40 protein-coding genes, 1 pseudogene and 1 riboswitch (1 of these 42 running past the window's edge) are annotated in these 57,671 nt (G+C 73.6%); of the genes and pseudogenes, 25 read left to right on the top strand and 16 right to left on the bottom strand.

What is annotated here, in order from left to right; genetic code table 11:
- A protein-coding gene (locus ACWEQL_RS11040; protein WP_452149912.1) for a TetR/AcrR family transcriptional regulator crosses the window boundary here: on the bottom strand, nt 1-521 show its 5' portion. Its footprint begins 49 nt before the window's first position; the window shows 521 of its 570 coding nt (coding positions 1-521); its start codon is at nt 519-521; its stop codon lies beyond the left edge, outside the window.
- Nucleotides 522-774: 253 nt separating this feature from the next.
- On the opposite strand from ACWEQL_RS11040, the gene ACWEQL_RS11035 reads away from it, so the two are divergent.
- The 5 genes from ACWEQL_RS11035 to ACWEQL_RS11015 all read left to right on the top strand — a co-directional run bounded on the left by ACWEQL_RS11035 (nt 775) and on the right by ACWEQL_RS11015 (nt 9,736).
- The gene (locus tag ACWEQL_RS11035; RefSeq protein ID WP_452149911.1) at nt 775-2,658 is read left to right on the top strand and encodes a methylmalonyl-CoA mutase family protein; all 1,884 of its coding nucleotides are present in this window, start codon (nt 775-777) and stop codon (nt 2,656-2,658) included.
- Nucleotides 2,655-4,859: a methylmalonyl-CoA mutase gene (scpA, locus tag ACWEQL_RS11030; protein ID WP_452149910.1), complete on the top strand. Its 2,205-nt coding sequence runs from the start codon at nt 2,655-2,657 to the stop codon at nt 4,857-4,859. The genes ACWEQL_RS11035 and scpA overlap by 4 nt, the downstream gene beginning before the upstream one ends.
- Nucleotides 4,860-4,870: 11 nt before the next feature.
- The gene (gene meaB, locus ACWEQL_RS11025) at nt 4,871-5,875 is read left to right on the top strand and encodes a methylmalonyl Co-A mutase-associated GTPase MeaB (RefSeq protein ID WP_452149909.1); all 1,005 of its coding nucleotides are present in this window, start codon (nt 4,871-4,873) and stop codon (nt 5,873-5,875) included.
- A gap of 119 nt (nt 5,876-5,994) precedes the next feature.
- A riboswitch (cobalamin riboswitch) is annotated at nt 5,995-6,232 on the top strand.
- Nucleotides 6,233-6,461: 229 nt separating this feature from the next.
- Nucleotides 6,462-8,771, top strand: a complete 2,310-nt coding sequence (gene metE, locus ACWEQL_RS11020) for a 5-methyltetrahydropteroyltriglutamate--homocysteine S-methyltransferase (protein WP_452149917.1) — start codon at nt 6,462-6,464, stop codon at nt 8,769-8,771.
- Nucleotides 8,772-8,881: 110 nt separating this feature from the next.
- Entirely contained in the window at nt 8,882-9,736 is an 855-nt protein-coding gene (locus ACWEQL_RS11015) for a hypothetical protein (protein WP_452149908.1), read from the top strand.
- Between the two features lie 162 nt (nt 9,737-9,898).
- On the opposite strand, the gene ACWEQL_RS11010 is transcribed toward ACWEQL_RS11015, so the two are convergent.
- The 5 genes from ACWEQL_RS11010 to ACWEQL_RS10990 all read right to left on the bottom strand — a co-directional run bounded on the left by ACWEQL_RS11010 (nt 9,899) and on the right by ACWEQL_RS10990 (nt 12,933).
- Entirely contained in the window at nt 9,899-10,114 is a 216-nt protein-coding gene (locus ACWEQL_RS11010; RefSeq protein ID WP_452149907.1) for a heavy-metal-associated domain-containing protein, read from the bottom strand.
- A 187-nt stretch (nt 10,115-10,301) separates the two neighbouring features.
- Nucleotides 10,302-11,252, bottom strand: coding sequence for an NAD-dependent epimerase/dehydratase family protein (locus ACWEQL_RS11005; protein ID WP_452149906.1), 951 nt, complete (start codon nt 11,250-11,252; stop codon nt 10,302-10,304).
- Between the two features lie 75 nt (nt 11,253-11,327).
- Nucleotides 11,328-11,783, bottom strand: coding sequence for a pyridoxamine 5'-phosphate oxidase family protein (locus ACWEQL_RS11000; RefSeq protein WP_452149905.1), 456 nt, complete (start codon nt 11,781-11,783; stop codon nt 11,328-11,330).
- An 80-nt stretch (nt 11,784-11,863) separates the two neighbouring features.
- Complete coding sequence (locus tag ACWEQL_RS10995) at nt 11,864-12,403, bottom strand: helix-turn-helix transcriptional regulator (RefSeq protein WP_452149904.1); 540 nt, start codon at nt 12,401-12,403, stop codon at nt 11,864-11,866.
- Nucleotides 12,404-12,522: 119 nt separating this feature from the next.
- On the bottom strand, nt 12,523-12,933 hold the full coding sequence (locus tag ACWEQL_RS10990) for a VOC family protein (RefSeq protein ID WP_452149903.1): 411 nt from the start codon (nt 12,931-12,933) through the stop codon (nt 12,523-12,525).
- A gap of 157 nt (nt 12,934-13,090) precedes the next feature.
- On the opposite strand from ACWEQL_RS10990, the gene ACWEQL_RS10985 reads away from it, so the two are divergent.
- The 3 genes from ACWEQL_RS10985 to helR all read left to right on the top strand — a co-directional run bounded on the left by ACWEQL_RS10985 (nt 13,091) and on the right by helR (nt 18,526).
- Nucleotides 13,091-15,472 carry an ATP-binding cassette domain-containing protein gene (locus ACWEQL_RS10985; RefSeq protein WP_452149902.1) on the top strand — a complete coding sequence of 794 codons (2,382 nt, stop codon included), beginning with the start codon at nt 13,091-13,093 and terminating at the stop codon, nt 15,470-15,472.
- Between the two features lie 210 nt (nt 15,473-15,682).
- Complete coding sequence (locus ACWEQL_RS10980) at nt 15,683-16,126, top strand: hypothetical protein (protein WP_452149901.1); 444 nt, start codon at nt 15,683-15,685, stop codon at nt 16,124-16,126.
- A gap of 246 nt (nt 16,127-16,372) precedes the next feature.
- Complete coding sequence (gene helR / locus ACWEQL_RS10975) at nt 16,373-18,526, top strand: RNA polymerase recycling motor ATPase HelR (protein ID WP_452149916.1); 2,154 nt, start codon at nt 16,373-16,375, stop codon at nt 18,524-18,526.
- A gap of 245 nt (nt 18,527-18,771) precedes the next feature.
- On the opposite strand, the gene ACWEQL_RS10970 is transcribed toward helR, so the two are convergent.
- Nucleotides 18,772-19,734, bottom strand: coding sequence for a beta-ketoacyl-ACP synthase III (locus ACWEQL_RS10970; RefSeq protein ID WP_452149900.1), 963 nt, complete (start codon nt 19,732-19,734; stop codon nt 18,772-18,774).
- 97 nt (nt 19,735-19,831) lie between these two features.
- Between ACWEQL_RS10970 and ACWEQL_RS10965 the strand changes: the two genes are divergently transcribed.
- The gene (locus tag ACWEQL_RS10965; RefSeq protein ID WP_452149899.1) at nt 19,832-20,440 is read left to right on the top strand and encodes a TetR/AcrR family transcriptional regulator; all 609 of its coding nucleotides are present in this window, start codon (nt 19,832-19,834) and stop codon (nt 20,438-20,440) included.
- A gap of 90 nt (nt 20,441-20,530) precedes the next feature.
- Here the strand turns inward: ACWEQL_RS10965 and ACWEQL_RS10960 are convergent, their stop codons facing one another.
- On the bottom strand, nt 20,531-21,316 hold the full coding sequence (locus ACWEQL_RS10960; RefSeq protein ID WP_452149898.1) for an alpha/beta fold hydrolase: 786 nt from the start codon (nt 21,314-21,316) through the stop codon (nt 20,531-20,533).
- A 115-nt stretch (nt 21,317-21,431) separates the two neighbouring features.
- Nucleotides 21,432-23,039 (bottom strand): serine/threonine-protein kinase, encoded by a 1,608-nt coding sequence (locus tag ACWEQL_RS10955; protein WP_452149897.1) that lies wholly within the window; start codon nt 23,037-23,039, stop codon nt 21,432-21,434.
- 335 nt (nt 23,040-23,374) lie between these two features.
- Here ACWEQL_RS10955 and ACWEQL_RS10950 point away from each other — a divergent pair, with 335 nt between their 5' ends.
- The 5 genes from ACWEQL_RS10950 to ACWEQL_RS10930 all read left to right on the top strand — a co-directional run bounded on the left by ACWEQL_RS10950 (nt 23,375) and on the right by ACWEQL_RS10930 (nt 29,145).
- Nucleotides 23,375-23,953: a TetR/AcrR family transcriptional regulator gene (locus ACWEQL_RS10950; protein ID WP_452149896.1), complete on the top strand. Its 579-nt coding sequence runs from the start codon at nt 23,375-23,377 to the stop codon at nt 23,951-23,953.
- A 341-nt stretch (nt 23,954-24,294) separates the two neighbouring features.
- The gene (locus tag ACWEQL_RS10945; protein ID WP_452149895.1) at nt 24,295-25,482 is read left to right on the top strand and encodes an agmatine deiminase family protein; all 1,188 of its coding nucleotides are present in this window, start codon (nt 24,295-24,297) and stop codon (nt 25,480-25,482) included.
- Nucleotides 25,483-25,536: 54 nt separating this feature from the next.
- Nucleotides 25,537-26,709, top strand: coding sequence for an agmatine deiminase family protein (locus ACWEQL_RS10940; protein ID WP_452149894.1), 1,173 nt, complete (start codon nt 25,537-25,539; stop codon nt 26,707-26,709).
- Nucleotides 26,710-26,716: 7 nt separating this feature from the next.
- On the top strand, nt 26,717-27,439 hold the full coding sequence (gene ureA, locus ACWEQL_RS10935) for an urease subunit gamma (protein WP_452149893.1): 723 nt from the start codon (nt 26,717-26,719) through the stop codon (nt 27,437-27,439).
- The gene (locus tag ACWEQL_RS10930) at nt 27,436-29,145 is read left to right on the top strand and encodes an urease subunit alpha (protein ID WP_452149892.1); all 1,710 of its coding nucleotides are present in this window, start codon (nt 27,436-27,438) and stop codon (nt 29,143-29,145) included. The genes ureA and ACWEQL_RS10930 overlap by 4 nt, the downstream gene beginning before the upstream one ends.
- Before the next feature lie 27 nt (nt 29,146-29,172).
- Here ACWEQL_RS10930 and ACWEQL_RS10925 read toward each other — a convergent pair whose 3' ends face one another.
- Nucleotides 29,173-29,784, bottom strand: coding sequence for a TetR/AcrR family transcriptional regulator (locus ACWEQL_RS10925; RefSeq protein ID WP_452149891.1), 612 nt, complete (start codon nt 29,782-29,784; stop codon nt 29,173-29,175).
- Between the two features lie 265 nt (nt 29,785-30,049).
- Here ACWEQL_RS10925 and ACWEQL_RS10920 point away from each other — a divergent pair, with 265 nt between their 5' ends.
- The 8 genes from ACWEQL_RS10920 to ACWEQL_RS10885 all read left to right on the top strand — a co-directional run bounded on the left by ACWEQL_RS10920 (nt 30,050) and on the right by ACWEQL_RS10885 (nt 38,966).
- Entirely contained in the window at nt 30,050-31,246 is a 1,197-nt protein-coding gene (locus tag ACWEQL_RS10920) for an agmatine deiminase family protein (RefSeq protein ID WP_452149890.1), read from the top strand.
- Between the two features lie 158 nt (nt 31,247-31,404).
- Nucleotides 31,405-32,418 (top strand): agmatine deiminase family protein, encoded by a 1,014-nt coding sequence (locus ACWEQL_RS10915; RefSeq protein WP_452149889.1) that lies wholly within the window; start codon nt 31,405-31,407, stop codon nt 32,416-32,418.
- 128 nt (nt 32,419-32,546) lie between these two features.
- Nucleotides 32,547-34,211 (top strand): ABC transporter substrate-binding protein, encoded by a 1,665-nt coding sequence (locus ACWEQL_RS10910; protein WP_452149888.1) that lies wholly within the window; start codon nt 32,547-32,549, stop codon nt 34,209-34,211.
- A complete protein-coding gene (locus tag ACWEQL_RS10905) occupies nt 34,208-35,167 on the top strand; it encodes an ABC transporter permease (protein ID WP_452149887.1) in 960 nt (319 codons plus the stop codon). Before ACWEQL_RS10910 ends, ACWEQL_RS10905 begins: the two co-directional genes overlap by 4 nt.
- Nucleotides 35,164-36,018 (top strand): ABC transporter permease, encoded by an 855-nt coding sequence (locus ACWEQL_RS10900; protein ID WP_452149886.1) that lies wholly within the window; start codon nt 35,164-35,166, stop codon nt 36,016-36,018. Before ACWEQL_RS10905 ends, ACWEQL_RS10900 begins: the two co-directional genes overlap by 4 nt.
- Nucleotides 36,015-36,992 (top strand): ABC transporter ATP-binding protein, encoded by a 978-nt coding sequence (locus ACWEQL_RS10895; RefSeq protein ID WP_452149885.1) that lies wholly within the window; start codon nt 36,015-36,017, stop codon nt 36,990-36,992. Before ACWEQL_RS10900 ends, ACWEQL_RS10895 begins: the two co-directional genes overlap by 4 nt.
- Nucleotides 36,985-37,824, top strand: a complete 840-nt coding sequence (locus ACWEQL_RS10890) for an ABC transporter ATP-binding protein (RefSeq protein WP_452149884.1) — start codon at nt 36,985-36,987, stop codon at nt 37,822-37,824. Before ACWEQL_RS10895 ends, ACWEQL_RS10890 begins: the two co-directional genes overlap by 8 nt.
- A 260-nt stretch (nt 37,825-38,084) precedes the next feature.
- Complete coding sequence (locus ACWEQL_RS10885; protein ID WP_452149883.1) at nt 38,085-38,966, top strand: TolB family protein; 882 nt, start codon at nt 38,085-38,087, stop codon at nt 38,964-38,966.
- 44 nt (nt 38,967-39,010) lie between these two features.
- Here the strand turns inward: ACWEQL_RS10885 and ACWEQL_RS10880 are convergent, their stop codons facing one another.
- Complete coding sequence (locus ACWEQL_RS10880; RefSeq protein WP_452149882.1) at nt 39,011-39,442, bottom strand: hypothetical protein; 432 nt, start codon at nt 39,440-39,442, stop codon at nt 39,011-39,013.
- Nucleotides 39,443-39,474: 32 nt separating this feature from the next.
- The gene (locus ACWEQL_RS10875; RefSeq protein ID WP_452149881.1) at nt 39,475-46,332 is read right to left on the bottom strand and encodes a VWD domain-containing protein; all 6,858 of its coding nucleotides are present in this window, start codon (nt 46,330-46,332) and stop codon (nt 39,475-39,477) included.
- Nucleotides 46,333-46,953: 621 nt separating this feature from the next.
- Between ACWEQL_RS10875 and ACWEQL_RS10870 the strand changes: the two genes are divergently transcribed.
- Nucleotides 46,954-51,294, top strand: a complete 4,341-nt coding sequence (locus tag ACWEQL_RS10870) for a molybdopterin-dependent oxidoreductase (protein WP_452149880.1) — start codon at nt 46,954-46,956, stop codon at nt 51,292-51,294.
- Nucleotides 51,295-51,422: 128 nt separating this feature from the next.
- Here ACWEQL_RS10870 and ACWEQL_RS10865 read toward each other — a convergent pair whose 3' ends face one another.
- On the bottom strand, nt 51,423-51,860 hold the full coding sequence (locus ACWEQL_RS10865) for a hypothetical protein (RefSeq protein ID WP_452149879.1): 438 nt from the start codon (nt 51,858-51,860) through the stop codon (nt 51,423-51,425).
- Complete coding sequence (locus ACWEQL_RS10860) at nt 51,857-53,341, bottom strand: APC family permease (protein ID WP_452149878.1); 1,485 nt, start codon at nt 53,339-53,341, stop codon at nt 51,857-51,859. Before ACWEQL_RS10860 ends, ACWEQL_RS10865 begins: the two co-directional genes overlap by 4 nt.
- A gap of 379 nt (nt 53,342-53,720) precedes the next feature.
- On the opposite strand from ACWEQL_RS10860, the gene ACWEQL_RS10855 reads away from it, so the two are divergent.
- Nucleotides 53,721-54,590 (top strand): alpha/beta hydrolase, encoded by an 870-nt coding sequence (locus ACWEQL_RS10855; RefSeq protein ID WP_452149877.1) that lies wholly within the window; start codon nt 53,721-53,723, stop codon nt 54,588-54,590.
- A gap of 128 nt (nt 54,591-54,718) precedes the next feature.
- On the opposite strand, the gene ACWEQL_RS10850 is transcribed toward ACWEQL_RS10855, so the two are convergent.
- Nucleotides 54,719-55,663: a CAP domain-containing protein gene (locus tag ACWEQL_RS10850; protein ID WP_452149876.1), complete on the bottom strand. Its 945-nt coding sequence runs from the start codon at nt 55,661-55,663 to the stop codon at nt 54,719-54,721.
- Between the two features lie 208 nt (nt 55,664-55,871).
- Between ACWEQL_RS10850 and ACWEQL_RS10845 the strand changes: the two genes are divergently transcribed.
- Nucleotides 55,872-57,455: an ATP-binding protein gene (locus ACWEQL_RS10845; protein WP_452149875.1), complete on the top strand. Its 1,584-nt coding sequence runs from the start codon at nt 55,872-55,874 to the stop codon at nt 57,453-57,455.
- A gap of 138 nt (nt 57,456-57,593) precedes the next feature.
- Here ACWEQL_RS10845 and ACWEQL_RS10840 read toward each other — a convergent pair.
- Nucleotides 57,594-57,671 (bottom strand): annotated as a pseudogene (locus ACWEQL_RS10840) (Resuscitation-promoting factor Rpf1); the annotation flags it as partial.

The following is a 57,671-nucleotide window of genomic DNA, read 5'->3' as shown; positions in this document are numbered from 1 at the left end:
GCGGCGGGGTCGGTGGCCGGGCGGGTGGCGCCGGCCGCCAGGACGCCGTCGATCAGCAGCAGCAGCTGGTCGGCGCCGTGCCCGGGCCGGGGGTGCCCGAGGGCGAGCAGTTCGGCCGCCAGGAGGCCGGTGACCCGCTCGCGGTAGCCGCGGGTGACGGCGTGCCCGGGGTGGTCGGGGTCGGCGAGGGCCAGATCGGCGGCGAGGTAGCGGCAGCCCCGGAAGTCCGGCTTGGCGACGATCGCGGACAGCTCGTCGAACACGGCCAGCAGGCGCTCGCGCGGGTCGTCGCCCGCCGCCCGCATGGTCCGCTCGTAGGCGGCCTCGTCCTCGGCGGCGCTGCGCCCGAGCACCTCGGCGATCAGCCCGTCCTTGCCCCCGAAGTGCTCGTAGAGGGAGCGGCGGGCCACGTTGGCGCCCTTCAACAGGGCGTCCACGCCCACGCCGACGCCGTGCCGGTAGGTCAGCTCCTGGGCCGCCGTCAGCAGCCGCTCGCGAGGTCCGGGTTCGGAGGTGCTCATGGGGCCAAGCCTGCCAGGCGGAGGGTGGTAGATCAACCGGTCTATCTGGGCCGATCGACCGGTCCGCCCGCCACCGCGGCCCGCACCCACCCCTATGGATCGCCGACGAACTCATCGCCCGCCTCAACCGCGGCTGAACCGCCGGGCCGCGCCGCCACCCGACACCCCTCCCCAGCTGCGGCGATCATTGAGAGGCCAAGCTCACACCCGGAGGACCTGCTGCGACGACACCGTCACGCGCTAGCCTCCGCACATGACGGTCTCGCCCGAAAGGCTCCCCCTGGCCGCCGAGTTCCCGGACGCAACCCGTGAGCAGTGGCAGCAACTCGTCGCAGGTGTCCTGCGCAAGTCCGGCGCCAACCCGGTTGACGGCGCGGCGGCGGAGGACGCCCTCTCCACCGACATCGAGGACGGGCTGCGCGCCCGCCCGCTGTACACCGCCGAGGACACCGCGGCCGACCCCGGCTACCCGGGCTTCGCGCCGTTCACCCGCGGCGGCCGGGCGCAGGGCTCGGTGCCGGCCGGCTGGGACGTCCGCCAGCGCCACGCGCACCCGGACCCGCGCCGCTCCAACGAGGCGGTGCTCGCCGACCTGGAGAACGGCGTCGCCTCCGTCTGGCTGGCCGTCGGCGGCGAGGGGCTCCCGGTCTCCGCCCTGCCGGCCGTCCTGGACGGCGTCTACCTGGACCTGGCGCCGGTCGTCCTCGATGGCGGACCCGAATTCGCCGCCGCCGCCGAGGAGTTGCTGCGGCTGTACGCCGAGCGCGAGGTGCCCGCCGCCGACGCGCGCGGCAACCTCGGCGCCGACCCGCTCGGCCTGCTGGCCCGTACCGGCCGCGACGAGGACACCGACCGGCTGCTCGACGCGGCCACCGCGCTGGCCGTCCGCTGCGACCGCGAGCAGCCCGGCATCCGGGCGCTGACCGTGGACGCCCTCGCCTACCACGACGCCGGCGCCTCGGCCGCCGAGGAGCTCGGCTGCTCGCTCGCCACCGGCGTCGCCTACCTGCGCGCCCTGACCGCGGCCGGCCTGTCCGTCGACGCGGCCTGCGGGCAGCTGGAGTTCCGCTACGCGGCCACCGCCGACCAGTTCCTCACCATCGCCAAGTTCCGTGCCGCGCGCCGCCTCTGGGCCCGCGTCGCCGACGTCAGCGGCGCGTCCGCCGACGCCGCGGCGCAGCGCCAGCACGCCGTCACCTCCCGCGTGATGATGACCGAGCGCGACCCGTGGGTGAACATGCTCCGCACCACCGTCGCCGGCCTCGCCGCCGGTGTCGGCGGCGCCGACGCGGTCACCGTGCTCCCGTTCGACGAGGCGCTGGGCCTGCCCGACGCCTTCTCCCGCCGGGTCGCCCGCAACACCCAGGCGATCCTCCAGGACGAGTCGCACCTCGCCCGGGTCATCGACCCGGCCGGCGGCTCCTGGTACGTCGAGCAGCTCACCGAGGAGCTGGCGCAGGCGGCCTGGGCCTGGTTCCAGGAGATCGAGCGGGCGGGCGGCCAGCGCGCCGGCCTCACCTCCGGCCTGGTGCCGGAGCGCATCGCCGCGACCTGGGCCGAGCGCTCGGTGGACCTCGCCCACCGCCGTGAGCCGATCACCGGCGTCAGCGAGTTCCCGAACCTGGCCGAGCAGGCCGTGGTCCGCGAGCCGGCTCCCACGCCGCTCGGCGGCGGCCTCCCGCAGGTGCGCCGCGCCGAGGCGTACGAGGCGCTGCGCGCCCGCTCCGACGCGAGCTTGGCCGGGACCGGCGCCCGCCCGCGGGTCTTCCTCGCCGCGATCGGCCCGGCGGCCGCCCACACCGGCCGGCTGACCTTCACCGCCAACCTGCTCCAGGCCGGCGGCATCGAGACCGTCTCCGCCGCCTCGGCCGACGCCGGCGAGCTGGCCGTCCGCTTCGCGGAGAGCGGCGCCGCCGTGGCGTGCCTGTGCTCCAGCGACGCGCTGTACGAGGAGCACGCCGAGGCCGTCGCCGCGGCACTGAAGGACGCCGGCGCCCGGCGCGTCCTGCTGGCCGGACGGCCGGGGGAGCGGGGCGAGGCCTACCAGCGGGCCGGGGTGGACGAGTTCGTCTTCGCGGGCGGCGACGCCGTCGCCCTCCTCACCTCGGTCCTCGACGAGATCGGAGCGGCGGCATGATCCCCGACTTCACGCAGATCGGCCTGGACGCCGCGAACGGCGCCGGGACCACCCACGAGCAGTGGCGCTCCGCCTGGGAGCGGGCCACCGGCAAGGACGTCGAGGAACTGCTCTGGCAGACCCCCGAGGGCATCGGCGTCAAGCCGCTGTACACCGGCGCCGACCTGGCCGACGTCGACTTCCTCGGCACCTACCCGGGCGTCGCCCCGTACCTGCGCGGCCCGTACCCGACGATGTACGTCAACCAGCCGTGGACGGTCCGCCAGTACGCCGGCTTCTCCACCGCCGAGGAGTCCAACGCCTTCTACCGCCGCAACCTGGCGGCCGGCCAGAAGGGCCTGTCGGTCGCCTTCGACCTGCCGACCCACCGCGGCTACGACAGCGACCACCCGCGGGTCACCGGCGACGTCGGCATGGCCGGCGTGGCGATCGACTCCATCTACGACATGCGCCAGCTCTTCGACGGCATCCCGCTGGACAGGATGTCGGTGTCGATGACCATGAACGGCGCCGTGCTGCCGATCCTGGCGCTCTACATCGTGGCCGCCGAGGAGCAGGGGGTGCCGCCGGAGAAGCTGGCGGGGACCATCCAGAACGACATCCTCAAGGAGTTCATGGTCCGCAACACCTACATCTACCCTCCGCAGCCCTCGATGCGGATCATCTCCGACATCTTCGCGTACACCTCGCAGAAGATGCCGCGCTACAACTCCATCTCCATCTCCGGCTACCACATCCAGGAGGCCGGGGCCACCGCCGACCTGGAGCTGGCCTACACCCTGGCCGACGGCGTGGAGTACCTGCGCGCCGGCCTCGCCGCCGGCATGGACGTGGACGCCTTCGCGCCCCGCCTGTCGTTCTTCTGGGCCATCGGCATGAACTTCTTCATGGAGATCGCCAAGCTCCGCGCGGCCCGCCTGCTCTGGGCCAAGCTCGTCAAGGAGTTCGACCCCAAGAACGCCAAGTCGCTGTCGCTGCGCACCCATTCGCAGACCTCCGGCTGGTCGCTCACCGCCCAGGACGTCTTCAACAACGTCACCCGCACCTGCGTGGAGGCGATGGCCGCGACCCAGGGCCACACCCAGTCGCTGCACACCAACGCCCTCGACGAGGCGCTCGCCCTGCCCACCGACTTCTCCGCGCGGATCGCCCGCAACACCCAGCTGCTGCTGCAGCAGGAGTCCGGCACCTGCCGGGTCATCGACCCCTGGGGCGGCAGCGCGTACGTCGAGAAGCTCACCCACGACCTCGCCGCGCGCGCCTGGCAGCACATCCAGGAGGTCGAGGCGGCCGGCGGCATGGCCAAGGCCATCGACGCGGGCATCCCCAAGCTGCGCGTCGAGGAGGCCGCAGCCCGCACCCAGGCCCGGATCGACTCCGGACGCCAGCCGGTGATCGGCGTCAACAAGTACCAGGTCGCCACCGACGAGCAGATCGAGGTGCTCAAGGTCGACAACTCCTCGGTGCGCGCCCAGCAGATCGAGAAGCTGCGCCGCCTGCGGGCCGAACGCGACGAGGCCGCCTGCCAGGACGCCCTGCGCGCGCTGACCGCCTCCGCCGAGCGCGGCCCGCGCAACGACGGCACCCTGGACGGCAACCTGCTCGCCCTCGCCGTCGACGCGGCGCGCGCCAAGGCCACCGTCGGCGAGATCTCGGACGCCCTGGAGAAGGTGTACGGGCGCCACTCCGGCCAGATCCGTACCATCACGGGTGTGTACCGAGACGAAGCAGGCCCCACCACCGCCGTCCAGCGCACCCGCGAGCTCGTCGAGCGGTTCGACGAGGCCGAGGGCCGCCGCCCGCGCATCCTGGTCGCCAAGATGGGCCAGGACGGCCACGACCGCGGCCAGAAGGTGATCGCCAGCGCCTTCGCCGACCTCGGCTTCGTGGTCGACGTCGGCCCGCTCTTCCAGACCCCGGCCGAGGTCGCCCGCCAGGCCGTGGAGGCCGACGTCCACATCGTCGGCGTCTCCTCCCTCGCCGCCGGCCACCTGACGCTGGTGCCCGCGCTGCGCGCCGAACTCGCCGCCGCCGGACGCGAGGACATCACCATCGTGGTCGGCGGGGTCATCCCCCCGCAGGACGTCGACGCCCTCCACGAGGCCGGTGCCACCGCGGTGTTCCCGCCCGGCACGGTCATCCCGGAGGCCGCCCACGACCTGCTGAGGACGCTGGCCGCGTCCCTCGGCCACGAGCTGTGAGCCGCTGACCCGTGGCCCGCACGATCGATCTGGACCAGTACGTCCAGGGTGTCCTCGACGGCTCGCGCGCCTACATCGCGCGGGCCATCACCCTGGTCGAGTCGGGCCGCGCCGACCACCGGGAGCTTGCCCAGCGGCTGCTGCTGGAGCTGCTCCCGCACTCCGGCAAGGCCGTCCGGGTGGGCATCACCGGCGTCCCCGGCGTCGGCAAGTCCACCTTCATCGAGGGCCTGGGCACCATGCTCACCGGGCGGGGCCACCGGGTCGCGGTGCTCGCCGTCGACCCGTCCTCCAGCCGGACCGGCGGCAGCATCCTGGGCGACAAGACCCGGATGGAGAAGCTCGCCGTCGACCCGGCCGCGTTCGTCCGCCCCTCGCCCACCTCCGGCACCCTCGGCGGCGTCGCCCGGGCCACCCGGGAGAGCATGGTGGTGATGGAGGCCGCCGGGTACGACGTCGTCCTGGTGGAGACCGTCGGCGTCGGCCAGTCCGAGACCACCGTCGCCGACATGGTCGACTCCTTCCTGCTGCTCACCCTCGCCCGCACCGGCGACCAGCTCCAGGGCATCAAGAAGGGCGTGCTGGAACTCGCCGACATCGTCGCCGTCAACAAGGCGGACGGCCCGCACGAGCTCGACGCCCGTGCCGCCGCCCGCGAACTGACCGGCGCGCTGCGGCTGTTGCAGGCCCCCGACGCCGCCTGGACCCCGCCGGTGCTCACCTGCAGCGGCCGCGACGGCACCGACCTCGACACGGTGTGGGAGCGGCTGGGGCAGCACCGGCGGATCCTGGAGGCCACCGGCGCGCTCGACGCCAAGCGCCGCGACCAGCAGGTCGACTGGACCTGGGCGATGGTCCACGACCAGCTGCTCGCCCGGCTGCGCGCCCACCCGGCCGTCCGCCGGCTCGCGCCCGGCATCGAACAGCAGGTCCGCGACGGCACGCTGACCGCCACCCTGGCGGCCGAACGGATCCTGGCGGGCTTCCACACCCCGGCCGACGCCGACCAGGCCTGACACCCCCTCACCCGGTGCCGGGTGCCCCTCCCACGGGGCACCCGGCACCGGGCTTTCCGTACCCGTCCCGATCCGTGGACACCTCGTGGGATTCCCGTGCCGGGCCGCCGGATTGCCCCTATGCTGGCCGGGCAGCTGGTTCGCTCCTGTCCGCCAGACAGGCGCGTCGCAAGAGGGAACCCGGTGACGCCTTTCAACTGGCCAGTCCGGGACTGCCCCGCAGCGGTGAGCGGGAACGACCGCCGTCATACGCACTGGGCCCGCACGGGCCTGGGAAGCGACGGCCACTAGGAGTCCGCCCTTTCACGGGTGGACGGGCCCGCGAGTCCGAAGACCTGCCCGTTGCCCGTGCGCGACCGATCGCGCGCGGACCTCCCGGTGACCTCGTGGGCGGGTCGGCGTACACAGAAGGCGGAGTCCGGCACCTTACGTGCCCGGGCGGCCCGCCCGGTCCGTCATCCTTTGCGCCCTCGTCCCGTCCCCGGGAACATGAGGAACCAGACTCGCGAAGGAGAGTCCCTTGACCGCGAAGTCCACGCCCGCGCAGTCCACTTCGGCGCGGCCCGTACCCGCGCAGTCCACTTCGGTGCGGCCCGTACCCGTGCAGACCCGGGCCACCGTCCACGGCTACCCCCGCCAGGGCCGGGGCCGGGAGCTCAAGAAGGCCGTCGAGGGTTACTGGAAGGGCACCGTCACCGCCGCCGCCCTCCGCACCACCTCCGCCACCCTGCGCCGGGACAACTGGCGGCAGCTGGCCGACGCCGGCGTCCAGGAGGTCACCACCGGCGACTTCTCGCTGTACGACCACGTGCTGGACACCACCGTCGCCCTCGGCGCCATCCCCGCCCGCCACCGCGCCGCCGTCGCCGCCGACCCGCTCGACGGCTACTTCGCCATGGCGCGCGGCACCCAGGAGGCCGCGCCGCTGGAGATGACCAAGTGGTTCGACACCAACTACCACTACCTGGTGCCCGAACTCGGCCCCGACACCGTCTTCACCGCCAACCCGGCCAAGGCCGTCGGCGAACTGCGCGAGGCCCTCCTGCTCGGCCACACCGCCCGGCCCGTCCTGCTCGGCCCCGTCACCTACCTGCTGCTCGCCAAGCCCGCCCCCGGCGTCGCCGCCGACTTCCAGCCCCTCACCCTGCTCGACCGGCTGCTGCCCGTCTACGCCGAACTCCTCGCCGAACTGCGCGCCGCCGGCGCCGAATGGGCGCAACTCGACGAGCCCGCCCTCGTCCAGGACCGCACCCCCGCCGAACTGGGCGCCGCCGCCCGCGCCTACCGCGAGCTCGGCGCCGTCGAGGACCGGCCCAAGCTGCTCGTCGCCAGCTACTTCGATCGCCTCGGCGAAGCCCTGCCCGTCCTCGCCAAGGCCCCCGTCGAAGGCCTCGCCCTGGACTTCACCGGCCCCGCCGCCGCCAACCTGGCCGACCTCGCCGCCGCCGGGGGCCTGCCCGGCAGGCGCCTGATCGCCGGCGTCGTCGACGGCCGCAACGTCTGGATCAACGACCTGGAGAAGTCGCTCGCCACCCTGGCCACCCTGCTCGGCCTCGCCGGCACCGTGGACGTCGCCCCGTCCTGCTCACTGCTGCACGTCCCCCTCGACGCCACCGCCGAACGCGAACTCGACCCGCAGATCGCCCGCTGGCTCGCCTTCGCCCGCCAGAAGAGCACCGAGACCGCCCTGCTCGCCCGCGCCCTGCGCGAGGGCACCACCGCCATCACCGCCGAACTCGCCGCCAACCGCGCCGACCTCGCCTCCCGCGCCACCTCCCCGGTCACCCGCGACCCGGCCGTCCGCGCCCGCGCCGCCGCCGTCCCCGCGGCCGACACCCGCCGCCCCCAGCCGTACGAGGTCCGCACCGAGGCCCAGCGCGCCCGCCTCGGCCTCCCGCTGCTGCCGACCACCACCATCGGCTCCTTCCCGCAGACCGCCGAACTGCGCACCGCCCGCGCCGACCTGACCGCCGGACGGATCGACCGGGCCGCCTACCGCGAGCGCATCGAGGCCGAGATCCGCGAGGTCATCGCCTTCCAGGAGAAGGCCGGCCTGGACGTCCTCGTCCACGGCGAACCCGAACGCAACGACATGGTCCAGTACTTCGCCGAGCGGCTCACCGGCTACCTCGCCACCCGGCACGGCTGGGTCCAGTCGTACGGCACCCGCTACGTCCGGCCACCGGTGCTCGCCGGTGACATCTCCCGGCCGCAGCCCCTCACCACCGACTGGTACCGCTACGCCCAGGACCTCACCGACCGCCCGGTCAAGGGCATGCTCACCGGCCCGGTCACCATGCTCGCCTGGTCCTTCGTCCGCGACGACCAGCCGCTCGCCGACACCGCCCGCCAGGTGGCCCTCGCCCTGCGCGACGAGGTCACCGACCTGGAGGCCGCCGGCGCCGCCGTCGTCCAGGTCGACGAGCCCGCCCTGCGTGAGACGCTCCCGCTGCGCGCCGACGGCCACGCCGGCTACCTGCGCTGGGCCACCGAGGCCTTCCGCCTCGCCACCTCCGGGGTCCGCGCCGACACTCAGATCCACACCCACATGTGCTACGCCGAGTTCGGCGCCATCATGACCGCCATCGACGACCTCGACGCCGACGTCATCTCCCTGGAGGCCACCCGCTCCCACATGCGGGTGGCCGGCGAACTCGCCGAGGCCCGCTACCCCCGCGAGGTCGGCCCCGGCGTCTGGGACATCCACTCCCCGCGCGTCCCGGGCACCGAGGAGACCGTCGCCCTCCTGCGCACCGCCCTCGCCGCCATCCCCGCCACCCGCCTCTGGGTCAACCCCGACTGCGGCCTCAAGACCCGCACCTGGCCCGAGACCCGCGCCTCCCTCGACCGCCTCCTCACCGCCACCCACCACCTGCGCGAGGAACTCACCTCCTGACCCGCCCCCCTGTGCCCCGGCGGCCCGTGGAGGGGCCGCCGGGGCGCGGGGTCGCCTCCCGGCGGACGGTGTCCGGGGCCCGCGCTACGATGCGGCGGTTTGGAGGCCTCATGAGTTTCACCGTCCCGCCGCCCCCGTGCGACATCGCGGAACACTTCCCGGACCTGGTGCCGCATGCGCGGCCCACCACCCTGCTGTATCCGCGTGCCGGCGCCCCCGGCCGGCGGGAGAGTTCGCTCGGGGGACCGCTGCTGTGGCCGGCCGACGACCCGTGGCCGACGTGTGCCGCGCCCGACCACTACAACCCCGCGCGGGGGTGCGCGGTGGTGGGTCCGGACCCGGTGGCGATGGTGCCCGTGCTCCAGCTGTTCGCCCGGGACGTCCCGGCGCTCGCCTTCCCGGACGGTGCCGACCTGCTCCAGTTGCTCTGGTGCCCGCTGGTCCACTCCGAGCACGACCAGTGGTCACCGGTGCCCGTGCTCCGCTGGCGCGCCGCCGCGGAGGTGGCCGCCGGGCGGTTGCTGGACGAGGCGCCGCAGCCGTACGAGTCCGACGACGAGTACGTACCGCAGCCCTGCGCGGTGCATCCCACCGAGGCCGTCGAGTACCCGAACTGGGACCTGCCCGCGGACCTGGTCGAGCGGGTCGGGGAGTGGAGCGACGAGCTGGAGGAGACCGTGGGAGTCACCTACTTCGACACGTTCACCACCCATCAGAGCAAGGTCGGCGGCTATCCGGGCTGGACCCAGTCGCCGAGTTGGCCCCACTGTGCCTGCGGCCGGCGGATGGAACACCTCCTGACGATCTCGGCGAGCGAGTCCTGCGGACGGTGGCTCCCGGAGGAGGAGCGGACCGGTCCGCAGCGGGACAGCCACGGCATGGACATGGGCGATGCGGGCGGTGTCTATGTCTTCGTCTGCCGTGACTGCCCCGACTGGCCCACGATCCACCGGTACGACTGCTGACCCCGTGAAGGGGCCCGCCGGGGCGCGGGGGGCCGGCCGGGGTCGGTCGGTGGGTGTGACGCGGGTGTGGAGGGTGGGGGAGGCGGGGAACGGTGCCGCCCCGCCGAGTGGGGTCCGGCGGGGCGGCGGGCGGGCCTGTGGTGGGCGGCCGTGCGGCGGAGGTCAGATCAGGCCGGTGACGGTGAAGCCGGCGTCGCCGACCGCGCCGCGCAGCAGGGCCTCGTCGAGCGGCCCGGTGGAGGCCACGGTGACCCGGCCGGACGGGGCGTCGGCGGTGACCCCGGTGACCCCGGGGAGGGAGGACAGACCGGTGCTGACGGTCTTCTCGCAGTGGCCGCAGCTCATGCCGTCGACGGTGAGCACGGTGGTGATGGACATGGGGGTACCTCCGGTGGACGGAACAGGGGTACCGGCCGCGCCGCCGGGGGCACGTCCGGTGCGGACGTGGACCACGACAGCGCAAAGCCCGGCGGCGGCCCAGGGACACGCCGCACGGGTGCCACCATCGAGTGGACCCGGGAACCGATCGGGCCGTCCGTCCGACGGGGCCTGCCGGGACGGCGTCTCAGGCGCCCTTCGCCGCACCCGCGAGCCGCTCGCGCCACCACCGGACGGTGGCCCGGACCTGCTCCTCGACGGGCGTGGCGCGCACCGTGAACGCGGCCTCGTACGCGGCGGCGTCGATCACGAAGGGACGGTCGAACTGGTAACGGGTCTCCTTGAGTTCACGCAGCAGCGGCGAGAACAGCCCGGCCAGGCCCACGACCGGCGCCGGCAGCCGCTTGGTCGCCACCGGCCCGGTGCCCGCCTCGGCGGCGAGCCGGTCGACCATCGCGCGGATCGGTACGGCGGGCGCGGTCGGCACGTGCCAGGCGCGTCCCCAGGCCCGTTCCTCGCCCGCGACCTCGGCCAGCGCCCGCGCCACGTCCGGGAGGTACGTCCAGCTGTGCGGTGCCTCGGGGTCGCCGAGCACCGAGACGGACTTCCCGTCCAGCACCCGCGGTACGGCACGCGCGGCCAGGTGTCCGCCGTCGGTGACGCCGGGGCCGAAGAAATCGGAGGCGCGCACCTCGACCGCCCGGATCCGGCCCGCCTCGTGCAGCGCCCGCGCCTGCTCCCAGAGCGCCGCCCGGACCCGCCCCTTGGTCCCGGTCGCGGCGAGCGGCAGGTCCTCGGTGAGCGGGCGGTCCACCGGGCCGTAGCCGTACAGGTTGCCGAGCATCACCAGGACGGCCCCGGAGGCCTCGGCCGCAGCGCAGAGCGAGGAGCCGAGCGGCGGCCATTCGGCCGCCCAGCGGTGCAGCGGCGGCGCGGCGCAGCCGTACACCGCGGCGGCGCCCTTGACCGCCTCGCTCAGCCGGCCGGCGTCCGTCGCGTCCAGGGCGAGGTGCTCGATCCCCGGCTCGGCGGCGCGGCCCGCCCTGGTGACGACCCGTACCTCGTGCCCCTGCCCGGCCAGCAGCCGCGCGGTGGCCGCTCCGGCAGCCCCGTATCCGACAACCACATGAAAGCTCACGCCTCACACCCTAGCCTGACCCCGGCGTTGCTCCGACTGTCCGTCAACAGCTCCGGTCCGGGCGGTGGTTGCCGGTCAGCCGAGCCAGGCGCCGTCGCGCATGAGGTCACGGCCGCGGAGCTCGTCGGCCTCGCGCCAGGCCTGGACGCGTCGGGGGAGGATCCGGAAGTACTGGTAGGGCCTGTCCTCCTCGCGCGGGTCGAAGCCGGTCCGGGCGGCGAAGGCGTCGCCGGCCTCCTGGCCGAGCCCGGTGGTGTCCACCGGTTCGGCGGTGCCCTCGACGATGACGACGTCGCGGGTCGGGCCGAGGCTGAGGCGCACCCGGTCGTCGGCCAGCAGGTTGCGGCTGGTGACCGAGGTGAGCGGGGTGGAGATCAGGAACGCCGTCCCGTCCCAGAGGAAGGAGAGCGGGATGAGGTGGACACCGCTCTCGGTGCCCGAGGTCGCGACCCAGAGGTCGATGTCGCCCTCCAGCCTCGCGCGGGTGTCCCGCAGCCTCTCCTCCAGCTCACGGGGCGGCGTGCCGGCCATGTCTCCTCCAGTGCGTTTCGGTGGGTCGGGTCGGGTGGGGGTGGGCCGGGCCGCCGGTGTACGGCCCGGCCTTGGTTCCATCACGCTAGTCGGGGCTCGGCGGCCGGCGCTTCTCGAATCCTGACCGGTGCCGGGATCACCCGCGCCACCCGCGCCACCCGCGCCACCCGCGCCACCCGCGCCACCCGCGCCACCCGCGCCACCCGCGCCGCCGGCTCCGCCGCGTACGGCGGGACGCCCGCGACGGCGAGCGCCGGGTGGCGCGGGTACGCCTCGGGCGGGACGCCGACCAGCTCGGTGAAGCGGGCGGTGAACACGCCGGGCGAGGGGCAGCCGACCGCGCGGCCGACCTCACCGGCGCCGAGGCCGCCCTGCCGCAGCAGCGCCGCCGCGCGTTCGACGCGACGGGTCATCAGGTACGCGTACGGCGAGAGGCCGTACGCGAGGCGGAACAGGTGACCGAGCCGGCCGGGCGGCAGGCCGACGTCACGGGCGAGCGCCTCGACGTCCAGCGGCCGCGCGTACTCGCGGTCGATCCGGTCACGGACGCGGCGGACGCGCGTCAGGTCGTTCAGGTGCTGTGCCGCGGCGCGGGCGCGCGCCCATGCGGGGTGACACATGGAGGGGGCTCCTCTCGACGGTGCTCCGACGGGATGGGTGGGGAAGGAGGAAAGGCCGGAGGGGGCGGGCGGCGCACTGCCCGTCCGCCCCCTCCGTGGTCCGGTCACGGCCGGACCGGTCAGCGGACCTCCTGGAAACGGACCAGGTTGCCCGCCGGGTCACGGAAGGCGCAGTCGCGCACGCCGTACGGCTGGTCGGTCGGCTCCTGGACGACCTCGGCGTCGGTGGCCTGGATCTTCTCGAAGACGCCGTCGAGGTCCGGGGTGGCCAGCAGGATCCAGCCGTAGGTGCCCTTGGCCATCATCTCGGTGACGGTGCGGCGCTCGGCCTCGGTGATCCCGGGGTCGGCGGCCGGCGGCGCGAGCAGGATGGACGTGCCGGGCTGGCCGACCGGCCCGACGGTGATCCAGCGCATCTTGCCCTGGCCCACGTCGCTGCGGACCTCGAAGCCCAGGGCGTCGCGGTAGAAGGCCACGGAGGCGTCCGGGTCGAGGTGCGGCAGGGCCGTGGTGTGAATGGTGATGTCCATGGTGATCATGCTAGGGGCGGCCCCGCAGGCGGTGCTTCTCCATTCCTGACCGGTTTCGGCCCGGTCCGGGAATCGAGGCGCACCCGCGCCGCCCGCCGCCTAGGGTGACCCCCGGGGCGTACCGCGCCCAGTGGGACGGCGAGAAACGGGAGTGAGCATGGCCACGAGGACGGACCGGCAGGCGGCCGCGTCGCACGTTGCCGACAGCCACGAGGTGATCCGCGTGTTCGGCGCGCGGGAGAACAACCTCAAGGACGTCAGCATCGAGATCCCCAAGCGGCGGCTGACCGTGTTCACCGGTGTGTCCGGTTCGGGCAAGAGCTCGCTGGTGTTCGACACCATCGCCGCCGAGTCGCAGCGCCTGATCAACGAGACCTACAGCGCCTTCGTGCAGGGCTTCATGCCGACCCTGGCGCGGCCCGAGGTGGACGTCCTCGACGGCCTGACCACCGCGATCACCGTGGACCAGCAGCGGATGGGCGGCGACCCGCGCTCCACGGTGGGCACCGCGACCGACGCCAACGCGATGCTGCGCATCCTCTTCAGCCGCCTCGGTGACCCGCACATCGGCCCGCCGAGCGCGTACTCCTTCAACACCGCCTCGGTGCGGGCGAGCGGCGCGATCACCGTGGAGAAGGGCGACAAGAAGACGGTCAAGGCGACCTTCAACCGCACCGGCGGCATGTGCACCCGGTGCGAGGGCCGCGGCAAGGTCTCCGACATCGACCTGACCCGGCTGTACGACGACTCCAAGTCACTCTCGGAGGGCGCGTTCACCATCCCCGGCTACACGACCGGGGGTTGGAACTACCGGATGTACAGCGAGTCGGGCTTCTACGACCCGGACAAGCCGATCCGCGAGTTCAACGAGCGGGAGCTGCACGACCTGCTCCACCACGAGCCGATCCGGATGAAGATCGCCGGCATCAACATGACCTACGAGGGTCTGGTGCCGCGGATCCAGAAGTCGATGCTCGCCAAGGACAAGGAGTCGATGCAGCCGCACATCCGCGCCTTCGTGGAGCGGGCGGTCACCTTCACCACCTGTCCCGAGTGCGACGGGACGAGGCTCGCCGAGGGCGCCCGGGCGTCGCGGATCGGCAAGGTCAGCATCGCCGACGCCTGCGCGATGGAGATCCGGGACCTCGCGGAGTGGGTCCGGGATCTGGACGAGCCGTCGGTGGCCCCGCTGCTCGCCTCGCTGCGGCAGACCCTGGACTCCTTCGTGGAGATCGGCCTCGGCTACCTCTCGCTGGACCGGGCGGCCGGCACACTGTCGGGCGGCGAGGCTCAGCGCGTCAAGATGATCCGTCATCTCGGCTCCTCGCTCACCGATGTGACCTACGTCTTCGACGAGCCCACCGCGGGCCTGCACCCGCACGACATCCAGCGGATGAACGACCTGCTGCTGCGGCTGCGGGACAAGGGCAACACGGTGCTCGTCGTGGAGCACAAGCCCGAGGTGATCGCGATCGCCGACCACGTCGTGGACCTCGGCCCGGGCGCCGGTACGGCGGGCGGGACGGTCTGCTTCGAGGGCACGGTGGACGAACTGCGCGCCTCCGGCACGGTCACCGGCCGGCACTTCGACGACCGGGCCGGGGTGAAGGAGGGCGTCCGGAAGTCCACCGAATCGCTGCGGATCCGTGGCGCCAGGGCGAACAACCTGCGGGACGTCGATGTGGACGTCCCGCTCGGGGTGCTCACCGTCGTCACCGGTGTCGCGGGCTCCGGGAAGAGCTCGCTCGTCCATGCGTCGATATCGCCGGGCGAAGGGGTGATCTCGATCGACCAGAGCCCCATCCGGGGTTCGCGGCGGAGCAATCCGGCGACGTACACGGGTCTGCTGGAGCCGATCCGCAAGGCGTTCGCGAAGGAGAACGGGGTGAAGCCGGCGCTGTTCAGCGCCAATTCGGAGGGGGCCTGTCCGGCCTGCAACGGCGCGGGGGTGATCTACACGGACCTGGCGATGATGGCGGGTGTGGCCACCACCTGTGAGGACTGCGAGGGCCGGCGGTTCGAGGCGTCGGTGCTGGAGTACCGGTTCGGGGGCCGGGACATCAGCGAGGTGCTGGGGATGTCGGTGCGCGAGGCGGAGGAGTTCTTCGGCACGGGTGAGGCGCGTACGCCGGCGGCGCACCGGATCCTGGAGCGGCTGGTGGACGTCGGGCTGGGCTATCTGACGATCGGTCAGCCGCTGACCACGCTGTCGGGCGGTGAGCGGCAGCGCCTGAAGCTGGCCACCCACATGGGGGAGAAGGGCGGGATCTACGTGCTGGACGAGCCGACCACCGGCCTGCACCTGGCGGACGTGGAGCAGCTGCTCGGGCTGCTGGACCGGCTGGTGGACTCCGGCAAGTCGGTGATCGTGATCGAGCACCACCAGGCGGTCATGGCGCACGCCGACTGGATCATCGACCTCGGCCCCGGCGCGGGCCACGACGGCGGCCGGGTCGTCTTCGAGGGCACCCCCGCCGACCTGGTCACCGCCCGCTCCACGGTCACCGCCGAACACCTCGCGGCGTACGTCGGGGCCTGACCCGCGCCACCCGGTGAGGCGGGCCGGCCTCACCGGGTGGACACCGTCCTTGACAGGGCCGGTCGCGCGTCTGAGACTCGTCGCACCCGAAGCGCCCGCGGCCGGGCAGGGGTCTCGCCGACCGGCGGGACCGCGTCCGGCCGTGCCGTCCGGGGGTCCCACGAGGCCATGACCGCCAGGCACGGGCGGGGAGAACCAGGGCGATGAACCATGACCATCAGCACGCCGTCCGACGGCCCCGCCCGCCCGAGACCCGCCCGCCCGTCGGGCGCCCGCTGGCCCGGCGCCGTCCGCCGGCCGGGGAGTCCGGAGTTCGAGCAGTCGGCGAAGGACTGGCTGTTCGACCTGGCACCGGTGCGCTGGCGCCACGAGCAGGTGTTCCACCGCAACCCGCTGGAGCTGGCCTGCATGCTCCGGCTCCACCTGGACGCCGAGGTCCTCGCCATGCAGGCGGGACTGAAGGCCGTCCGCACGGCCCTGCTCGGGGCGCCGCGGCGCCCGGACGACGCCGAGACCATCGACGCGTACGTGCGGGAGCAGGCCTGGGCCAAGGCGGTGCGCGAGCAGGTCCGGCTGGTGGAGGACGCGCTCCGGCTGGCCTCCGGGAGCGCCGCCCGCAAGCGGGTGGCCTGGCGCATCGTGAGCGGGCCCTGAGGCCGGTCCTGGCCCCCGGTCGCCCCGGCCGTGAGCGGCCCCCGAGGCCCCGGCCAGCGCCCTGACGCCGCCTCACCGCTCGCCGGAAACGACGAAGGCAAGGCCGGAAACGACGAAGGCAAGGAGGGAATCCTCTCCTTGCCACTCTCAACTTATAGCGCACGGGGGGTCTTGCGGCAAGGCCCCCGTCGTCCCGCAGAATCACCGGGCTGCCCCAGTGACCTGCGGAAAGAGTGATGCGTGACCATGACCGACCTGACCCTCGGTGCCTTCGACCTCCCCGAGCACCTCGCCGCCAAGGCCGACCCGGCGCTGATCGCCGGAGACGAGCGGCACTTCGCGGCCGTCGCGGAGAGCCTCGACCGGGCGATCGCCGAGCTGGCGGAGCAGCTCGACACCGCGCGCCGGGCACCGGGCGGGCTCGGCCGGTCGGCGATGGACCGCGACCTGGAGGTGCACCGGCTGACCGGCCGGCTGCGCGCCCTGCGCCGCTTCGGCCTGGACCTCTGCCTCGGGCGCGTGGTCGGCGCGGACGGCGCCGAGCCGCTGTACATCGGACGGCTCGGCCTCACCGACGGCGACGGCCGCCGGCTGCTGGTCGACTGGCGTTCCCCGGCGGCCGAGCCGTTCTTCGCGGCGACCCACGCCGATCCGATGGGCCTGACCAGCCGCCGCCGCTACCGCTGGACCCGCGGCCGGATCGGCGACTACTGGGACGAGGTGTTCACCGCCGACGGCCTGGAGGGCCACGCCGCCCTGGACGACCAGTCCGCCTTCATCGCCAGCCTGGGCGCCAGCCGCTCCGAGCGGATGCGCGACGTGCTCTCCACCATCCAGGCCGACCAGGACGCCGTCATCCGCGCGGGCTCGCGCGGGGCCCTGGTCGTCGACGGCGGTCCGGGTACGGGCAAGACCGTGGTCGCCCTGCACCGCTCCGCCTACCTGCTCCACGCCGACCCGCGCCTGGGCCACAAGCGCGGCGGGGTGCTGTTCGTCGGCCCGCACCAGCCCTACCTGGCGTACGTCGCCGACGTGCTGCCCAGCCTCGGCGAGGAGGGCGTGCGGACCTGCACCGTGCGCGACCTGGTCGCCGAGGGCGCCGGGGCGGTGGAGGAGGCCGACCCGGAGGTGGCCCGGCTGAAGTCCTCCGCCGACATGGTGGTGAAGGCCGTCGAGGCGGCCGTGCGGTTCTACGAGGAGCCGCCCGCCGAGGGGATGGAGGTCACCACCGACTGGGCCGACCTGTGGCTGAGCGCCGAGGACTGGGCCGAGGCCTTCGCCGCCCCCGAGCCCGGCACGCCGCACAACGAGGCACGCGAGCAGATCTGGGAGGAACTGGTCGCGATCCTGCTGGACAGGCTCGACGACGAGGTGCCGCCCGAGGCGTTCGCCCGCTCGCTGCGCCGCGACGAGGAGCTGGTGAGCGCCCTCCACCGGGCCTGGCCGATGATCGAGGCGGCCGACCTGGTCGGGGACCTCTGGTCGGTGCCCGCCTACCTGCGGATGTGCGCGCCCTGGCTCACCCCGGACGAGGTCCGCGCGCTGCGGCGCAAGGAGGCCCCGCAGGCCTGGACGGTCGCCGACCTGCCGCTGCTGGACGCGGCCCGCCGGCGGCTCGGCGACCCGGAGTCGGCCCGGCGGCGGCTGCGGCACCAGGCCGCCGTCGCCGCCGAGCGCGCCCGGATGGCCGACGTCATCGACCACCTGGTCCAGGCGGACGACGACGGCGAGGGCGCGGTGACCATGCTGCGCGGACGCGACCTCCAGGACACCCTGATCGACGACGACGCCCTGCCCGGCGCCGACCCGGACCGGCTCGCCGGCCCGTTCGCGCACATCGTCGTCGACGAGGCCCAGGAGCTGACCGACGCCGAGTGGCGGATGCTGCTGCAGCGCTGCCCGTCCCGCAGCTTCACCATCGTCGGGGACCGCGCCCAGGCCCGGCACGGGTTCACGGAGTCGTGGCGGGAGCGGCTGGAGCGGGTCGGGTTCGACCGGATCACGGTGGCCTCGCTGAGCGTCAACTACCGCACCCCGGAGCAGGTCATGGCGGAGGCCGAGCCGGTGATCCGGGCCGTGCTGCCGGACGCCAACGTGCCGACCTCGGTGCGCCGCGGCGACGTCCCGGTGCTGCACGGACCGCTCGCCGACCGGGACGCGATCCTCGACGCCTGGCTCGCCGAGCACACCGAGGGGGTCGCCTGCGTCATCGGCGACCCGGCCTTCCGGGCCACCGACCGGGTCCGCTCACTCACCCCGGAGCTGTCGAAGGGCCTGGAGTTCGACCTGGTGGTCCTGGTCGACCCGGAGGCCTTCGGCGAGGGCGTCGCGGGCGCGGTCGACCGCTACGTGGCGATGACCCGGGCGACCCGGCAGCTCGTCGTCCTCACCGGCCCCTGACACCGGTCGGGCGCCGGGACGCGGCGCCGACCCGGGTGCACAGGGGGACCGGCGGCCTGTCGTAGGGCCGGCCGCCGGTGTCGGGCCGGGTGCGTTTCCGGCTGCGGCTCGGTCCAGGCTCAGGAGGGTCCCGGCCCACGACGGCCGTGGCTCAGGACGGGGGGCCCGCCGGGGCCGCCCGCAGCCGACGGGCCCGCCCCACCGGGGTGTGATCGCTGTCCGGCGTCTGCGGCCGCAGGGGACCGTCATGGGCAGGTGACGACCTGGCCGGCCCAGGAGAGGCCGCCGCCGAAGGACATCAGCAGCACCGGTCCGCCGGCGGGCAGGTCGCGGCGCTCGACCAGCTTGGAGAGGGCGAGCGGGATCGAGGCGGCCGAGGTGTTGCCGGAGTCGACGACGTCCCGGGCGACCACCGTGTGCTCCGGCAGGCCGAGTTGGCGCACCATCGCCTCGATGATGCGCAGGTTGGCCTGGTGGGTGACCACCCCGGCGAGGTCGGCCGGGGTGAGTCCGGCCCGGCGGCAGGCCTCGCGGGCGAGGGCGGGCACCTCGGTGGTCGCCCAGCGGAACACCGTCTGGCCCTCCTGGGCGAAGCGCGGCCGCCAGTCGCCGACCAGGCGGACGGCGTCCGAGCGGGTCGGGTCGGAGCCCCAGACGACCGGCCCGATCCCGATGCCGCCGCCGATGCCGCTACCGCCCTCGGTGGCGCTGACGATCGCGGCGCCCGCGCCGTCCCCGAGCAGGATGCAGCTGCTGCGGTCGGTCCAGTCGGTGACGTCCGACATCTTCTCGGCGCCGATGACGAGCGCGTGGCGGGCGGCGCCGGCCCGGACCGAGTGGTCGGCGGAGGCGAGCGCGGTGCAGAAGCCCGCGCAGCCGTTGTTGAGGTCGTACGCCACCGCGGCGGGGATGCCGAGGCGGCCCGCGACCTGGGCGGCGGTGGACGGGCAGCGGTCGATCGCGGTGCAGGTGGCGACCGTGACCAGGCCGATGTCCTCGGGCCGCAGGCCGGAGGCGGCCAGTGCCTTGGCCGCGGCCGCGGTGGCGAGGTCGGCGACCGACTCGTCCTCGGCGAGGTGCCGGGTGACGATGCCGGTGCGCTGGCGGATCCAGGCGTCGCTGGTGTCCACCATGTCCGCGAGTTCGTCGTTGGTGAGCACCCGTGCGGGCTGGTGGTGGCCCAGGGCGGTGATGGCGGATCCGGTCACGGCGGGTCTCTCCTCGGCTCGGTGGCAAGCGATGCCCGGAATATAGCAACCGATCGGTCGGAAGATAAATGGGCGTCAGCTGGCTAGGATGGAGCGCATGAGTCCACGCAAGTCCGCCGCCGAGGCCCGCAGAACGCGCGGGCGGATCATCGAGCGCGGGGTCGCGATCGCCTCCGTCGACGGCCTGGAGGGCCTGACCATCGGCCGGCTCGCCGCCGACCTGGGGATGAGCAAGGCCGGCGTGCTCGGCCACTTCGGCACCAAGGAGGCCCTCCAGCTGGCCGCCCTCGACGGCGCGGCGGCGACCTTCACCCGGTTGGTCTGGGAGCCCGCCGCCGACGAGCGGCCCGGCCTCACCCGGCTCCGGGCCGTCTGCGAGGCCTGGACCACCTACCTGACCGGGCCGGTCGAGGAGTTCCCGGGCGGCTGCCTCTTCACCACCGCGGCCGTGGAGTTCGACGCCCGCGACGGAGCCGTCCGCCGCTCCGTCGCCCGCCTGCTGACCCTCTGGCGCCGCAAACTCGTCGGCGAGCTCCGCACCGCCCTCCAGGCCGGCGAACTGCACTCCGACGCCGACCCCGAGCAGATCGCGTACGAGCTGACGGGGCTCCACCTGGCGCTCAATCAGGCCGTCCAGCTCTTCGCCGACCCGACGGCCCCCGACCGCACCCGCCGCGCCGTGGACCGGCTGCTCGCGCAGGGCTGAAGCGGGAGAGGGTTGAAGCGGAGCAGGACTGAGCCGCGTACGACCCGGTGAGGTCGTACGCGGCTCGACCGGTCGAAGTCGGCGGGCGCCCTAGCGGGCGAGGAACGGGCCGAGCAGCGCGGTGAGTTCGGCGGGTGCGTCCAGGGCGATGAGGTGGGCGGCGGTGGCGAACTCGACCAGGGTGGCGTCGGGGATCTCGGCGGCGTAGCGCCGGGCGATGTCCTGGAAGTCGGCGACGTCGAGCTTGCCGATCCCGACCAGGGTGGGGACGGAGACGGCGGCGAGGTCGTCGGGTGCGGTGCGCCGGGAGTGCTCACCGCGGCCGTCCTGATGGACCAGCGACATCCGGACCGGGCCGCGGAGCTCGTCGGCCAGCCCGGGGGCGACGTCCTCCCAGCTCCGGGCCGGTCCGCGCAGCCACATGTCCAGGTTGACGCGGACGGCGGTGTCCAGATCGCCGGTGTCGAGGGCCGCCGTCTCCGCCTCGTCGTACGCGATCATGTCCGCGGACCAGTCGTATCCCGGCCACGGCGGGGCGAGCAGCGCCAGCGAGTGCACCCGGTCGGGGTGGGAGAGCGTGAAGTCCAGGGCCACCCGGCCGCCCCAGGACGCGCCGACGAGCCGGACGCGGTCGTGGCCGAGGTGGTCCAGGAGGCGGCGCAGGTCGTCGGCCTCGCTGTACGGGCCGCTCGGGGGCGCGGATTCACCGAAGCCGCGCAGGTCGTACCGGATGACGGTGTGCCGTTCGGCCAGGTCGGGTACGACCGCGTCCCACATGTGGTGGTCGGCGACGCCGGCGTGCACGAGGACGACGGGCGGTCCGTCGCCGGTGACGACGTAGGAGAGGTGGCCGAGATCATCGGCGAGGTTGATCATCCGCAGATGCTCGCAGGACGACGACGCGTGTGCCACCGGATACCGCCCGCCCTGCCGGACCGGGCCCGGCCCGCTGACCGCTTCTACACCGGGGAGGGACCGTCGGGGTCGGCCGTCAGCCGTCCGTGCGGCGGTGGTAGTCGATGGAGACCTTGACCGGGCCGTCGCCGGGGGTGGTGGAGAGGACGCGGATGATCGCCAGGTCGCGGCCGTCCTGGGTGCGGAGGCAGAAGGCGCGGCCGGCGAGGGCGGGGAGGTCCAGCCGGGTGGCGGGGTGGGTCCCGAGGCCCCGGAGGCATTCGGCGGGTCCGAGCCGGGGGTCCTGGGCGATGAAGGCGTCGTTGTTGTCGGGGACGAGGAACTCACCCGCCGTACGGCCGACGAACCAGGCGGCCGTCTCCTCCGCGGTGACGGCGCCGGTCTTGAGGTCGAACTCGTAGCTGTGGTCGGGGGAGACCAGCTCCCGCGAGGTGTACACGGCGGTGTAGCCGGGTGCCGCGGCCGGTGGTGCGGTGGGCGTGGCGGAGGTCGAGGGGCGGTCGGTGGCCGCCGGGGCCGGCGCGGGGGCGGTGGGCGGGGCGGTCGCCGGGGTGTCCGGCGCGTAGTCGTCGTCCTCCGGGTCGCCGGGGAGGACGGCGTAGGTGCCGGCCGCTCCGAGGAGGAGGGCGAGCGCGGCGACGGCGGCGGTCCGGCGGCGGGAGCCCCGGCGGATGGCGGTGCGGTCCGCGCGGGGTTCCGGCGGGGCCGTCGGCACGGGTGCCCGGTCCAGCGTGGTGCGCGCCTCGGCGGGGGCCTGGGGGAGGTCGGCGCGGCGCAGGATCTCGGTGCTGACCTGCGAGGGCAGCCAGCCGTCGGCGTACCGGAGCCGTCCGCCGAGGGCGGGGTGGCGGTGGACGGCGTCGATCAGCCGGGCGGTGGTGGGCCGGTCCTCGGGGCGCTTGGCGAGGCAGTGTCGGATGAGGTCCTGGAGCGCGGGCGGGACGGCGGTGAGGTCGGGTTCCTCGTGGACGACGCGGTACAGCGCGCCGGAGTCGGGTCCGGCGCCGAAGGGCGGTCGGCCGCCGGAGATGTGGGCGGCCAGAGCGCCGAGCGCGAAGACGTCGGTGGCGGGGGTGGCGGGCAGGGCGACGGCCTGCTCCGGGGCCATGAACCCGGGGGAGCCGATGCGCAGCCCGGCGCCGGTGAGCGCGGTGGCGTCGGCGGCGCGGGCGATGCCGAAGTCGATCACGCGCGGTCCGTCGGCGGCGAGCAGGACGTTGGCCGGCTTGAGGTCGCGGTGGACGACTCCGGCGGCGTGGATCACCTGGAGGGCCTCGGCGATGCCGGCCAGCAGGAGCAGCGTGGTGCGCTCGGGGAGCGGGCCCTCGTGGTGGACGACCTGGTCGAGCGAGGGGCCGGGGACGTAGGCGGTGGCCAGCCAGGGCAGGGCGTCCTCGGTGCCGGCGTCGACGACCTGGGCGGTGTAGAGGCCGTGGATGAGGCGGGCGCTGGCGACCTCCTGGGCGAACCGTTGCCGGAACTCGGGGTCCTCGGCGAGCTCGGGCCGGACGACCTTGAGGGCCACCGGGCGGCCGCCCCGGGTGTACGAGAGGTAGACCCGGCCCATCCCGCCCGCGCCGAGCCGCGCGTACAGGCGGTATCCGCCGACCTCGACGGGGTCGTCGACGGTCAGCGGCCGGAAGACAGGGGCGGGCGCGGCGGCGGTGCGGTGGGGTGGGTGCATCGGGTGTGCTCTCTCGGCTGGATCGGGAGGAGGGGCCGGGGAGGGCCGGGGAGGGCGCTCCCGGGGTACGGGGACCCTCCCGCCGGCGTCCTGTGTCGACCGCGGGTGGGGCGTGGCGGGGCCGGGTACCGGGCAGTTTATAGATTCCGTCAGGATTTTCGACCCCCAGCCCTGTTCCGGCGGGGGAGGAGTGGGTGGAGTCCCGCTGCTTGAGGGTAGTTCGGACACGAAGACACTGCTCGGTGGCTAGGGTATGGCCGATCGGTGGGCGACTGAGGAATTGATCAGCGGGTGGTGCCGATCACGGGTGTCCCGTCCGAGTAGGGTGGTGGACCGTGGCCAGTCGCAGAACATCAATCCTGGAAGCGTCCGCGCGAGTGATCGCCCGGCGCGGGGTCCGCGGCCTGCGGGTCGAGGAACTCGCCGCCGAGGCGGGCGTGTCCACCGCGTTGATCTACTACCACTTCAAGGACCGCACCGGGATCCTCCGCCAGACGCTGGAGTTCATCAACGACCGCGCGGAGCGCTACACGACGGAGCGCGATCCGGCCGCGCCGCCGCTCACCCCGCGCGAGGAGCTCGACCACACCCTGCTGCTGGAGCTGCAGGACTCGGCGGAGGTGCGGGAGAACAGCACCGCCTGGGGCGAACTGCGGGCGAGCGCGGTCTTCGACGACGCGCTGCGCGAGGACCTGGCCAGGGCGACCCTGGTCTGGGTGCAGGAGATCGCCGAGCTGCTGGGGCGGGTGCAGCCGATGACCTCGGCGACCGCGCTGGCCTCGGCCGCCGAGCGGCTGACCGCGCTGCTGGAGGGTCTGAGCGTGCGGTGGCTCAGCGGGACGCTGCCGCTGAGCCATGCGCGGGCGCTGATGGCTGAGGCGATCCAGGTCGAGGTGGAGCGGCTCGGCCGCTGAGCGGGGCCGGGCGTGGAGGAGGGCCGGGCGCCCGGGCTGCCGACATCGGCGGCCCGGGCGCCTTGCGCTGTCCGGGGTCGCTCGGGGGCTCTCGGGGGTCGATGGCAGCCTTGTCCCGAGAAACTTGACTGATTTTTCAGTCAGTGCGACGCTGGCGTTACCGCTGGGGAGCCCGGGCCGGCGGAAGCCTCCGGCCCGCACCATCACCGCACCCCCCGGCCAGCGCCGGCGGCCCGCAGCCGCGGGATACGCCTGCCACCCGCGTCGCGTACGCCCGTCGTACCCGCCGCCCGCCCGGGCGGCGTCCGCCGGTCGAAGCGACACTGGATCTGGAGACCCCCATGACCGAACACCGCGAGGAGCGCACGCTCGCCGACCGTCTGCTCGGGGCGCTGCCCACCCGCCGGCGCCTGTTGGGCGCGGTCGGCCTGGGAGCGGCCGGTCCGGCCCTCGGCCCGGCGGGGTTCACGGCCTCCTCCGCCTCCGCGTCATCCTCGGCCTCCGGGGCGGAGCGGTCCGGGGGAGCGCGGTTCCGGGTGCCGGCGGACGACGTCCCGCACGCCCGTACCTGGATGTCCTGGCCCTCGCGCCGCTCGGTGTGGGGCTGGGGGCTGTCCGGCGTGCAGGACGACATCGCCCTGATCGCACGCACCGTCGCGATGTACGAGCCGGTGGTCATGTGCGCCCCCGACGAGTACACCGCCCGCAAGGCCCGGAGCCGCTGCGGCCCCACCGTCGAGGTGACCACCGAGATCCCCACCGACGACCTGTGGATGCGCGACATCGCGCCGGTCTTCCGCCGGGACGGCCGCGGTGGCCTGGACGCCGTCGCGCTCAACTTCAACGGCTGGGGCAACAAGCAGGTGCACACCGACGACGCCCGCGCCGCCGAACGGATCGCCCGTCGCCGGGGCCTGCGGCTCACGTACGCCGACCTGGTCGGCGAGGGCGGGGCGGTGGAGACGGACGGCGACGGCACGGTGATGGCCACCGAGAGCAGCCTGGTCAACAAGAACCGCAACCGGGGCATGAGCCGGGCCGAGATCGAGGAGGCCGTCCTCGACGCGTACGGCGCGGACCGGATGATCTGGCTGCCCGGGATCCGGGGCGAGGACATCACCGACGACCACGTCGACGTCACCTCGCGGTTCATCCGACCGGGCGTGGTCATGGTGCAGCTGCCGCCCGCGGACCGCGACGACGTCTGGGCGCGCGACGCCCGCGAGCAGTTCGCGATCCTGTGCGCGGCGACGGACGCGCGCGGCCGGCGGCTGCGGGTGATCCGCGTCGACGGCCCGGACACCGTCCGCTCGCGGAGCTCGACCTTCGTCGACTCCTACCTCAACTTCCACGTCGTCAACGGCGCCGTGATCACCGCCCGGTTCGGCGACCGGGCCAAGGACGAGGCCGCGCGCCAGGCCCTCGCCGCGGCCTTCCCCGGACGCGCGGTCGTCCAGCTCGACGTCGACCGCCTGATGGGCGGAGGCGGCGGCATCCACTGCTCGACCATGCACGAGCCGCTGCCCTGACCTTCACCCGTCGACCCGGTCCACCCCACCCCCACCCTTCCCCACGGAGGACCCGTGCCCAGTTCCGCCCTGTCGCGCCGCACCGTGCTGCGCTCCCTCGCCGGCGCGGGGGTACTCGCCCTCGGCCTGACCGCCTGTACCGAGCTCGACGGACCACCCGAGGACGAGGAGACCCCGGCGCCCGGCACCCCGGCGCCCGCCGGTGCCAGCGGCACCGCCGGCCGCCGCTTCGGCGCCGAATGGGAGAAGCACGCCCGCACCTTCATGGCCTGGCCCGCCTCCGAGAACGTCTGGGGCGACCAACTGGGCGCCGTCCGCAAGGACATCGCGGCCCTCGCCGCCGCCATCGGCGCCCACGAACCGGTCACCCTGCTGGCCCGGCCCGAGCAGAACGAGGCGGCCCGGCGCGCCTGCGGCGGCGCGGTGGAGGTCGTCCCGGTCCCCGTCGACGACCTGTGGGCCCGCGACACGGCGCCGGTCTTCGTCGAGGAGAACGGCAAGGTCAAGGGCGTCGACTTCAACTTCAACGGCTGGGGCGGCAAGCAGCGGCACGGCAACGACGGCAAGGTCGCCCGGACCCTCCTCACCACGTACGGGATGGAGCGGATCGAGACACCGCTGGTCGCCGAGGGCGGATCCTTCGAGACCGACGGCCTCGGCACCCTGGTGCTCACCGAGAGCTCCGTCGTCAACGCCAACCGCAACCCGGGCATGAGCCGCGACCGGGTCGAGGCCGAGCTCAGGAAGGCGCTCGGCGTCACCCAGGTGATCTGGCTCGCCGGCGTCAAGGGCGAGGACATCACCGACGCCCATGTGGACTGCCTGATGCGCTTCGTGGCGCCCGGCGTCGTCCTGCTGGACAAGGCGTTCCCCGGCACCCCGGCCGATGTCTGGTCGCGCTCGGCCGACCAGGCGAAGTCCGTCCTCAAGGACGCCACCGACGCCCGCGGCAAGAGGATCGAGGTGATCGAGCTGCCGCAGCCCGACCCCGACGCCATCACCGGTCGCGGTGACGCCTTCGTCTCCTCGTACATGAACTTCTACATCGGCGGCAGGGGCGTCTACCTGCCCCGGTTCGGCGACGCCAAGGCCGACGACCACGCCCGCCGGGTGATGAAGGAGCACTTCCCCGACCGGGAGATCGTGTCGGTGGGCATCGACGCGATCGCGGCCGGCGGGGGCGGCATCCACTGCGCCACCCACGACCTGCCCGCCCTGGCCGGGTGACCCGGCGATGCGACTGACCCCCACCGAACGCGACCGGCTGCTGCTGTTCACCGCCGCCGGGCTGGCCCGTGCCCGGCACGCACGAGGCCTGCGGCTGAACCTGCCCGAGGCCACCGCGATCATCGCCGACACCGTCTGCGAGGCGGCCCGGGACGGGCTGCGCCTGGCCGAGGCCGTCCGGCGCGGGCGGACCGTGCTCGGGCCGGAGGACGTCCTGCCCGGCGTGGTCGAGGTGCTCACCGAGATCAGCGTGGAGGCCGTCTTCGAGGACGGCTCCCGGCTGGCCGTGATCGCCGAACCCTTCGGTGTCCTGACCGGCGCCATGACCGGGACCGATGCCGACGCCGCACCCGGAGCGGTCCTCGCCGGTAGCGGCACCGACTACGTCCCGACGCCCACCGTCACCCTGACGGTCCGCAACACCGCCGAGGTGCCCGTCTCGGTGACCTCGCACTTCCACTTCTTCGAGTCCAACCCGCGGCTGGCCTTCGACCGCGCCGTCGCGTACGGGATGCGCCTCGCGGTGCCGGCCGGCTCCTCGGTGCGCTTCGACCCGGGCGCCACGGTGGAGGTCGGGCTGGTGCCGATCGGCGGCGCGCGGGTGGCGATCGGCTTCGCCGGGCTGGTGGACGGTCCGCTGGACGCGCCCGGTGCCCGGAGCGAGGCGCTGCGCCGGGCCGCGGCCTGCGGCTACCTGGGAAGCGACGACGGGCGGGAGGCCCAGCGATGAGCGGCACCATCGAACCGCACGAGTACGCCGCCGTGCACGGCCCCCGGGCCGGCGACCGTGTCCGGCTCGGCGACAGCGGGCTGATCGTCCGGGTGGAGTCCGACTCCCAGGCGCCGGGCGACGAGTTCCTGGTCGGGTTCGGGAAGACGGCCCGGGACGGCCTGCACCTCAAGGCCGCCGCGGTGCGCGAGACCTGCGACGTGGTGATCAGCAACGTGCTGGTGATCGACGCGGTCCAGGGCATCCGGAAGACCTCGATCGGCATCCGGGAGGGCCGGATCGTCTCGATCGGCCGGGCCGGCAACCCGGACACCCTGGACGGCGTGGAGGTGGTGGTCGGCACCGGCACCACGATCGTCTCCGGCGAGGGCATGATCGCCACCGCCGGGGCCGTCGACACCCACGTTCATCTGATGTCGCCGCGGATCATGGAGGCCTCGCTGGCCTCGGGCGTGACCACGATCATCGGCCAGGAGGTGGGGCCGGCGTGGGGGGTGGGCGTCAACTCGCCCTGGGCGCTGCGGCACGCGTTCAACGCCTTCGACGCCTGGCCGGTCAACATCGGGTTCCTGGGCCGGGGTTCGTCCTCCGACCCGGCCCCGCTGGTGGAGGCGCTGGCCGAGGGCGGCGCCTCGGGGTTCAAGGTCCACGAGGACATGGGCGCGCACACCCGCGCGCTGGACACCGCGTTGCGGGTCGCCGAGGAGTACGACGTCCAGGTCGCCCTGCACACGGACGGGTTGAACGAGTGCCTCTCGGTGGAGGACACCCTCAAGGTGCTGGAGGGCCGGACCATCCACGCCTTCCACATCGAGGGCTGCGGCGGCGGACACGTCCCCAACGTGCTGAAGATGGCCGGCGTGCCGAACGTCATCGGCTCCTCCACCAACCCCACCCTGCCGTTCGGCCGCGACGCGGTCGCGGAGCACTACGGGATGATCGTCTCGGTCCACGCGCTGAAGACCGACCTCCCCGGGGACGCGGCGATGGCCCGTGACCGCATCCGGGCCGGCACGATGGGCGCCGAGGACGTGCTGCACGACCTCGGGGTCATCGGCATCACCTCCTCCGACGCCCAGGGCATGGGCCGGGCGGGCGAGACCGTCCGCCGCACCTTCGCGGTGGCGGGGAAGATGAAGGCCGAACTCGGCCCGATGGCCGGGGACGGGCCGCGGGACGACAACGAGCGGGTGCTGCGCTACATCGCCAAGCTGACCATCAACCCCGCGATCGCGCACGGCCTCGCCCACGAGGTCGGCTCGATCGAGGTGGGCAAGCTCGCCGACATCGTGCTCTGGTGGCCCGCCTACTTCGGTGCCAAGCCGCAGCTGGTGCTCAAGGCCGGGTTCCCCGCGTACGGCGTGGTCGGCGACCCCAACGCCGCCACCGAGACCTGCCAACCGCTGGTCATGGGGCCGCTGTTCGGTGCGCACGGGGCGACCGCGGCCGATCTGTCGGTGGCGTTCGTCAGCGGTGCGGCGGCGGCCGCCGGCTCGGCGGGGCGGCCGTACGACGCGATGACCACCCGTCGGCGCCGGGTCGCGGTGCGCGGCACGCGGGGCATCGGGCCGCGGGACATGGTGCGCAACGCCCGTACCGGGCTGGTGGAGGTGGACCACCGCTCTGGCGCGGTCTTCCTGGACGGTGATCCGGTGCGCTCCGAACCCGCCGACAGCGTGCCGCTCAGCCGGCTCTACTTCCTCTGAGGTTTCCACTGAGGGCTGACGGATGTATCAGTCAGCCCGCTTGGCCTGCCCACGGGCCAGCTCCTCCTCGACGGCCTCCCGAAGCAGGTGGCGGGCGTGGTCGAGGGCCAGCGAGCCGCTGAGCCAGCGGACGCTGAGCCCTTCGAGCAGGGCCGTCAGCCGTTCGGCGGCGGCCGCGTGGGCGGGGGCGGTGCCGGCCGGGTCGGCGCGGGCGAGCAGCTCCGCGATCTCGTGCACCCAGGTGTGGGTCGACCTGGCGAGATCCGTGCGGAGGTCGGCCTCGAAGACCGCGCTCGCTCTCAACTCGCCCCAGGCCGTGCTGTTCTCGCGCACCTCGGCCGAGTCCTGGAGCTCCAGCAGCAGGATCTGCTCCAGCTCGGCGACGGGGTCGTCCCGACCCGGGTCGGCCCCGCCGGGCGCGGGCTCGGGGACGCGTTCCGCGGTGTAGCGGTCGGCGCGGTCGCTGATGAACTCCAGGGTCCGGCGCAGCAGGCCCGCGCGGTCGTCGAAGTGGTAGTAGATCAGCGAGGTCGAGACCCCGGCCTCGGCGGCCAGCTCCTCCACGCGCAGTCCGCGGACGCCCCGCCGTGCGATGACGCGGGTGGCGGCCCTGAGTATCCCTGTTCGACGATCCGACATGGGCACTCACTCTACCCGCTCCTGGCCGGGCGGGTGCCAATTTCCTGACTTAATTATCAGGGCGGGAGCTGTCGACGCCCACACGGGTAACACGCAGGTCCTGCCTGTCCTGCCTGGAGCGTTCGCCTGCCGACCGCCCGGCGGCGGTCAGCGGCTCCCGCCGTCGCGGCCGCCCTTGGCCTCCGAAAGTCTTGACTGAATTTTCAGTCCGGTGGAGTATGTGCGGCACACCACACCTCCCACCCCCACTCGCAGGGAGACCTCGATGAACCTTCCGGACACCTCCAGGCGCCATCTGCTCAAGCTCGGCGCGGCGGCCGTCCCCGCACTGGCCCTCGGCGCGGTGCTGCCCGCCACCGCCACCGCCCGCGCCACCGCCTCGGCCGACACCGGCTCCACCGGCGCCACCGACTCCACCGGCGTCCGGCTGCGGATGCCGGCCGAGGACGCCCGGCACGTCCGGACCTTCATGGCCTGGCCGGCGCTCTCCTCGATCTGGGGCAGCGGCCTCTGGCCCGTCCGCGAGGACATCGCCCGTGTTGCGCACGAGATCTCGCGCTACGAGCCGGTCGTCGTCCTGGCCCGCTCCGGGCAGGCCGCCGATGCCCGCTACACCTGCGGCTACGGCGCCTATCACGGCATCACGGTCGTCGAGATCGCCGACGACGACCTGTGGATCCGTGACTTCGGCCCGACCTTCCTGGTCGGCCCGGGCGCGATCGCCGGCCTGGACACCAACTTCAACGGCTGGGGCAAGTCCGGCACCCCGTACTACCAGCCGTACGCCAACGACGCGGCCGCCGCGGCGACCCTGCTGACGCGGTACGGCGTCGACCGCGTCCGGGCGCCGTTCGTCGGCGAGGGCGGTTCGCTGGAGACCGACGGCCAGGGCACGCTGCTGGCCACCGTCAGTTCGCTGGTCAACCCCAACCGCAACCTCGGGATGTCGCAGGCCCAGGTCGAGCAGGCGCTGAAGTCCTCGCTCGGGATGGACAAGGTGATCTGGGTGCCCGGCCTGGCCGGGCAGGACATCACCGACTGCCACATCGACTGCCTGGCCCGGTTCACCGCGCCGGGGCGGGTCATCCTCGACAAGCCGGGCCCGGGCACCACCGCCAAGTGGGTCGCGGTGTACGAGGAGACCAAGCGGGTGCTGCGCGCCGCCGCCGACGCGCAGGGCCGCCCGCTGAACATCGTCGAACTCCCCGGCCCCGACCGCCGGTTGATCCGGGGCGGCGGCGCCGAGTTCCTCTCCAGCTACACCAACTACTACGTCGTCAACGGCGCCGTCCTGCTGCCCCAGTTCGGCGACGGCCGGGCGGACGCCACGGCCCGCGCGATCCTCCAGAACGCCTACCCGGACCGCGACATCGTCCAGGTGAACATCGACAACATCGCGAGCGGCGGCGGCGGGATCCACTGCGCCACCCAGTCCCAGCCGGTCGTCCCGCCCGCCGTCTGACGACCGCCGTCCGACTGCCATCGTCCGACGCGAGACGTCCGACGACCCCCTGACTCCCTGGCGGCCCGCCGAACCCCCCACGGTGGCGGGCCGCCAGGGCCCACCCCGGATGCCCCACCCCGGGGCACCCGACCCCAGCGACCGGAAGAGAGCCCCCGATGACCTACCGCATGCCCGCCGAGTGGACCGAGCACGAGGGCTGCCTGATGGCCTGGCCCACCCGCCCGGACCTGTGGGGCGACACCCTGGCCGAGGCCCAGCAGGAGTACGCCGAGGTCGCGCGGACCGTCGCCCGGTTCGAGCCGGTGACCATGGTCGCCCCGCCCGGCCACGGCGAGCAGGCCCGCGCGATGTGCGGGGAGGAGGGCGTCACGGTGCTGGAACTGCCGCTGGACGACTCCTGGTTCCGCGACAGCGCGCCGATCTTCGTCCTGGACGGGCAGGGCCGCCGCGCCGGCGTGGACTTCCGCTTCAACGCCTGGGGCCGCAAGCACCACCCGTGGGACGCCGACGACCGGATCAGCGGCCTGCTGCTGGACCACCTGGGCGTCCCGGCGATCCGCTCCTCGATGGTCCTGGAGGGCGGTGCGATCACCGTGGACGGCGAGGGCACCCTCATCACCACCGAGCAGTGCCTGCTCCACCCCAACCGCAACCCGGAGCTGGGCCGCGAGGAGATCGAGGCCGAGCTCAAGGCCCGGCTCGGCGTCACCAAGGTGATCTGGCTGCCGTACGGGGGGCTGCTGGACACCGAGACCGACGGTCACGTGGACGGCGTCTGCGCGTTCGCCGCGCCCGGGAAGGTCGTCGTCCAGCTGCCGTCCGACCCCGCGCACCCCGACTACGTGCGGATGCGCGCCAACCGGACGGTCCTGGAGCACAGTACCGACGCCCAGGGCCGGCCGTTCGAGATCGTCGACGTCCCGCAGTCGGCCTTCGTCGAGGTCGACGGGCGGCGGACCGAGGTCGGCTACCTCAACCACTACCTCGCCAACGGCGGCGTCGTCGTCCCCGTCGCGGGCCACCCCGAGGACGAGGGCGCGCTCGCCGTCCTCGCCGCCGCGTACCCCGACCGGAAGGTGGTCGGCGTACGGGCCCGGGTCCTCGCGTTCGGCGGCGGTGGCGTCCACTGCATCACCCAGCAGATCCCGGCCGCCCGCGACCGCGCCTGACGTTCCCGGCACCCGTCCCGTACCCCCGTCCCCTACCACCGCCCTTCCGTCGGTCACCCGACGACGACACGTTCGGTCACCCGACGACGACACGTTCGGCCACCCGACGACGACACGGAAGCACCCCGATGCCCTCCACCGCCCCACCGCCACCGAGACGCCGCGAGCCCCGCCGGCGGCTCGCCCACGCCTGCGCCGCCGCCCTGTCCGTCCTCGCCCTGGTCGCCGCCTGCTCCGGCCCGCCGCGCACCGGCGGCCCGGGCGAGGGAGCCGACTACCAGCTGTCGGCCACCACCCCACCGGCCAAGGGCGAGATCGACTCCTTCACCTGGGCCCTGTACGCCGAACCGCCCACGCTGGACCACACCATGGCGTTCGACTACCCGCAGAACACCATCCTGGCCAACGTCTGCGAGAGCCTGATGCGGTGGACCCCGCAGCTCACCCTCGCCCCGGGCCTGGCCGAGAAGGCCTCCAATCCGGACCCGACGACCTGGGTGTACGACCTGCGCCCCGGGGTCCGCTTCCACGACGGCTCGACCATGACCGCCGACGACGTGGTCTTCAGCCTCGGCCGGCAGATGAACCCGGAGAACGCCGCCGCCTGGGCCCAGGTGTTCCAGCACGTCGACACCGTCACCAGGACCGGGCCGCTGCAGGTCACCGTCAAGCTCAAGCAGCCCGACTCGCAGTTCCCGCAGTACATGGCGACCGCCGCCGGCGTGGTCGCCGCCAAGGCGGGTGTCGAGGCGGCGGGGAAGGACTACGGCACCTCCGGCAGCCTGGACTGCACCGGCCCGTACCGGCTCGGCGCCTGGGCGAAGGGCCAGTCGGTCGAGCTGGAGCGCTTCGACGGCTACTGGGGCGGCCGGGCGAAGTCGGGCAAGGTGGTGTTCCGCTTCCTCACCGACCCCTCGGCGCGCACCAACGCGATGCTCAGCGGCGAGGTGGACGGCGGCCACCTCATCCCCACCGAGAGCTACCGGCGGCTGCGCGACAGCGGCGTCGGCACCCTCTACTTCGGCGAGGGCCTGAGCACCGTCAACGTGAACGTCACCAGCATGAACGGCCCCCTCGGCGACGTCCGGGTGCGGCGCGCGCTCTCCCTCGCCCTGGACCGCTCGGGCTTCGTGAGGACCGGCCTCGGCGGCGCGGGCACCGTCACCGGCTCGCTCACCACCAGGGCCGCGTGGGCGGGCTTCCCCGACACCGTCCGCGGCGAGGCCTTCACCGGGCTCACCCCCACCACGCAGGACATCGAACAGGCGAAGGCCCTGATCAAGGAGGCCGGCGCCACCGGCAGGACCCTGACCATCGCCACCAGCACCATCGGCCAGGACGTCTCCCTGCTCGCCACCGCCGTCCAGAACGCGGGGACGAGGATCGGCCTGGACGTCCGGCTGCGGACCATCGCCCCGAACGCCTTCACCTCGCTGTTCACCGACCCCCAGGCGCGCGAGGGCCTGGACATGTTCCCGGAGACGTACTACGACTCCATCACCGACCCGCTGGACCTGCTGGCCAACTTCCGCACCGGCGCCTACCAGAACTACGCCGGCCACAGCGACCAGGCCTACGACCGGCTGGTCGACCAGGCCGTCGCCGAGTACGACCCGGCCCGGCGCGGCGCGATCGAGGCGAAGCTCCAGCGGACGGCCTCCGAGCAACTGCTCTGGATCCCCGTCGCCGAGTGGCCCACCGCGCTGTTCCTCAACAAGCGGATCACCGGCGCGCCCACCGGCATCTCCTACCTGTACAGCCCGTGGGCCGCCGACGTGGGGGCCGCCCGGTGAGCCTCCTGCGATTCGCCGCCCGCCGTCTGCTGGAGATGGCCGTCACCCTGCTCGGCGCCTCCTTCGTGGTGCACGGCGCGATGTACCTGGCGCCCGGCAACCCGGCGAGCTTCCTCCTCTCGGGGCGCTCGGCCTCCCCGGCCGCCCTGGAAGCGATCAACGCGCAGTACCACCTGAACGACCCCTTCCTGGTCCGCTACCTCCGCTGGCTGGGCCAGGTGCTCCAGGGCGACTTCGGGCGCTCCGTCACCTACCGCACCGACGTCTCCGAGCTGCTGGCCGACCGGCTGCCCGTCACCCTGACCCTGGTGGCCATGGCCCTGCTCGTCGTGGTGGCGGCCGGCCTGCTGCTCGGCTGGATCGGGGCCGTCCGGGGCGGCGCCACCGACTCGGCGATCCTGGTCACCACCACCCTCGCCGTCGGCACCCCGTCCTTCGTCGCGGCGGTGCTGCTCCAGGGCCTGTTCGCGGTCCGGCTCGGCTGGTTCCCCAGCAGCGGCGCGGGGGAGGGCCTCGGCGACATGCTCTGGCACCTGACCCTGCCCGCCGTCGCGCTCGCGCTCTACCTGATCGGCATGCTGGCCCGGGTCACCCGCTCCACCATGCTGGAGGCCCTGGACGCCGAGCACGTCGCGGTCGCCCGCAGCCGCGGCGTCCCCGAGCGGAAGGTCATCGCCCGCCACGTGTTCCGCAACTCGCTGGGCACCGTCCTGACCACCGGCGGCCTGATCGTCTCCACCCTGCTGGTCTGCACCGTGCTGGTGGAGTCCGCGTTCGGCATCGGCGGCATCGGCCAGCTCCTCGAACTGTCCACCACCACCAAGGACTTCCCGACCGTCCAGGCCATCTCGCTGATCATCGTCGCGCTGTTCATGGCGGTGAACCTCCTCGTCGACCTGCTTCACCCACTGGTCGACCCCCGGGTCGGCCCCGGCCCGAGGAGGTCCGCCGCATGAGCCTCACCCTCGCCCGCCGGCCCGGCCTCGGCCGGCTCCGGGTGGCCGGCGGCCCGCTCCACACCCTCTGCCTGGGCTTCACCGTCCTGGTCGTCCTCGCGGCCCTGCTCGCCCCCTGGCTGGCCCCGTACGACCCCAACGAGGCCGACCTCTCGGCCGCCCTCGCCGGACCCTCCGCCGACCACCCGCTCGGCGTGGACGCCGCCGGCCGCGACACCCTCTCCCGGCTGCTGCTCGGCGCCCGCACCTCCCTGCTCGGCCCGCTCGGCGTGGTCGCCTTCGCCACCCTGGCCGGGGTCGCCGTCGGCGTCACCGCCGCCTGGCGCGGCGGCTGGCCGGACTCCGTCCTCTCCCGGAGCACCGAGCTGATCTTCGCCTTCCCCGGGATGCTGCTGGCCATCCTCATCGTCGCCATCAGCGGCGAGGGCCTGCTCGCCCCGGTCATCGCCCTCTCCATCGCCTACCTGCCGTACGTCAGCCGGCTCACCCGCTCCCTCGTCCTCGCCGAACGCGCCCGGCCCTACGTGGCCGCGTACCAGGTCCAGGGTCACTCCTCGCTGCAGATCTGCCTGCGCCACGTCATCCCCAACATCGCACCCGTCGTCCTCGCGCAGTCCACCATCAACTTCGGATACGCCCTCATGGACCTCGCCGGCCTCTCCTTCCTCGGACTCGGCGTCCCCGCCCTCACCCCTGACTGGGGCCGCATGGTGTTCGACGGCCAGACCGCCGTCCAGCACGGCTACCCGCTCTCCGCGATCCTGCCCTGCGTCCTCATCGTGCTCACCGTCGTCGCCTTCAACGTCGTCGGCGAACGCCACGCCGACCGGGTCGCCGGGAGGGGCCGGTGAACGCCCTCGACATCCGGGGCCTGCGGCTCCAACTGCCCGGCACCGCCCGCCCCGTCCTCGACGGCGTCGACCTCACCGTCGCCCCCGGCGAGACCGTCGCCCTCGTCGGCGAGTCCGGCTCCGGCAAGACCCTCACCTCCCGCAGCGCCCTGGGCCTGCTGCCGTCCGGGGCCACCGCCACCGGGCGGGTCCTGGTCGACGGGGAGGACGTCCTGACCATGGACACCGCCCGGCTGCGCGTCCTGCGCACCCGCAAGGCGGCGATGATCTTCCAGGACCCCCGGGCCGCCATCAACCCGCTGCGCCGGATCGGCGACTTCCTGACCGAGAGCGTCACCCTCACCGGCGCGATGAGCCGCCCGGACGCCACCCGGCGCGCCACCGAACTCCTCGACGCCGTCGGCCTCGGCGCCCACCTCCTCGACCGCCACCCCGGCCGGCTGTCCGGCGGCATGCTCCAGCGCGTCATGATCGCCGCCGCGCTGATGGGCGACCCCGCCCTGCTGCTCGCCGACGAACCGACCACCGCGCTCGACGTCACCAGCCAGGCCGAGGTCGTCGCCCTGCTCGACCGGCTGCGGACGCGCTTCGGCACCGGCCTGCTGTTCGTCACCCACGACCTCGGCCTCGCCGCCGCCATCAGCGACCGGGTCCTCGTGATGTACGCCGGCCGGATCGTCGAGAGCGGCCCCGCCGAGGCCCTCTTTGCCCGCCCCCGCCATCCCTACACCGCCGCCCTGCTCGCCTCCACCCCACGGCTCGACGGCCCCCGCGGACGGCTCACCGCCATCGACGGCCAACCACCGGACCTGCGCCGGGAACTCACCGGCTGCGCCTTCGCCGCCCGCTGCCACCTCGCCTCCGACCTCTGCGGCGAACGGCCCCCCGCACCGGTCCCCGCGCCCGGCGACCACGGACACCTCGCCGCCTGCCACCACACCGACCGGCTCGAAGGGAGCGCCGCCCGTGCCTAGCACCCCCGCAGCCGTGCCCAGCACCCCCACGGCGGAGTCCCGGCCCGTGCTGGAGGTCGAGGGCCTCTGCCGCGCCTTCGGTGCCGTACGCGCCGTCGACGACGTCTCCTTCACCCTCGCCGCCGGCGGATCGCTCGGCATCGTCGGCGAGTCCGGCTCCGGCAAGACCACCACCGCACGCATCGTCGTCGGCCTCGAACAGGCCGACGTGGGACGGGTCGGCGTCCGCGGCCGCCCCCGCACCGGCCGGGTGCGCGGCCGGGCGGAGCGCCTCGCCCGCGCCCGCGAGGTGCAGATGGTCTTCCAGGACCCGTACCTCTCCCTCGACCCGAGGACCAGCGTCGAGGCGGTGCTCCGCGAGACCCTGCGGCTGCACTTCCCCGACGCCGACCACGGGCGCCGGGTCGCCGAACTCCTCGACCAGGTCGGCCTCGGCACCCGCGCGGCCGAGGCGCTGCCCCGCCAGCTCTCCGGCGGCCAGCGCCAGCGGGTCGCCATCGCCCGCGCCCTCGCCGTCGAACCGGCGGTGATGGTGCTGGACGAGGCGGTCGCCGCGCTCGACGTCTCGGTCCAGGCCCAGGTCCTCAACCTGCTCGCCGACATCCGCGAACGGACCGGCATCGGCTACCTGTTCATCACCCACGACCTCGGCGTGGTGCGCTGCGTCACCGACGAGGTGATCGTGATGCGCCACGGCCGGATCGTCGAGGCCGGGCCCACCGCCGAGGTGCTCGCCGAGCCGCGGCACCCGTACACCCGGCTGCTGCTCGCATCGGTGCCCCGGCCCGGCTGGGACCCGGACCGGATCGCGGCCGCGCGGCGCGCGCTCTGAGGCCCGTCCGACGAACACCGGGCCGACGAACACCGGGCCGACGAACACCGGGCCGACGAGCACCGGGCCCCGGCGAGTGATTTTCGTCCGGGGCCCGGCGCCGCCGGCTCGTCGTGACCGCCCGACCGGCCGTCCCAACCGGCTCTCCCCGCCGGCCTCTTGGGCTTCGCTCCGGTTCCCGCCTGGATCGTTCGTGTCCTTGGTAGGCTCCGGCACGGAAGGCTGTCCTGCTGGCTGCGACGTGCTGCGGAGGTTCCGTGATGGCGGACGAGTCCTGGGGAACGACCCCCGACTCGCTGAAGGAACGGCGGATCGGACGGGCCCGGTTCATGGCGCAGCTGACCGCGCCCGACGGCACCGGGACGCTCGTGGCGCAGGACGCCGACGGGGGTGAGCTCGTCCGGGTCGCCGACGTACCCGGGGGAGCGGCGGCGCGGCCGCTGGCGCTGTCCTGGGACGGCACCCGGGCACTCGTCCGCACCGGCCCGGCCGAGCGGCCGGACCGCGACCTGGTGCTGTTCACCCTGGCCACCGGGGAGCGGCACTCCCACGACGCGACCGCGGAGGGCGGCACCGAGTTCGCGGCCCTCTCACCGGACGGTCGTACGCTCGCCACGCTGACCGGCGACGACGTCCGGGTCGGCGTGCTGGACCTCGCCACGGGCGCACGCCGCCGGATCTGGTCCGCCCCCGGCTGGGCGACCGTGGAGGCGTCCGTGAGCTGGTCGCCGGACGGGCGGCTGATCGCGGCGACGTACGTGTCGGAGGAGGACGTCGCGGCCACGATCGTGCTGTCCGCCGAGGACGGCGCCGAGGTGGCCCACTACGAGGGGCTGCTCACCGTCGCCAGCCCCAACGGCACGTGGAGCGGGCCGCGTGAACTGCTGCTCCTTGAGGAGGACCCCGAGGAGCCGGTCGCGCCGGTCCTGCTCCGGGACGTGACCTCGGGCGCGACCCGCCGCTTCGACCGCGACCCGCAGGACGCGGGCGGCCTCCACGCGCTGGCCGGCGGGCGGCTGGTCGAACTGCGCCCCGGCGACGGCCTGTACGCCCACCTGCTGGACGGCTCCGACCCGCGGCCGGTCCTGGGCCCGGGCCCGGGGTACACCGTCGGGTTCTTCGACATCAGCGAGGCGTTCTGAGGCGAGGCGTTCCGAGGCAGGTGTTCCGACGAGGGGCGCCCGTGTCACGGTGACCGGGGCCTGTGCTTCTCCCACTCGTCGCGGACGGCCTTGACGCCGCACAGGTGCTTCTGGGCCGCCGCGACGATCGCCTCACCCTTCTCACTGGCGAAGGCCTGGCCGGCGGCGGTGACCAGCTGGTCCTGTGGCAGGCCGCCGTAGGCCCGGTAGCAGAGGTGGATGCCCTGCTGCCAGGCGTTGACGTCGTTCTGCGCGAGGGCGGGGTCGATGCCGCGGAGGGTGTCGAGGTAGGCGGCCAGGGTCGACTGCGGAACGGTCTCGAATCCCTGGACGACGGCCTTGGTCTCGGTGGACGTCGGGAGGGTGGTCGGGACCGCCGCCGGCTTGGCCGGTTCGTCGCCGCCGCCGCTGCACGCCACCAGCGCGGGAGCCAGGACGGCGGACAGCAGGACGGCGGCGATTCGGGTGCGCTTCACGGTGTCTTGTCTCCGGGGTCGGGGGCGGCCGGTCACGGGGTCGGTGTCAGCTTCGCGGTCAGGGCGCCGACCGCGCTGCCCTGCGGGTCGAACAGCACCTTGTACTGGCCGGCCGCGGGCAGTGTCGTGGCGTCGAAGGTGCAGGAGACGCCGCAGTACTGACTGCCGCGCAGGGTCGTCCCGTCCGGCTTGAGGACCGACACCATGGCGTTCAGGGAGCCGCCCGTCGAACCGCCGGAGAACGCGAACGCGACCTTCTGCCCGGCGGTGCCCGTGAACGTCCAACTGCCGTTCTGGCCTGGAGTGGTGGTGGCCAGCGTCACCGGCGTGCCGTCGACGGCCACCGGGGTGGTGGGTTCGGCGGGGACGCTCCAGACCTTGATGGTGAGGGAGCCGGTCGTGCTGCCCTGGGGGTCGTAGAGGACGGTGTAGGTGCCGTCCGCGGGGAGCGTGGTGGTGTCGAAGGCGCATTTGTCGCCGCAGTACTGGCTGCTGCGCAGGGTGGTTCCGTCGGGCTTGAGGAGTGCGACCTGGGCTTTGAGGATGTCCATTGCTCCGCCGGAGAAGTCGAGGTAGACGCGTTGTCCGGCGGTGCCGGTGAACGTCCAACTGCCGTTCTGTCCGGGGACGGTGGTGGTCACCTTCGCCGCCGTGCCGTCCGTGGTCACCGGGGTGACGGGGTTGGCGGGGACGGCCCAGACCTTGGCGGTGAGGGAGCCGGTCGTGCTGCCCTGGGGGTCGTAGAGGACGGTGTAGGTGCCGTCCGCGGGGAGCGTGGTGGTGTCGAAGGCGCATTTGTCGCCGCAGTACTGGCTGCTGCGCAGGGTGGTTCCGTCGGGCTTGAGGAGTGCGACCTGGGCTTTGAGGATGTCCATTGCTCCGCCGGAGAAGTCGAGGTAGACGCGTTGTCCGGCGGTGCCGGTGAACGTCCAACTGCCGTTCTGTCCGGGGACGGTGGTGGTCACCTTCGCCGCCGTGCCGTCCGTGGTGACCGGGGTGGCGGGAAGGTTCGGGGCGATCCACAGTTTGGCGGTGAGGGAGCCGGTCGCGTTGCCCTGGGGGTCGTAGCGGACGGTGTAGGTGCCGTCCACGGGCAGGGCGGTGGTGTCGAAGACGCACTTGTCGCCGCAGTACTGCCAGGCGAGGAGCACCGTGCCGTCCGGCTTGAGCACGGAGGCCTGGGCGTTGAAGGTGCTGATCGTGCCACCGGAGAAGTCGAGGTAGACGCGCTGGCCGGCGGTCGCGGCGAAGGTCCAGACGCCGTTCTGGCCGGGGACGGTGGTGGTCAGCTTGGAGGGTGTGCCGTCGGTGGCGATCGCGGTGGTGGCGTCGGCGGGCACGGTGTACAGCTTCGCGGTGAGGGAGCCGCCCGTGGTGCCGGTGGTCCGCAGGCCCACGGTGTAGGTGCCGTCCACCGGCAGGGTGGTGGTGTCGAAGCCGCAGGAGGTGCCGCAGTACTGCCAGTTGAGCAGGGTCGTGCCGTCGGGCCTGAGGACGAACACCTCGGCCTTGAAGCTGCTGAACGTGCCGGCCGAGAAGTCGAAGTACACCCGCTGGCCCGCCGTTCCGGTGAAGGTCCAGCTGCCGTTCTGCCCGGCGGCGGTGGTGGTCAGGACGGACGGTGTGCCGTCCGTGGCGACCGCCCGCAGCACGTCGCCGGAGGCACTCAGGGTGAGGGAGCCGGTGGCGGTCCCCTGCGGGTCGAAGACCACCTTGTAGGTGCCGTCGACCGGGAGCGTGGTGGTGTCGAAGGTGCAGGACGGGCCGCAGTACTGCCAGGTGCGCAGGGCGGTGCCGTCCGGCTTGAGGACGGACACCCCGGCCTTGAGCACGTCCAGCGTGCCGCCGCTGAAGCCGAATCCGACCTTCTGCCCGGCCGTCCCGGTGAACGTCCAGACGCCGTTCTGGCCGGGGACGGTGGTGGTCAGCTTGGAGGGTGTGCCGTCGGTGGCGATCGTGGCGGTGGCGTCGGCGGGCACGGTGTACAGCTTGGCGGTGAGGGAGCCGCCCGTGGTGCCGGTGGTCCGGAGCGCCACGGTGTAGGTGCCGTCCACCGGCAGGGTGGTGGTGTCGAGCCCGCAACCGGCGCCGCAGTACTGCGGGTTGACCAGGGTCGTGCCGTCCGGCCGCAGTACGGACACCTCGGCGTTCAGGGTGCCGAAGGTCCCCGCCGACAGGTCGAAGTAGACCCGTTGGCCGGCGGTCCCGGCGAAGGTCCAGCTGCCGTTCTGCCCGGCGGCGGTGGTGGTCAGGGTGGACGCGGTGCCGTCGGTGGTGACGGTCCGCACCACGTCCGCGGAGACGCTCAGGGTGAGGGCGCCGGTGGCGGTGCCCTGGGGGTCGAAGACGACCTTGTAGACGCCGTCCACCGGCAGGGCGGTGGTGGCGAAGGTGCAGGTCGCGCCGCAGTACTGCGAGGCCAGGAGCGTCGTTCCGTCCGGCCTGAGGACGGACACCTGGGCCTTCAGCACGTCCAGCGTGCCGCCGGTGAAGCCGAGGCCCACCTTCTGCCCGGCCGTCCCGGCGAAGGTCCAACCGCCGTTCTGTCCGGGGACGGTGGTGGTCACCGTGGCGGGCGTGCCGTCGGTGGCGATCGTGGTGGTCGGGTCGGCGGGGACGGACCAGAGCCTGGCGGTGAGCGAGCCGGTCGCGTTGCCCTGGGGGTCGAAGCGCACGGTGTAGGTGCCGTCCACGGGCAGCGTGGTGGTGTCGAAGACGCACCGGTCGCCGCAGTACTGGTTGTCGCGCAGTGCGGTGCCGTCGGGCTTGAGGATCGACGTGTAGGCGCTGAAGATGCCGAGGGTGCCGCCGGAGAGGTCGACGAGGACGCGCTGGCCGGCGGTGCCGGTGAACGTCCAACCGCCGTTCTGGCCGGGCGTGGTGGTGGTCAGCTTCGCGGGCGTGCCGTCGGTGGCGATCGGGCCGGTGAGGTCGGCGGGCACGGTGTACAGCCTCGCGGTGAGCGAGCCGCCCGTCGGCCCGGTGGAGCGGAGCAGCACCGAGTAGGTGCCGTCCACCGGGAGGACGGTGGTGTCGAGTCCGCAGGAGGTGCCGCAGTACTGCGAGCCGAGCAGGGTCGTCCCGTCCGGTTTGAGGACGGAAACCTCGGCGTGGAAGGCGCCGAAAGTACCGGCGGAGAAGTCGAAGTAGACCCGCTGGCCGGCCGTTCCGGTGAAGGTCCATGCCCCGTTCTGGCCGGCGGCGCCGGTGGTCAGGACGGAGGCCGTGCCGTCCGTGGTGACCGGCCGGGCCACGTCGGCGGAGACGGCGACCGTCAGCGAGCCGGTGGCGGTGCCCTGCGGGTCGAAGACGACCCGGTAGGTGCCGTCGGCCGGGAGCGTGGTGGTGTCGAAGGTGCAGGAGGTGCCGCAGTACTGCCAGTTGCGCAGGGCGGTGCCGTCCGGCTTGAGCACGGACACCTGCGCCTTGAGCACGTCCAGCGTGCCGTCGGTGAAGCCGAACCCGACCCGCTGGCCGGCCGTCCCGGTGAAGGTCCACACCGCGTTCTGGCCGGGGACCGTCGTGCTCTGCCTGGACGCGGTGCCGTCGGTGGCGATCGTGGTGGCCGGGTCGGAGGGGACGGACCAGAGCCTGGCGGTGAGCGAGCCGGTCGCGTTGCCCTGCGGGTCGAAGACGACCTTGTACGTGCCGTTCGCGGGCAGCGTGGTGGTGTCGAAGCCGCAGGAGGTGCCGCAGTAGGTGTGGGAGAGCACGGTGCCGTCGGGCCTGACGAGGGACGCGGAGGCGTGGAGGAGGTGGAGCGTGCCCGCCGAGAGGTCGACGTGGACCCGCTGGCCGGTGGTGCCGGTGAAGGTCCAGACACCGTTCTGACCGGGGACGGTGGTGGTGAGCCGGGACGCGGTGCCGTCGGCCGCCAGGGCGGCGGTGGTGTCGGTGGGGACGGCCCGGATCGTGGCGGTGAGCGAGCCGACCACGGCCGCGCGCGGGTCGTACCGGACCGTGTAGGTGCCGTCGGCGGGCAGGGCGAAGGTGTCGAAGCCGCAGGAGGTGCCGCAGTACTGGCCGGTCCGCAGGGTCGTGCCGTCCGGTTTGATGACCGACACCTCGGCGTCGAGCAGGTTCACGGTGCCGGCGGAGAGGTCGAGGTAGACGTTCTGCCCGGTGGTGCCGGTGAAGGTCCAGCCGCCGTTCTGGCCGGGCGCGGTGGTGGTCAGGGTGGCGGGCGCGCCGTCGACGGCGGCCGTGGCGGTGACGTCGGCGGGGACGGCGGTCACGCGCAGCGCGTAGCTGCCCGCGGAGCCGTTCTGCGCCTTGACGGCCAGCCGGTACGGGCCGGGCGCCAGGTTGCGGAGCTCGGCGCCCTGGCAGCCGTAGCCGGAGCCCGCGGCGGCGCCGGCGGCGGTCTCCAGGGTCCAGCGGAGGTTGGCGCTGCCGCCGGGGCAGGCCGTGGGGTCGATGTAGACGGCCCCGCCGGCCGGGACGTCGAACCGGTAGTCGTCCTCGGCGGCGGTGTTCTCCAGGTTGCCCGCGCCGGGGCCGGGCACACCGTCGGAGACGCTGAGCGGCAGGCTGCCGGTGAAGGACTGCGGCGGCACGACCTGGACGTGCAGGGCGAGGTCGTCGACGCCGAAGGCCTGGTTGGCGATGCCGCTGATCCCGGTCGCCGAGACCTTGAACTCGGCCTGCGCGTCGCTGTGCGTGAACGGTACCGTCACCCGGTACCGCTTGTACGGGACCCCGCCGGCGAGCGTGCCGCTCGCCACGGGGGTGAGGGTGCTCGGTGTGACGGTGTACGGGTTGGCGCGGTCGGTCTGGACGGTGACCGTCCTGGCCTCGGTGCCCGTCGTCCAGTCGCCGAGGGTGAGTAGGTCGAAGGAGAGCGTGCCGCCGAGGTGCGAGGGCAGTGCCTGGACGTAGAAGCGGTAGGACTCGGTGCTGGTGAAGGGTCCGGCGAAGGAGGTCGTGCCGGGGTCGCCGGACAGTCTGGCGGGGGAGAGGTTGGTCGGTAGCGACGGGCTCTCGAAGTCCGTGGACAGGTCGCCGGCGGCGTCCACGCCCCGGGCCAGCGGGTCCAGGCCGGCCGTCCGGCGCTGGGCGGCGCCGGTGGCGAACGCGGTGTCGGCGGTCAGCGCCACGTCGAGGACGCAGCCGTTGAACGCCGGGCCGGCCGGTACGCCCGCGGCCTCGCACTTGGTGGTGGCCAGGGCGATCTGGTCGGGTGCCAGGTCGTGCCAGGTGACGATGTTGCGGGGGTAGGTGAGGTCGGTGAAGGTCGCGGTGTTCTGGCCGGGTGCGTAGGTGAAGAGCGACTCGTCGTCGGTGATCCGCCAGGAGTCGGCGTAGTCGGCGTGCAGGACGGCGGGCGGGGTGTCGGCGGGCAGCCGGGTGCCGTCGGCGAGCTTCAGGTCGTTCGACGGGTCGCCGTCCGCGTCGCCGAACAGGCCGACCAGGTCGCTGTCGGTCGCCGGGGGCACGTACAGGTGGCCGTTGCCGTGCGACCAGGCGAAGACCGGGCCCCTGACGCCCTGCCACATCACCAGGTAGCGGCCGCTGGTGTCGCGGGTGACGAAGGCGCCCTCGCCGAGCGAGAGCATCGTGCCGGTCTCCAGGGGCCGCGCCAGGCCGTCCACGTACAGGCCGTCGTTGTCGAGCTCTACGCGGTGCTCGTTGACCTCCATGGCGACCCGGGTGAGCGTGGAGACGTTGCTGGACGCCCAGAGCGGGGCCATCCGGCCCTGGATGGTGACGTGGTGGCGCTCGGACTGGGCGAGCGTGAACTCGCCGGCCGACTGCAGGTCGTAGTTCAGACCGTCCACGGTGGCGAAGTGCGGGTCGCCGTTGGCGTGCGCACCGTAGTGGTCGATCAGGAACCAGGTGATGAGCACCGCGACGGCGATCGCGCCCAGGGCGAGTGCCGCCGGTGCGGTCAGGGCCAGTTCGGCGAGGAGGGCCGCGCCCAGGCTGGTGCCCAGAGCCGCCTCGATCTCGGTGAGCAGGGCCGAGGCGAGGACGGTGAGCGCGCCGGCGGCGAGCAGGTCCCCGGGGACGCCGCCGTCGTGGGCCAGCTCCTCGAAGCGGGAGACCAGTTCGGCGGGGACGGGGATCGGCGTGATCGGCGGGATCGGGACCATGGTGGGCTCGGCGGTCGGCGTGCTCGTCGGGGTGGCGCTCGGCTGCGAGGTCGGCTGGGAGGTGGGCTGGGCGGTCGGCAGGATGATCGGCGGGGACGGCGGCTGCACCTTGTCCTTGTCGCAGACCCGCTTGCCGCGGTCCTCCTCGATGCTCAGCAGGCCGGCCTGCGGTGCGGTGCCCAGGTAGGTGCGGCGGACGTAGCCGGCGTCCCCGGCGGCCGTCTTGCAGGTCTTCTCCGCGTCCCACACCTGGAATTCGTCCCGGTAGACGCCCCACTTGTTGAGGGTGTCGCCGCGCCGGACGTTCACCATGCCCTGGCTGCGGAAGTGCGCGATGTACCCGTCGACCTGGGTGCCCCATTGCGGGTAATCCGCGTTCTCGCCCTTGACCTTCGCCTCGATGACGTCGACCCCGGCGGCCGCATTGTTCCGGTCGTACACCACGATGTCCGGCCGTTTGTTCCCCGGCTGGTACATCTCCCACTGCACATCGGGGCTGATCAGCCCCTGGCTCGGGGTCTCGACCCGGTCGCTCAGGTACTTGACGCCGCGGGCCTGTCCGATGGCCTCGACGCCCTTGCCGCAGGTGTTCCTGTCGTAGACGAATCCGGGCCTGGTGGGCCCCAGGCATCCCGGGAGCACGGCGAGTTGGCGGCGGGTCGTGTACAGGTGCCCGTTGATGCACCGCTTGGCCTCACCGCGGGCGCCGGCCGCCCAGTTGGTGTCGTTCGTGCAGGTCGCGGCCTGCGCCCGGCCCCAACCCCAGTACTGCTCCACCGGGACGATCAGTGCGGCCATCAGGACTGCTGCCAGGAATATGCAGAGGCGACGCACTGTCTCTCCCGCGAACTAGGGGAAGGCGCAAGGGGGCAAGGGCAACGCATGCTAACCATCGATGATTCGTTCGGGCCAGGAATGTGGCCGGTTCCCCGCCCTCCGGCCGGAATTCGCCCGGGCGATCGGCCTGATATCGGTGACATGACCCGACCGGCGACCATTCAGCGGAATTCCCCGGTCTGCGCGATTTCGCCCCGGCCGGGAGGGCCGCGTACCGCCGCCGGAACGTCACCGACGTCCTCGAACGCCACCCGGCGGCGCATCGCGGGGCAAAAGCACCGAAGTTCCGCCGTGAACGGTGACCGGCCCGCCGGCGTGGACACCATGGGGGAGCTCGCGGAGGGCGACGACCCCGGGTGCGGGCGGGGCGCACCGGCGTCGTCCCCCGCGGGAGCTCACACGGGCGGGACCGGCGGTGTGCGGCGGGGTTTACCTCGGGAAAGTGGCCTTCGTGATCTCGCGTTAATGGCTCCTCCCTAGGGTCGTTGACGGTGGGACACTCCCACCGCCGGACGTCACGACCACCGCCCCCTGCCGGGGCCGCGTCCGGTGACGAGGACCACCACCTGAGAGGGAGCGGCCGTGACGGCACCGGGCCCGGACACCACCAGCACCGTGAGGACGGTGTGCTCGTACTGCGGTGTCGGCTGCGGGCTGGTCCTCGACATCGCCTCCCCCGCCTCCGGCGAGGGCCGCCGTACGGTGGCCAGGGCGACGGGCGACCGCGGGCATCCCGCCAACGCCGGCCGGCTGTGCACCAAGGGCGCCACCACCGCCGACATGCTCGCCGCGACCGAGGGGCGGCTGGGTACGGCCCTGCTCCGCACCGAACGCGGCACCGAGGCCGTCCCGACCGACGTCGACGCGGCGATCACCGCCACCGCGCGCCGGCTGCGGGCGATCCTCGACGAGCACGGGCCGGACGCGCTCGCCTTCTACGTCTCCGGCCAGCTGACGCTGGAGGCCCAGTACCTGGTCAACAAGCTGGCCAAGGGCTTCGTCGGCACCAACCAGATCGAGTCCAACTCCCGGCTGTGCATGGCCAGTGCGGGCAGCGGCTACAAGCTGTCGCTCGGCGCCGACGGGCCGCCCGGCTCGTACGAGGACTTCGACCACGCCGACGTCTTCCTGGTGACCGGCTCCAACATGGCCGACTGCCACCCGATCCTGTTCCTGCGGATGATGGACCGGGTCAAGGCGGGCGCCAGGCTCATCGTGGTCGACCCGCGCCGCAGCGCGACCGCCGACAAGGCCGACCTCTTCCTGCAGATCAGACCGGGCACCGACCTCGCCCTGCTGAACGGGCTGCTGCACCTGCTGGTGGAGAACGGGCACACCGATCCCGCGTTCATCGCCGAGTTCACCGACGGCTGGGAGGAGATGCCCGGCTTCCTCCAGGACTACCCTCCGGCGAAGGTCGCCGAGGTCACCGGCATCCCCGAGGAGGACATCCGCCGGGCCGCCCGGCTGATCGGCGAGGCCGGCGAGTGGATGAGCTGCTGGACGATGGGGCTCAACCAGTCCACCCACGGCACCTGGAACACCAACGCCCTGGTCAACCTGCACCTGGCCACCGGCGCGATCTGCCGCCCCGGCAGCGGCCCGTTCTCGCTCACCGGCCAGCCCAACGCCATGGGCGGCCGGGAGATGGGCTACATGGGCCCGGGCCTGCCCGGCCAGCGGTCCGTCCTGGTGCCCGAGGAGCGGGCCTTCGTCGAGGAGCTGTGGGGCCTGCCCGCGGGCACCCTGCGCACCGAGGTCGGCAAGGGCACCGTCGAGATGTTCGAGCGGATGGCCGAGGGCGCCGTCAAGGCGTGCTGGATCATCTGCACCAACCCGGTCGCCTCCGTCGCCAACCGGAAGACCGTCATCGCCGGGCTGGAGACCGCCGAGCTCGTCATCACCCAGGACGTCTACGCCGACACCGAGACCAACGCCTACGCGGACGTCGTCCTGCCCGCCGCCATGTGGGCCGAGTCCGAGGGCGTGCTGATCAACTCGGAGCGCAACCTCACCCTGGCCCGCCCCGGGGCCGACCCGGTCGGCCAGGCGCTCCCGGACTGGCAGATCATCGCCCGGGTCGCCCGCGAGATGGGCTTCCCGGGCTTCGACCACCGCACCGCCGAGGAGGTGTTCGAGGAGCTCAAACGCGCCTGGAACCCCAAGACCGGCTGGGACCTGCGGGGCGTGTCGTACGAGCGGCTGCGCGAGACCCCGGTGCAGTGGCCCGCCGCCCCCGCCGGCCCGGAGCGCAACCCGATCCGCTACCTCAACGACGGCGTCAGCCAGAGCCTGCTGGAGCGCCCCGACGGCAGCCGCCCGCGCCTGGCGTTCCCGACCCCGACCGGACGGGCCTCGTTCTTCGCCCGCCCGCACCTCCCGGCCGCCGAACTGCCCGACGACGACTACCCGTTCGTCCTCAACACCGGCCGCCTCCAGCACCAGTGGCACACCCTGACCAAGACCGGCCGGGTCACCAAGCTCAACAAGCTCAACCCGGGCCCCTTCGTGGAGGTCCACCCGCAGGACGCCGAGGCCCTGGCCATCGCCGACGGCGACCACCTGGAGGTCGCCTCCCGGCGGGGGCGCGCGGTGCTGCCGGCCGTGGTCACCGACCGGGTCCGGCCGGGCAACTGCTTCGCGCCGTTCCACTGGAACGACCTGTTCGGCGAGTACCTCTCGATCAACGCGGTCACCAGCGACGCCGTGGACCCGATCTCCTTCCAGCCCGAGCTCAAGGTCTGCGCCGTCGCGCTGCGCCCGGTCGCGGCCCCCGAGCGCCCGGAGCTCCCGGCCGCACCCGCCGCCAGGCCCGCCGCCGCGTCCGCCGGGGCGGTCGGGCCCGTCGCCGCCTCCGTGCCGGCCCCGCGCTCCCTCCTCGACCCGGCCTCCCCGGTCGCGGTGCTGGCCAGGATGGTCGGCATCACCGACCTCGCGCCGCCCGCCCTCACCGTCACCGAACGCACCTACCTCTCCGGCTTCCTGGCCGGACTCGGCTCCACCCGCCCGCAGGCCACCGCCGTACCGGTGCTGCCGCCCCGGGCGCCGGTCGACCCGGAGCGGGCCCGCTGGATCAACGGCATGCTCGCCGGGACGTACTCCCGCTCCGAGCCCGACCCGCTCGCCCCCGGTGCCGTGGCGACCGCCCCCGGCGCCGCGGCGGCCGTCCAGGAGCCGGCGGCCGCCGCGCCGGCCCGTACGGTCGCCGTGCTCTGGGCCTCGCAGACCGGCAACGCCGAGGAGGCCGCCGCCAGGGCCGCCGAGCGGCTGACGGCCGAGGGCTGGCAGCCGCTGCTGCTCGGCATGGACGAGGCCGGGCCCGACGCGCTGACCGCCGGGACGCCGGTGCTGCTGATCACCAGCACCTTCGGCGACGGCGAGGCCCCCGACAACGGATCCGCCTTCTGGGACCGCCTCACGGCCGACGGCGCCTCGGCGGACGGCCTCTCGACGGACGGTCTGACGGCGACCGGCCTGACGGCGACCGGGCTCGCGGCGGGCGGCCCGGGCGGGGCCGGCGCCCTGCGCTACGCCGTGCTCGCGCTCGGCGACTCCAGCTACGACGACTTCTGCGGCCACGGGCGCCGGCTCGACCAGCGTCTCCACGAGCTCGGGGCCACCCGCCTCGCCCCGCGCGCCGACTGCGAGCCCGACTACCAGGAGGCCGCCGGCCGCTGGCTGGACCAGGTGGTCACGGCCCTCGCCGCCTCCGTCCCGGCGACCGCGGCCCCGGCCGCCTCCGCCCAGGCCACCGCCGCCCCGGTGACCCCGAGCGCCTCGCCCGCCCGGACCGGCTACACCAAGGCCGCGCCCTTCGGCACCCTGCTGATCGGCAACCGCCTGCTCAGCCTGCCCGGCTCCGCCAAGGAGGTCCGGCAGTTCGCCTTCGACACCCGAGGCGGCGAGCACGGCGACCTCCAGTACGAGCCCGGCGACGCCCTCGGCGTCTGGCCGGTGAACTGCCCCGAACTCGTCGACGAGTGGCTGGCCGTCACCGGCGCCGACCCCGACGAGCCCGTGACCGTCGGCGACCAGGGCGCGATCCCCTTCCGCGAGGCCCTGCGCAGCCGCCTGGAGATCGCCAGGATCACCCCCGACCTGCTGCGCTTCGCCGTCGAGCGCTCCGGCGACCGCGACCTCAGGCGGCTGCTGCGCCCCGACAACACCGGGGAGCTCGCCAAGTGGAGCTGGGGCCGCCAGGCCGTCGACGTGATCGGCTCACTGCCGGTACGGGCGGGCGCGGGGGAGTGGGCCGGTGTGCTCAAGCGCCTCCAGCCCCGGCTGTACTCGATATCCTCCAGCCCGCTGGCCCACCCCGGGGAGGTGCGGCTGACGGTGTCCGTCGTCCGCTACGCCAACGGCGCCGGGCACCCCCGCAAGGGCGTCTGCTCCAGCTACCTCGCCGACAACGCGGACGACGGCCCGGTGCCGGTGTTCGTCCAGCGCTCCCCGCACTTCCGGCCGCCGGCCGACCCCGCCACGCCCATGATCATGGTGGGCCCGGGGACCGGCGTCGCCCCGTTCATCGGGTTCCTGGAGGACCGCCACGCCCGTGGCCACACCGGCCCGAACTGGCTGTTCTTCGGCGAGCAGCGGGAGGCCACCGACTTCTACTACCGCGAGGAGCTCGCCGCCTTCCGCGCCTCCGGGCACCTGGACCGGCTCGACCTGGCGTTCTCCCGCGACCACCGCAACAAGGTCTACGTCCAGGACCGGATGCGCGAGCACGGACTGCGGCTCTGGGACTGGCTGCAGAACGGCGCGCACCTCTACGTCTGCGGCGACGCCGCCCGGATGGCCAAGGACGTCGACCGCACCCTGCGGGAGATCGCCGCGACCCACGGCGGCCTGACCGAGGAGGAGGCCGACGCCCACGTCAAGCAGCTCGCCGCCGACCGGCGCTACGTCCGCGACGTCTACTGAGCCGCGACGTCTGCTGAGCCGGGAGCCCCCGGCCTGGTCGATCATCCGGTTCCGGCGGGCCGGCCCGGCCCGGCCCGACGGTACGGCGGTCCCCTGCCGATCGGCAGGGGACCGCCGTACCGTCAGGATCAGTCGTTGACGGTGTCCTCGGTCTTGAGGCTGTCGAGCTGTTCCTGGTAGTCGTCGAGCTTGTCCGGGCAGTACACCTTGATGATCTCGGCGCCCGCGCGCAGGATCCGGGAGTCGGCGATGACCGGCCGCATCCCGGGCCCGCCCGCGCCGTTGGCCAGGTTGACCCGCCACAGGGCCTGCTTCAACGCCGAGTTCGGGTCCTCGCAGACCGCGCCGCCGTCGGTGCCGAGGACCAGGGCGGTGTTGTTGACGTTGACGGCGGGCAGGCCCTGGGCGGTCCTCGCCTCGTTCAGCTGGTTGGCCTTCCGGTGGGCCTCGTTGGTGGCATGCTGCTGGGTGTACGTCAGCAGGCCGACGACCGCCAGCGCGACCAGCAGCACGATGGAGCAGATGTAGATCCAGCGGTGCTCGGACGCCATCCGGGTGGGGCTCATGCCACGGCCTCCTCGCCGGTGTCGGCGTCGGGTTGGCGCCAGCTCGGCTTGCGCAGTTTCAGGAACGAGAACGGGATCACGATCCCCAGGAGCAGCAGGCCGCCGCCGACGATCCCGATGTACGCCCAGACGCTGCCGCTGCCGAACTGCGAGGACGGCACGAAGCCGATCGCCATGGCCAGCGCCGACGCCACGAAGCCGATCACGCAGATCGTGGTGAGCATCGGTGCGCGGTAGCCGCGCGGGTGGTCGGGCTGCTTGCGGCGCAGTTGGATGGCGGCCAGGAACATCAGCAGGTACATGATCAGGTAGACCTGGGTGGTGATCACCGAGAAGATCCAGTACACGCTGGACACGTTGGGGATCAGCGCGTAGAGCAGGGCGATGACCGTGGTGACGAGCCCCTGGGTGACGAGGATGTTCTGCTGGATGCCGCGGGCGTTGAGCTTCTGGAGGAACGGCGGGAGGTAGCCCTCCTGGCGGGAGATCAGCAGCAGGCCCTTGGAGGGGCCGGCGAGCCAGGTGAGCATGCCGCCGAGGGAGGCGGAACACAGGGCGACCGCGACGATCGGGACCAGCCAGCCGATGTGGAAGTACTGGAAGAACGCGTCGAAGGCCTGCATGACACCGGCGGTCAGGCTGAGCTGGTCGGCCGGGATGACCCAGCTGATCGCCAGGGCCGGCAGGATGAAGATCAGCAGGACCATGCCCATGGCCAGGAACATCGCCCTCGGGAACTCCTTGGCGGGGTCGCGCAGCTTGTTGACGTGGACGGCGTTCATCTCCATGCCGGAGTAGCTGAGGAAGTTGTTGACGATCAGCACCAGGCTGGCGATGCCGGTCCACTGGGGGAAGAGGTGGGAGGCGTCCATCGGGGCGGCCGAGGGGTTGCCCTGCCCGAGGAAGACGAACCCGAGCAGGACCAGCAGGGTGCCGGGGATCAGCGTTCCGATGATCAGCCCCCAGGAGGCCAGGCCCGCGACGGCGTTGGTCCCGCGGGAGGAGACCCAGACGCCGGTCCAGTACAGGACCACGATGACGATCGCGGTGTAGACGCCGTTGCTGGCGAGCGCGGGGTTGATCACGTAGGAGATCGTGCTGGCCACGAAGGCGAGGAGGCTGGGGTAGTAGAAGATGGTCATCGCGAACTGGCACCACACGGCCAGGAAGCCCAGCGGCTTCGACAGGCCCTGGGCCACCCAGTTGTAGACGCCGCCGCTCCACCCGGAGGCGAGCTCGGCCGACACCAGCGCCGTCGGCAGCAGGAACACCACCGCCGGCAGCAGGTAGAGGAAGACGCAGGCGAGGCCGTACACCGCCATGGTCGGCGCGGCCCGCAGGCTGGCGACCGAACTGACCGTCATCAGCGCCAGGGTCAGCCAGGTGATCTTGTTCGGTGCGGCTGCGGCCCGCACCGCGGCCGCGGTGCGCGACCCGCCCGCTCGGCCGGCGTCGTCGCCCGGAACGTCCACGGTACTCAACCGATGCCTCCTCGACCGGCCTGTCGACGCCTCATGCGTCAGACCCGATCGTCGGGGCCCCACCCGGGCGGCGCACCTCCGGTTGCTCCGTTCGGATGGACGGCGGGCCCGTCGGTCGCACCGGCGGTCCTCACCCGGACGGCTCAATCCGGGTGTGCTGCCGGACTCCGAACCGCCCGGTGTGCGGCGGTCCACCGCCGAGGTGCCGAAAACCCTTGGCCGGTTCGGTACGGGGTGCGTTATGGTCACCGCCATGAGTTCCGTCATCCACAACTGGCAGGCCATCCGCACCCGGTCGGCGCGCTGACCATGGTGTAGGCCGTCGCCGGCACCAGGTCTCACGTCCACCGTTCACCTCAGGATGACGAGGATCTTCACCATGCGCGCAACCTCGCGCCCCACATTCGTATTCGTTCACGGCGGCTCCAGCAACGCCCGGGCCTGGGGCCCGTTGCAGAACGAGCTGGCCCTGCTCGGGCACCGCTCGTACGCCGTCGACCTGCCGGGCCACGGCGACCTGGCCGACGGCCCCGCCGACTACTACCGCCAGCCGCAGGACCTCATCGCCCTGGCCGACGCCCCCTCGCCGATGCGGGGTGTCACGCTGCAGGACAACGTGCGCCACGTGCTGGCCGTCATACGCCGGCTCACCGCGGCGGGGCCCGTCGTCCTGGTCGGCAACAGCTTCGGCGGTCTGACGATCAGCGCCGTCGCCAACGCCGCACCGGACCTGCTGCACCGCGTCGTCTACCTGTCGGCGGTCTGCCTCAGTGACCCGGTCATGCTCACCGAGCCGTGGGACGTGGTCGACGACAACCTGCTCGACGCCCTGGCCGCGCGCATCACCGTGCCCGACGCGGACGGGCGGAACCCGGGTGTGGCCCGGCTGAACTGGCGCAGCGCACACGCCGACCCGCAGCTGTTCGCGGAACTGAAGGCCGCGGTCATGGCCGACTCCACCGACCACCAGTTCCGGCTGCTGCTGGACTCCCTGGACCCGGACGAGAGCTACACGGTGCTGGAGCCGGGCGCGGTGGTCCGGGCCGACGGATGGGGCCGTGTCCCGCACACCTTCGTCCGGCTCTCCGCGGACAGGAGCATGCCGCCGGCCGTTCAGGACTACATGATCCGTAAAGCGGACGAGCTGACCCCGCACAACCCCTTCGAGGTGCACACCCTGGAGGCCTCGCACGTCGGCTACTTCAGCCGGCCCGAGCCCTTCGCGGAGCTGTTGGCCGGCCTCGTCTGAGGCGATCCGGTGCCCCGGGCCTCCCCACCGCCGCCTCGGCGACGGGGAGGCCCGGGGCACCGGGCCCCGACCCCGTGACGCCCGTCCGGCCGCTTCCGCTGCCGCCCCCGGGCGCCGTCGGCCGTCGGTCAGTGCGCGTCGGAGAAGTTGTGCACGCCCCACCAGCCGGACTCGTCGTGGTAGACACCCACGCCGACCTCGGTGAACGAGGTGCTGGTCTGCGCCTTGTAGTGGCCCGGGCTGTGGCGCCACATGGACTGGAACCGCTCCGCCGCCTCCTGCGCGGTCATGGCGGGGTCGCTCCACCACACGATGTTCTCGCCGATCCAGGTGCGCGAGCCGGTCACCAGGTACTGCGTGTCCGAGCCGGCCGAGTGCCCGAACCCGGAGGTGCGCATGTGCTGCGCCCACCGGCGGGCGTAGTCCGTGAGGTCGGCGCGCAGGGCCAGCGGGGGCAGCCCGACGGTGGCGCGTTCGGCGTTGAGGAGCTGCAGCGACAGGGCCTCGGCGTCCTGGTTGCTCCGGGAGTCCGTACGGGGGCCGGGGACCTTGGGGTCCGGCCCGACCGGCCCGCCGCCCGGAGCGGCGGTCGGCCTGGCCGTCGTGGCCGTCACCAGGGTGGTCGTGGTGGCGGACGCGGAGGCCTTCGGCGCGGCGGTGGCCGGCCGGCTCGTGGGACCGATGGCGGTCGGCGAGGGGGCGGCGGTCGGCGCGACGGACGGACCGGTGGGCTGCGCCGTGGACGGGTCGGCGGACGGCCCGCCGGACGAGGTGGGGAGTGGCGACGCCGGACCGGTGGCGGCCGGACCGGTGTCGGGGGCCGCCGGGACGCCCCCGGCGGGGCGGGTCCCCGCGGCGCCCTGGGACCGGCCCTGGTCGGTGGTCCCGGCCGGGTTCACGGTGACGACCGCGATCGCCGCGAGCAGCGAGACCCCCGACAGCGTGAGCGCCGCCGTACGGGTCCTCCAGGCGGGACGCCGTACGCCGCGGTGCCCGCGCGCCCTCGGCGCCCGGACGGTCTGGTCCGTCCAGGACGCGGTCGGCCGCGACGGGAGTTCGGTGGGGGTGTGCATGGGGGCTCCGCTGTCTTCCGAGGGCTGTCGGACGATCCCGACGGTTGGGAGACACCCGGAGGCCGGTGGGATAACAGTTCCTTCCGAAAGGGGCCACGGAGCGGACGGTGCCGCCGGGGCGGTGCCGGCGGGCGGGGAACCGCCACCCGCCGTCGCGACTTCCCCCGGACCGGTGGCGCGCCCGGGCCGCGACACGCTGTCATGAACCATGCATCTCACCGGACCTGGGGACCAGGCCATCCCCGCAGAGACCAACAGCCTCGTCGGACGGAGCCGTGAACTCGCCCGGGCACGCCGCTTACTCACCCGGACGCGGCTGGTCACCGTCACCGGCCCGGCCGGGATCGGCAAGACCCGCCTCGCCCTGCGCACGGCCCGCGACCTGCGAGCCTCGTACCCGCACGGCGTCCGCCTGGTCGACCTCGCCCTCCTCCAGGACGGCGAACGACTCGCCCAGACCGTCGCCCTCGGCCTGGGGATCACCCATGAGTCACCCCTCGACCCGCTCGCCCTGCTCGTCCACCACCTGGCCGACCGGCGGCTGCTCCTCGTCCTCGACAACTGCGAACACCTCACCGACCACTGCGCACCGCTGATCCACACCCTGCTCACCGCCGCCCCCGGTCTGCGGGTCCTCACGACCAGCCGCCAACGGCTCGGCGTCTACGGGGAACACATCCTCGACCTCCCGCCCCTGGCCACCCCCGACGCGGACCACCTCCCGGGGCCCGACTCGCTGACCCGCTACGCCGCCGTACGGCTGTTCGTCCAGCGGGCGCGGGCCGTCCTCGGCGGATTCCCGCACGGCGCGGACGAGTGGACTGCGGCCGGCCACATCTGCGCCCGCCTCGACGGCATCCCGCTGGCCATCGAGCTGGCGGCGTCCTGGATGCGGGTCCTCCCGGTCCGCCAGATCCTCGACCGGCTCGACGCCTGCCCGCACCTGCCCACGCCGACCGGCCGGGCCGTACCGGAGCGGCACCGCACCCTCCACGCCGCGATCGACTCCAGCCACCACCTCTGCACGCCCCGCGAACGCCACCTGTGGACCGCCCTGTCCGTCTTCCGCGGCGGCTTCGACCTCGCCGCCGCCGAGGCGGTCTGCCACAGCGAGGACCTGCCGCGCCACGCGGTACTCCCCACCCTCGCCGCCCTCATGGACAAGTCCCTGCTGACCCGCGAGCAGCGCCCCGGCGAGCCCCGCTACCGCATGCTGGAGACACTGCGCCACTACGGCCTCGCCCGGCTGCGCGAGCAGGGCCGCGAGCCGGACACCCGGCGACGCCACCGCGACCACTACCGCGACCTGGCCGCCCGCGCCGAGGCCGACTGGTTCAGCCCCCGGCAGAGCGTCTGGCTCGCCCGGCTGCGCCACGACCACGCCAACATCCGCGCCGCCGTCGAGTTCGGCCTCACCTCACCCGCCGAGGCCCAGGGCGCGCTCGAACTCGTCGCCGCCCTCTGGAGCCACCGGTTCGGCCACGGCGGTCTGGAGGAGGAACGGCACTGGCTCGACCGCACCCTCATGCTCGGCACCGCGGTCTGCTCCACCGCCACCCGCATGGCGACCCCGAGCAGCCCGCCCACCGCGACCGGCAGCGAATGGGCCCGCTTCATGGACCTCGGCACCACCGTCCAGGGGGCCGTCGAGGAGTCGTTCCACCCCAACTACTACGCCCAGCAGGCGCTCGGGCGCTGCCTGACCCTGCTGGACGCCAAGGGGAGTGGCAACTGGTCCTGCCGCAACACCGCGGGCCGCGACGCCACCGGCATGTACCTCACCGCCCGGTAGGCCGTCCGGCCCGCCCTCCGACGGGCCGCTCCCCGCCGGCCCCACCCGGCGAGGAGCGGCCACATTCCGTTCGTTCGCGGGTATGACGATGCCGCCGCACCCGGTGTGGGGTGCGGCGGCATCGTCATGGTGGCTCTACTTGGTGAGGCCGGCCTTGACGGAGCAGACGGGCCAGGCGCCGGGGCCCTGGGCGGCGAGGACCTTCTCGCCGATGGC

The sequence above is a fragment of the Kitasatospora sp. NPDC004240 genome, assembly GCF_053603215.1.
Note: the sequence above shows the minus strand (reverse complement) of the source record. Positions and strands in the feature narration are given on the sequence as shown.

Coding starts and splice junctions, on each gene's coding strand:
- ACWEQL_RS10915 (WP_452149889.1), top strand. CDS start 31,405: ATGACCTACCGCATGCCCGCCGAGTGGACCGAGCACGAGGGCTGCCTG.
- ACWEQL_RS11010 (WP_452149907.1), bottom strand. CDS start 10,114: ATGTCCATCACCACCGTGCTCACCGTCGACGGCATGAGCTGCGGCCAC.
- ACWEQL_RS11015 (WP_452149908.1), top strand. CDS start 8,882: ATGAGTTTCACCGTCCCGCCGCCCCCGTGCGACATCGCGGAACACTTC.
- helR (WP_452149916.1), top strand. CDS start 16,373: ATGACCGACCTGACCCTCGGTGCCTTCGACCTCCCCGAGCACCTCGCC.
- ACWEQL_RS10845 (WP_452149875.1), top strand. CDS start 55,872: ATGCATCTCACCGGACCTGGGGACCAGGCCATCCCCGCAGAGACCAAC.
- ACWEQL_RS11000 (WP_452149905.1), bottom strand. CDS start 11,783: ATGGCCGGCACGCCGCCCCGTGAGCTGGAGGAGAGGCTGCGGGACACC.
- ACWEQL_RS11035 (WP_452149911.1), top strand. CDS start 775: ATGACGGTCTCGCCCGAAAGGCTCCCCCTGGCCGCCGAGTTCCCGGAC.
- ACWEQL_RS10900 (WP_452149886.1), top strand. CDS start 35,164: ATGAGCCTCACCCTCGCCCGCCGGCCCGGCCTCGGCCGGCTCCGGGTG.
- ACWEQL_RS10875 (WP_452149881.1), bottom strand. CDS start 46,332: ATGGCCGCACTGATCGTCCCGGTGGAGCAGTACTGGGGTTGGGGCCGG.
- ACWEQL_RS10945 (WP_452149895.1), top strand. CDS start 24,295: ATGACCGAACACCGCGAGGAGCGCACGCTCGCCGACCGTCTGCTCGGG.
- ACWEQL_RS10850 (WP_452149876.1), bottom strand. CDS start 55,663: ATGCACACCCCCACCGAACTCCCGTCGCGGCCGACCGCGTCCTGGACG.
- scpA (WP_452149910.1), top strand. CDS start 2,655: ATGATCCCCGACTTCACGCAGATCGGCCTGGACGCCGCGAACGGCGCC.
- ACWEQL_RS10855 (WP_452149877.1), top strand. CDS start 53,721: ATGCGCGCAACCTCGCGCCCCACATTCGTATTCGTTCACGGCGGCTCC.
- ACWEQL_RS10985 (WP_452149902.1), top strand. CDS start 13,091: ATGGCCACGAGGACGGACCGGCAGGCGGCCGCGTCGCACGTTGCCGAC.
- ACWEQL_RS10910 (WP_452149888.1), top strand. CDS start 32,547: ATGCCCTCCACCGCCCCACCGCCACCGAGACGCCGCGAGCCCCGCCGG.
- ureA (WP_452149893.1), top strand. CDS start 26,717: ATGCGACTGACCCCCACCGAACGCGACCGGCTGCTGCTGTTCACCGCC.
- ACWEQL_RS10930 (WP_452149892.1), top strand. CDS start 27,436: ATGAGCGGCACCATCGAACCGCACGAGTACGCCGCCGTGCACGGCCCC.
- ACWEQL_RS10865 (WP_452149879.1), bottom strand. CDS start 51,860: ATGAGCCCCACCCGGATGGCGTCCGAGCACCGCTGGATCTACATCTGC.
- ACWEQL_RS10965 (WP_452149899.1), top strand. CDS start 19,832: ATGAGTCCACGCAAGTCCGCCGCCGAGGCCCGCAGAACGCGCGGGCGG.
- ACWEQL_RS10980 (WP_452149901.1), top strand. CDS start 15,683: ATGACCATCAGCACGCCGTCCGACGGCCCCGCCCGCCCGAGACCCGCC.
- ACWEQL_RS10995 (WP_452149904.1), bottom strand. CDS start 12,403: ATGTGTCACCCCGCATGGGCGCGCGCCCGCGCCGCGGCACAGCACCTG.
- ACWEQL_RS10990 (WP_452149903.1), bottom strand. CDS start 12,933: ATGGACATCACCATTCACACCACGGCCCTGCCGCACCTCGACCCGGAC.
- ACWEQL_RS10955 (WP_452149897.1), bottom strand. CDS start 23,039: ATGCACCCACCCCACCGCACCGCCGCCGCGCCCGCCCCTGTCTTCCGG.
- ACWEQL_RS10925 (WP_452149891.1), bottom strand. CDS start 29,784: ATGTCGGATCGTCGAACAGGGATACTCAGGGCCGCCACCCGCGTCATC.
- ACWEQL_RS10885 (WP_452149883.1), top strand. CDS start 38,085: ATGGCGGACGAGTCCTGGGGAACGACCCCCGACTCGCTGAAGGAACGG.
- ACWEQL_RS10920 (WP_452149890.1), top strand. CDS start 30,050: ATGAACCTTCCGGACACCTCCAGGCGCCATCTGCTCAAGCTCGGCGCG.
- ACWEQL_RS10960 (WP_452149898.1), bottom strand. CDS start 21,316: ATGATCAACCTCGCCGATGATCTCGGCCACCTCTCCTACGTCGTCACC.